The following is a 57,671-nucleotide window of genomic DNA, read 5'->3' as shown; positions in this document are numbered from 1 at the left end:
CGTTTTCTTTACATATCTGTTGACTGTAATTGGAGCATTACCTGTAAATTGTAGCAATTTTCTAGCTTCACTATTATATAGTTTGCCATTATAGCAGTGAGGACAGCTATCACCACTACAAAAATTCTCAGGAGTTAAATAGCTGGTATTCGCATCCTTATAATCATCAAACCCATATTTACCTTGCCAATTACTACGATCTATCTTTTTGGGCTTATCGCACTCTCCTTCATTACCACCATTCCCGTTATCAGATTCACCTGGCGGTTCTTTTAATGAATCTGAACTATCTTTTTTTTGTGATCTGCCTTAAAACCAATCAGCATTTCCTTAAGCTTATTTATACTGATATTTGATGATGCTAGCTTGTCTATTAGCTCGTTACAAAATTTCACAAGCTCTACTATCGTTTGCTGTTCATCTCCCGTTAATGAACTTTCCTTGACATGCTGTATTAGTTCTTCTCGTTCTTCAGCACTTAAGGTCGCTACTTTTGGTTTTTTCATTTGATTAATTATCATTATTATTAATATTTCAAATATTATAATATGACTGCTACTTTTTCAACTAGTTTTTTTATTAATCTGTTTTTTATTAATCGGTGATATTTGCATAGTAGAAATCCAAATTTATACAATAAATTCATACTAGCAAAGAAATTAGATAGTGTTACGCAGTTTTGCTGCAAGTATACAATAAATTAGCCTTCCTTCTTCTACCAATAGCCTGTTCATCAGTCATACCAAATCACTATCTAATTAACAAGATACTATCCAATTCCAAGCACATATAGATTTGACAATTGCAGGATTATTTTCATAATAATTACATGCTGTGATTAGTTGATTTTCTATAGCATTCATTGAATCAAAAGCTAGGTTATAAAAGAATTTTTCCCTCATATCATCCCATATATTTTCTTGTGGGTTTAATTGTGGGCTATATGGTGGCAAGTAAGCTAGTTTAATATTATTAGGTAATAATTCTTTATCGAGTTTATGTGCAGCAGCTCCATCGCATACTACTAAAAGAAAATTATCCTTATAACGCTTTGCCATTTCTTGTAGCATTAACATCATCCAATCTTGGTTCATTAAAGGCAAAATAAGGAAACAACTAGCACCGTCAAATGGACAAATTGCCCCATAAGTATAAGTATATTCACGAATAATTTGTTTCTTAAGTAAAGGCCTGATTCCAGCCGGAACCCAGCAACGCCTTAATGAATCTATACGACCAAAACGTGCCTCATCTTGGAAGAATATCTTTAATTCCTTGCCTTCAGTTGCTGCTGATACTCTTGCTTCTTTAACCATATCAGGCCACTTTTTTTAAAAGTTTCTACCGCATCCTTCTTTTGTTTAGGATGGTATGGTCTTGGTGCAATTTTACGCCACCCATGCCTATGAAGCAGCCTATAAGCTGTGTAACGTGCTATTTTACTACCAACCGTTTCCTCAAAAATCTTATGCACCTTGCTAATTTCTACTATCCCACCATTAACGGCATTCTGTTCTATCTTTTTAAGCATCTCACGTTCTTGCTCTTGAGTTAGATAACTTCTGTATCTCCCACCTTTCTTCCTGCTACATAGTGCCTTTAAGCCTTTTTTCCGACATTGACTATGGGTTCTGTGAACATGACTTTCTGATAATCCTGTAACTTTAGCAATCAATGATGTCGGCATTTTTTCACTCACTCTTAGATAGATTGATTGATAACGTCTAAATTCTTCTTTAGTCTTTGCTTCATTCATTAATTGTTTCACTTCTTCTACATTAACTTCTAATACCTTATACCCTCTAGACATCTTAATTAACACTATACTATCTTAAATAACACACTATAGCATCTATATTATTAAATAGATAGTGATTTGGTATCAATTTATGACATATAATCCGTAGCTTAACTTTTGCTTGTTTACCTAAAAGTACATCTTTTGATAAAAAGAATTTATTATCTAATAAGTTTAATAAATCAATTCTTTCCTTAGTGGTAGGGTCATATATATTAGTATCTGCTTTATAACGACTAATAAAATATGCACCAAGTTCGATAATTTGAATAAATGAAGCTGGGACAAAATAACCTAAATCAGATATTAATAAGTCCTTAGTAGATATGTTTGATAAATGTTCTCTATATCCTTGATCAGCCCTTATACCTTCTGTTATATCGACTCTATCTAACGATTGATTTAAATAATCAAATACTACCTGTAATTTAAGAGAAGCTTGCACTGTACTACTACGCCCCTTATAGCAAGCACCGCAACCTTTATACATATCTGCCATATTGGTAGGTAGAATAATATGGCTACTATCCAATAATTTAACGCTATTAAATTGCTGCAAAATGTTGCAATCAAGCGGCATAGTATTTCTAAATAATTTCAAGCATTGTTCATACATTGACTGCATAAATTTTACTGCTACCTCAGTGTATACTTGCAGCAAAACTGCGTAACACTATCTAATTTCTTTGCTAGTATGAATTTATTGTATAAATTTGGATTTCTACTATGCAAATATCACCGATTAATAAAAAACAGATTAATAAAAAAACTAGTTGAAAAAGTAGCAGTCATATTATAATATTTGAAATATTAATAATAATGATAATTAATCAAATGAAAAAACCAAAAGTAGCGACCTTAAGTGCTGAAGAACGAGAAGAACTAATACAGCATGTCAAGGAAAGTTCATTAACGGGAGATGAACAGCAAACGATAGTAGAGCTTGTGAAATTTTGTAACGAGCTAATAGACAAGCTAGCATCATCAAATATCAGTATAAATAAGCTTAAGGAAATGCTGATTGGTTTTAAGGCAGATCACAAAAAAAAGATAGTTCAGATTCATTAAAAGAACCGCCAGGTGAATCTGATAACGGGAATGGTGGTAATGAAGGAGAGTGCGATAAGCCCAAAAAGATAGATCGTAGTAATTGGCAAGGTAAATATGGGTTTGATGATTATAAGGATGCGAATACCAGCTATTTAACTCCTGAGAATTTTTGTAGTGGTGATAGCTGTCCTCACTGCTATAATGGCAAACTATATAATAGTGAAGCTAGAAAATTGCTACAATTTACAGGTAATGCTCCAATTACAGTCAACAGATATGTAAAGAAAACGTTACGCTGTAATGCTTGCGATTATACAGTTATGAACAATAAAAATATCAACAAATGGACAAATAGTAGCAGAAGTGCAATAGTGTTACAAAAGACCTATGGTACTCCTTTCTACCGTTTATCTAGGCTACAGAGTTTAAGCGGGGTTCCTATAGCATACAGCTCGCTCTGGCAACAATATTTAGATGTTTGGCAAGAAGGTGGTGGAGCTGAAATTTACGGGGTATTATTGGAAATGGCTGCCGAATGTAGTTCACTGAACCTTGATGATACTAGAGCTAGGATTTTAGAAATTACTATAGCCAATAAAAAATTACGTACTCAAAATAAGAAAGGACGCAGCTGTTATACTACTACAATATGTGCTAAGACTGCAAATAATGAGGTAATAGTTTTATATTTTACCGGTAATAGGCATGGTGGAGAAAATATAGGTAACGTACTAAAGAATCGTAAGAATAGAACAGATTCTATCCAATTAATGACTGACGCAAGTAACAATAATAACCCGGTATTATCAGAAGCAGATAAAGAATTACTGGCAATAATAGTGATGATCAATTGTTTGTCACATGGTCAGAGAAAATTTACAGAAAATGAACTATATTACCCTGAAGAATGCGGATATTTTCTCAAACAAACACGTGGGATTTACCACAATGAACATCAATGTAAAGAGATGAGTCCTGAAGAGAAACTTGGGTATCATCAGGAACATAGCAGTAAATATATAGAAAACATATATAACAAAATAGACGAATTATTTAACGACAAGAAAGTTGAGCCTAATAGTAGGCTTGGACAAGCTATGAAATATTGGATAAATAATAAAGAAGGTTTGACCCAATTTTTAAAAATCCCAGTTAGCAATCTTGATAATAATTGGGCTGAGAGATCACTGCGTACCATTATTTTACAAAGGAAGAATTCATTATTCTTTAAAACAATCAATAGTGCTGAGATACATAGTGGTCTGTATAGTATAGTAAAGACTTGTAGTGAGAACGAGATCAATGCCTTTAAATATTTAAATTGGCTACAAGAGCATAGTAGCAAAGCAAAGAAGCATCCTGAGGATTATACGCCTTTTGCCTATGCAAGATATATGAATAATACGGAATTAATCGAGACAGCAGCTTAAACGACAGGAAGCCAATCATTAGAGAATTTGGCAGAACTAGGATCGCCATTATGAATAAGAATGTGTAAGGTTCTATAACAAATTTGGTAAGATGAATTATCAGATGGGAAAAGTTTTGCCGTAAATTTACCTTTGGATAGGCGTTTAGAGCATAGCCAAAAGCCTTGACCGTCAAAGGACAAAATTTTAATGGCAGTTCTGTTTTTATTATAGAATAAAAACAAGGAACCATTAAGAGGGTCAGAAGAAAGTTTTTGTCTACAAACAGCGATTAAGCCATCGATACCCTTGCGAAAATCGATGGCAATAGTGGCAACAAAAATAACTGACGCCGGGGTTAGTTGCAGCATAAAAATGTCTGAATTATAGTTTTTGGCTCTAGTGTTTGGATAATAAGCTTGGTACCATTTGGTTTAATAATGTGACAAGTATAGTGATTTTGCTTGGGAGCAGCTACAGGATCGGTATCTATAGAATTTACTAGTTGAAATGGGAGAAAATTAATATTTTGTTGTAGGGATTGATTTGAAGTTGAGACAGAAGAAGTTTTGATGGTAGGTTCATGGGCTTTTTTAGTTGAACTAATTGTTGCTTTATTAATATTAAGATGTTTAGCTATCTCTTGGTAAGAATAATGATGGAGTAATTGGTGAACTAATTCCTTTAGATGGTTTGGTATAGGATCAAACTTATTAGTTTTAGTTTGACGCCAAGCTTTAAATTGCTGAGCTACTTGCTCAATAGTAATCGATGGTATTTGCATAGTATGAAACCCAAATGTATAAAAAATTCATACTAACAAAAAAATTAGATAAAGTTATGCAGTTTTGCTGCAAGTATACACCTCAGTAAACCTAAAGTCTAAGCCTTGAGCAGAAATATCTATAGTTTCTTCACTTAAAAAGTTACGCATCCCATCAAGACTACAATTACTATCGCTCATATTACCAAACACCATAGCTTTTAGAAAAGCTGAACCAGTTATTTTGCGTTGTCTCTTAATAAATCCTGTTGTAATGGATAAATTATTGGCTGTCTCTCCAAAAAACTCTTGGCATAGTTTTGCTAAGTTTACTATTTTCTCCATAGTACAAATTCTCACAATTTAATTGTTAACCTTGCAAAAATTTATACCATATATTAGCTTCTTTTTAATTCATAATTTACTACCGTAATACCAGTACAACCTACTTGCTTTTCTTAACTTGATGCGTATGGTCATAACGATTGTGTAAGTTGAAAAAAGTAGTAAAAATAAGAATAGTAAAAAATACTTACACGAGGTTAATATGAAGAAGAAAATAAAAACAACAAATCCATCTGTAGAAAAAGTAGTGTCAGAACTTTTGTCACAAAGCAATCCATCAGAAATTTTTGGCAAAGATGGTATATTCCAAGAGTTAAAAAACAACTAGTTAATAAGATTCTAGAAAAAGAGATGGAATCTTATATTGGATATGAGAAGCATTCCAAGGATGAGAAAGAATCTGAAAACAGACGTAATGGTAGTTATGAAAAGACTTAATAGATGAAGATGGTCGGAATATAACAGTAGATGTTCCAAGAGATAGAGAAGGAGAATTTGAACCCCTATTAATTCCTAAGGGAGTTCGACAATTTAGAGGGTTTGATGAGAAGGTAATATCTCTGTATGCAAGAGGTATGACCACAAGGGAGATACAAGGACATTTAGAGGAAATCTATTCTACCAAAGTATCTGCAGAGTTAATATCTAAAGTAACTGATGGAGTTTTGGAGGATATTATAAGTTGGCAGAATCGTCTATTAAAGAGGCTTTATTAAATAGCGATATTAAAAATCAAAATGAAAAAACATTAGAAGAATTAAAGTTTATAGCAGATACTCTTATTAAAAATTTATTGGAAGTACAAGAAGATAGTAGGCAATGGGAAGAATTTCTAACAATGTTAGTGCAGAGTTTTCCTGAAGAGCAATCTGTTGGATATTGCCGTACATTAGCTAGCTATTATTTGGTTGAACAAAAATTTGGTCTTGCCAAAATACATGCAGAACAAATTTTAAAATTTGATAAGGAAGATACAACAGCACAAGATATTGTAAATATGTTTGTCAAAAAAGAGGGAAGTATAGCAGTCAGTGCAGAATTAAATGAAAATAGTGTAGAAATGCTTGGAAACAAAAATGACTGTTTATTTGATATTGATAATTAACAATCTTTAGTAATTTTTGGAGAAAAAGTATGGGATTTGAAATATCACTTAAGTTCTATAATACATGGATGTTTTTTTGGATCAAGAAGTTTCCGTGGAATATCACATTATAATGGTAATACACATTTTAGGGATTATCAAAAGAGTAGTATCAAAGATAGAGTTGAATTTGACTGTGGTGTTTACGACTACCAAGAATCAAAAGATGATAATGGAGTATTTACAACGAGATATATAGCCAAGTCCTAATAAATAGGATATAATGATGTCATTATGACATATTCAATAGATTTTCGAAAGAAAGTATTTAAGATAAAAGAAAAAGAAGGATTAAGTTTTGCAGAAACATCAAAACGTTTTGGTATAGGGAAGACAACATTAGTTCGTTGGACAAACAGACTAGAACCTAGGACAACTCGTAATAAACCTGCCAGCAAAATAGATATGGAAGTATTAAAACAAGATATTAAAGAATATCCTGATGCTTACAACTATGAGAGGGCAAAGAGGTTGGGAGTAAGTAAGACTGGGATTTGGAATGCTCTTAAACGCTTAAATGTTACTTATAAAAAAACTATAAATCATCCCAAAGCCAAAGAAAAAGAGAGATTGATTTTTCAGAATAAAATTAGTGAGTATAGAAAAGATGGGAAACCTATTGTATATTTAGATGAAAGTGGTTTTGCTCATGATATGCCTCGTACTCATGGTTATGCTGTAAAAGGAGAAAGATGTTTTGGTCAGCAAGATTGGGGGGCTAAAGGACGGACTAATGCTATAGGTGCATTACTAGGAAATACACTAGACCTCTTCGGAAACTCGCTTATGCTGAGGAATTTGAAGGAGACGCGGAACGCAGAACCGCAGCGTACTCTAATGTACGTGAGGATTCGAGTACCGCATCGACGTACAAATTACCAGCAGAAGTAGAGTTTCCGAAGAGGTCTACTATTAACAGTTAGTCTTTTTGAACATAATATTGACACTCAAACTTTTTCGAGTTGGTTAAAAAAAGATTTAATGCCAAAATTACCTGATGGTAGTGTGATAGTTTTAGATAATGCTAGTTTTCATAAGAACAAAGATATGCAGGATGATGTAATAAAAGCTGGCTATATCCTTGAATATTTACCAGCATATAGTCCTGATTTAAATCTAATTGAGCATAAATGGGCTCAAGCAAAATCTATTCGTAGAAAATACCACTGTAATATAGATCAGCTCTTTAAAGACTTTTGTCTATAACCGTTTTATATAGAATTAGCTATATTATAATTTTATAGCAAAAATTTTACTAATTAGCTATTAGTGGAGAATAAAAAAGGAGTATAATGATAGATATTAGAAAAGTAAGATTATATGACAGAAGAACAAACCAGTAATAATATTAATTACCAACCAACTATGTTTGTTGGTACCGATGACTTCAAGACATTATTACTAAATAGCGATGTATTTGTTGATAAGAGTCTAATGATCAAAGAATTATTAGAAGATAGTGGAGCAGTCACCCTAATCACCCGTCCAAGACGGTGGGGGAAGAGCTTAAATATGGATATGGTTAGGAGATTTCTGGAAATAGAAGTGAATGCACAAGGTAAGACTTTCCCGCAAGAACAAAGGGTGAATTATAAGTTGTTTAGCGGAGGAGAAGTGGATTTAGGATTTGATGAGACTAAAAAACTAAAGCCATTAAAAATTTCTAGTGTAGTAAAAGCTATGAAACGTCAAGGTCAATTCCCAGTTATTCTCATAAGTTTTAAGGGCGTTAGGGGAAGTAGTTATGAGGAAATTGAAAGTAAAATCAGCTATCAAGTAATAAAGTTATTTAGTAATTATCGTTATTTGGAAACTTATTTAACAGATAAGGAAAATTTATTAAATGATGCTCAAAAGAAACAATTAACTAGATATTTTACTGGAAAGTTTAACAAAGTAGAGCTTGAAAATAGTTTAAAATTTTTAAGCGATTTACTTTATAAACATTTTAATCAAAAAGTTTACATACTAATTGACGAGTATGATACGCCAATTAATAGTGCATATATGAAATTTGGCAATAATATAGAAGAGTTTGAGGAAGTACTATCTCTATTCCGTGCAATATTTGGCAATAGTCTTAAGGGCAATGATTCGTTACAAAAAGGCATCATTACCGGTATATTACGAATTGCTAAGGCTAATTTACTTTCAGATTTGAATAATTTAACTGAGTGTAGTCTATTAGATGAGAATTTTACAGACATCTATGGCTTTACTCAAGCAGAAGTTGATGAATTATTAAGCATCGTACCAACTAAAACTAATCGAGAAGAAATTAAAAATTGGTATAATGGGTATAATTTTGGTGGAGAAATCATTTATAATCCTTGGTCAATTATGAGATGTTTAGCTCAGAAGGGCAAGCTTGATCACTATTGGATTGATAGTGGTGGAACTGATTGGATTGATCATATACTGCTCTCAGATGAGATGCAGCAAGATATCCAGGCTTTAGCTGCAGGTAAAACTATTACTTCTTCTATTACTAAACATATAAGTTTTGCTGATATCAACCAACCAGAAGGGCTATTTAGCTTACTGTTATTTAGTGGTTATCTAAATCCTGCGACCAAGATACCAGAAAGAGACATTTATGATCTATCTGTTCCTAATTATGAAGTAAAATATATTTATGAAAAGAGAATGCTGCAATGGGTTACTAAACAAATAGAAATTGATAATTCGGGCTATTATTCTTTCGTTACTTTATTACCAGATGGTAAAATAGAGGAGTTTAAAGAGCGTTTGCAAGAATTATTGCAAAATTCTACTAGTTTTCATCAAACAGGAGCAAAGAAAGCAGAACTGTTTTATAGTGGCTTTATGCTCGGCTTTATTAACATGCTAGGACCTAATTATATAATATCGAGCGAACAAGAATCAGGTGATGGGCGACCAGATATTGTAATGATCCCAAAAATTGGCAAAGGTGATAAAGCGATGATTATCGAGTATAAAATCGCTAAATCCTCAGAAGACTTAGGCTCTATAGCTAAATCTGGTCTGCAACAAATTATTGACAGGAGATATGACGCTAAAATAAAAGAACATCAACATATTAAAAATATCATCAAAATTTCTATGGCATTTTCTGGAAAAAATATGGAGTTAGAATATGAAATAACGAAGCTCTAATAATAGAGCGTAAGCGTTTGAATTACGAGTAATTTAGTGTCTGACTGGGTTCGGAAATTGTTCACTACGCCCCGCCAAGACTTATCACCCTTCCAGGGTTTTCTAATTTTATAAAGCAATCCATATGCTCCCTATATGCTCCTTACGAATTGGAAAATAAGGAGTATATTTGCCTTCAACCCCTCTTTAGTACTGGTGTTCAGCTGGAGGGATTATGCAACAAATAGTCAACTCTTCCTCCACCCCTACGATATTGGTGCTAATAATACTGACAATAATACTATTGTCTATAATTTTGTGCCACCTGAGTGGTTTGATCTTAGAACTAGTTGTGGTGTTATTTTAGTATATTTTTAATCGAAAAACAATGTAAATTTTGTAGGAATACGCATTATTCTAGCGAAATAATGTGCGACTAATTTCGAAAAATCTGCATAGTTTTGTAGAAAAAATAGGCTCAAAATAAACCAATAAAAATTTTGTAGATCGCAGCCTAATATATTGTCACTATGTTTCAGTTTATTTTTTATAAAAAAAACAAAAAATTATAAAAATTTTGCTAATTACCTCTTAGTGGATAATAAAATAAGGAGTATAATGATATTATAGTTAGAAGGAAACAATAAAAACAATGATAGAAGAAAAAAATAAAAATAATGTTAATGATCAGCTAAGTATATTTGTTGGTACCGATGACTTCAAGACATTATTATTAAATAGTGATATATTTGTTGATAAAAGTTTGATGATCAAAGAATTACTGAAAAGTAGTGGTGCAGTTACCCTAATCACCCGTCCAAGACGGTGGGGGAAGAGCTTGAATATGGATATGGTTCGTAAATTTCTGGAAATAGAAGTAAATGCACAAGGTCAGCCTCTGCCACAAGAACAAAGGGTGAATTATAAGCTGTTTGTTGGTGGAGAGGTGGATTTGGGGCTAGCAAGTGGTAGAAAAAAGTTGTTTAAACCACTTAAAATATCTGAGTATCCAGATATTCTTTTAGACTATCAAGGTCAATTTCCAGTTATTCTAATAACTTTCAAGAATATTAAAGGTAGTAGTTATCAGGAAATTGAAAATAAAATCCGATATAAACTAACTGAATTATTTAGGACTTATCATTACTTAAAGCAATATCTAGAAAAAGATCATAATACCCTAGATGATGGTGAAAAAAATCAATTAACTAGATATTTTACTGGAGAATTTAATAAAGTAGAGCTTGAGAATAGTTTAAAATTTCTAAGCGATTTACTTTATAAACATTTTAATCAAAAAGTTTACATACTAATTGACGAGTATGATACGCCAATTAATAGTGCCTATATGAAATTTGGCAATAATCTAGAAGAGTTTGAGGAAGTATTAGCTCTATTTCGTGAAATATTCGGCAATAGCCTCAAAGGTAATGATTCATTACAAAAAGGTGTCATTACCGGCATATTGCGTATTGCTAAGGCTAATTTGCTTTCAGATTTGAATAATTTAACTGAATGTAGTCTATTAGACAAAAAATTTGCTCGCAGTTATGGGTTTACTCAAGTAGAAGTTGATGAATTATTAACCAAAGTTCCACTTGAAACTGATCCAGAAGAAATTAAAAATTGGTATAATGGTTATAATTTTGGCGGAGAAATCATTTATAATCCATGGTCAATTATGCAATGTTTATCAAGACAAGGTGAGCTTGATCATTACTGGATTGACAGTGGAGGAACTCAGCTGGTTGATAAAGCATTACTGTCTGATGAGATGCAAGAAGACTTACGGAATTTAGTTACTAGTAAAACTATTACTTTACCCATCATGAAACAAATAAGTTTTGCTGACATCAATAAACCAGTTGGGTTATTTAGCTTACTGCTATTTAGTGGTTATTTAAACCCTACTGCTAAAAACCCAGAAAAAAACATTTATGAATTATCGGTACCTAATGAGGAAATAAAATATATCTATGAAGCACGAATGCTCAGATGGTTAGCTGATCAATTAGAAACTGACGATTCTAGATATTATTCTCTTATCAATTTATTACCATCTGGAAAAATAGAAGAGTTTGCATCTAGGTTGCAAGAATTATTGCAAAATGCTACAAGTTTTCATCAGGTAGGAGAGAAGAAGGCTGAACTATTTTATAGTGGTTTTATACTTGGTTTGATTAATACTTTAACCACAGATTATGTCATAGACAGTGAGCGAGAATCATGCGATGGTCGCCCAGATTTGGTAATGATCCCGAAAGTGGGTAAAAGTGATAAAGCGATGGTTATTGAGTATAAAATCGCTAAATCCTCAGAATATCTGGCTGATATATCCAAACTTGGCTTACAACAAATTATTAATAGAAAATATGATAGTAAAATAAAAGAGTACTCACATGTAAAACAAATATTAAAAATTTCCATGGCATTTTGTGGAAAAAATATGGAGTTGCAATATGAGGTAACGAAGCTCTAATAATAGAGTGTCATGACTTGGATAATAAGCAATTTAGTGTCTGACTGGGTTCGGAAATTGTTCACTACGCCCCGCCATTCGGCACAATTTGCTACTTTTTGCAATTCTGTGAATGGAAAATCCAGAACGTAATGCAGTTTACAGCCCTCGAGTGTTAGGTTCGAAAACATAAAATTTAATAATTCCCTTTTTTCAACAATTGTCGAACCTTTAAAAGTTTCATAGGCTTCAGAAGCTAGAGTTATCAAGGTTGAGACGGTATCAGTAAATTTGTCATCTGCTTCATCATAAATGAGTCTGTCATAACGATTGTGTAAGTTAAAAAAAGTAGTAAAAATAAGGTAATAGAAACCAGCAAGTTATTTGAAATTATTACTATGTTCTTTGTCACCTAATTTTATGGGTTTAACTATAATATTTCAGGATTTTTTATTTGTAAGGTTTTTAATACTTCTTTAATTTGCTTTAGTATTTCATCTTCCCTGCCCTCAATAGCTTTTCTAGGCTCTTCTGGACTCCAAGCTCTTAAAATTTCATTCCTGATTAATTTTTTATTGCAAAAGATACCGTAATGTTCTAACGTTTGTTATTCCAACTGTTATTCTAACCAGCTTCTTAATAAAGTCAATCTTTAGTTGTCGGTTCTTTTTCTTCATCTATTCTAAGTCGAATCTCGATAAATCTTTGGCAAAACCTTATAAAATTTCTTGCTAACTTTCTTGATTCTTCTTCACTTATCTCTTGATCATGTGAACTACGAATGGTTGATGCTAAATTATTAAATATTTCTTCTGCTGTTCTTTTACCTTTACTCATATTTTTTCTCATGTTTTTATCACTTTATATTTTAATTGTTCTAATAGTTTTTTTTCCAAGACGTCTGTACTAATTCCATAAAAATCATTAGGAGTAACAACTCCATGAGTTGCTAAAAAAATTCTTTCCATCACTTTGGGTCTTGGGATACTGTCTTCGTAGAGATATTTGTAAATGTTAGCTGATGAGACTTGAAATAATTTATCAACCTTACCGGTTTGTAAATTATTTACTTTCATCCAAATTGATAGTTTCATAATAACCTTTAAATAAAAATTAATTGTAATGTAAATAGATATATAGGAACGATTTTTAGCCTGATGTCTAGTATTTAATGTTATTTATAAAACTATTAACTTGTGTGAAATAATCACTTTTAGTAACCTAAGATTGTAATTGTTATTTACTAACACATCAAAATTCTAGTTGTAACAATATCACGATCTTATTGAGAAAACAAAAGACGGGGTTGTAACTTAAATAGAATAAAGTATAAAAATTACTATTTTTTTAAACCAATATATAATAAACTGTTGCAAGAATTTTTATTTTTAGTTAATATTTACTTTATTATTAAAGTAATGTAGTGGTATTTAAATGGAAGATATTAATGATTGGCAAATAAAATACGAAAATTGTAAATATGCGGATAGGTTACTAATACCAAATCACTATCTAATTAACAAGATACTATCCAATTCCAAGCACATATAGATTTGACAATTGCAGGATTATTTTCATAATAATTACATGCTGTGATTAGTTGATTTTCTATAGCATTCATTGAATCAAAAGCTAGGTTATAAAAGAATTTTTCCCTCATATCATCCCATATATTTTCTTGTGGGTTTAATTGTGGGCTATATGGTGGCAAGTAAGCTAGTTTAATATTATTAGGTAATAATTCTTTATCGAGTTTATGTGCAGCAGCTCCATCGCATACTACTAAAAGAAAATTATCCTTATAACGCTTTGCCATTTCTTGTAGCATTAACATCATCCAATCTTGGTTCATTAAAGGCAAAATAAGGAAACAACTAGCACCGTCAAATGGACAAACTGCCCCATAAGTATAAGTATATTCACGAATAATTTGTTTCTTAAGTAAAGGCCTGATTCCAGCCGGAACCCAGCAACGCCTTAATGAATCTATACGACCAAAACGTGCCTCATCTTGGAAGAATATCTTTAATTCCTTGCCTTCAGTTGCTGCTGATACTCTTGCTTCTTTAACCATATCAGGCCACTTTTTTTAAAAGTTTCTACCGCATCCTTCTTTTGTTTAGGATGGTATGGTCTTGGTGCAATTTTACGCCACCCATGCCTATGAAGCAGCCTATAAGCTGTGTAACGTGCTATTTTACTACCAACCGTTTCCTCAAAAATCTTATGCACCTTGCTAATTTCTACTATCCCACCATTAACGGCATTCTGTTCTATCTTTTTAAGCATCTCACGTTCTTGCTCTTGAGTTAGATAACTTCTGTATCTCCCACCTTTCTTCCTGCTACATAGTGCCTTTAAGCCTTTTTTTCGACATTGACTATGGGTTCTGTGAACATGACTTTCTGATAATCCTGTAACTTTAGCAATCAATGATGTCGGCATTTTTTCACTCACTCTTAGATAGATTGATTGATAACGTCTAAATTCTTCTTTAGTCTTTGCTTCATTCATTAATTGTTTCACTTCTTCTACATTAACTTCTAATACCTTATACCCTCTAGACATCTTAATTAACACTATACTATCTTAAATAACACACTATAGCATCTATATTATTAAATAGATAGTGATTTGGTATAAGTAAATTATTTGAGCTAAACCAGCAAGTAACTATACCTGTAAATATTAATGAGATTACAAAAGCTATCTATTACGCCAAAAAGTATCATGGTAGCCAAATGCGACAATCCGGCGATCCATATTATTCTCATCCAATAGAGGGGGCGTATATGGTTGCTGAATATACCGCATTAGAAATGCCAAAATATTACAGAACTGATATGATCATTACCAGTTTACTACATGATACTATTGAAGATACAGCTTTTACCGAAGAGATGATTGGTAGAGCTTTTGGTGAGCAAGTTGCTAGTCAAGTGATGGATATCACAAGAATAAAAGAGGATGGGCATAAGATTAGTTCAGCAAAAATATTAGAAATTTTGTATAAACAAAAAAAAATGTGATATATTGGTGATTAAGGTATTTGATAGACTTCATAATACACAAACCATAGGAGCAAAATCTCCTGAAAAGATTAAGAATATAGTTGGTGAAACAGCACAGAGTTTTTTAGCGATATGCACTTATCTTGGCTATATAAAATTGGAGAATTATTTGTATAAATTATTCTATAACTCTATATGTAGAGAACATAATACCAACGAACTAGAAATTACTTATTAAATTATTAAACATTGCGTAACTTCTCCAACATTGCAAAATGACGCAGACCAAATCCATATGCCACAAGGAAAGGCACAAATAATATTACTATGCCCCAATTACCAAAATGCTCTATTAAATAAACTAATCCAAAAGAAGTAACAATAAACATTATCGCCCGTACTACAGCAAATGAGATACTGACACATCTAAAACGTTTAAATACAGGAAACTGCTTATAAAATATTGGAGTTGCTGGAAATACTCTTGGTCCAAATATCACTATAAAGAACTGCAATAATAATAAATAAAAAGGAGATGGGATATTAGTCAATAAATATGGTAAGAATATAATAGTACTAGAAAAAATCACTAATCGTGTCTTTGAAATTTTTAGTGGAGATATCTTATAACTTAAATAATTATATGCAATACCAATAAGTAAACATGCTGTTGCAATAATCAAGTTATGAGCAATAATTTGCTGAGAATTATAATTTAGGGTAGTTCTAAGTATAGCACTACAATGCACATATAGCAAATAAAAACAAATTGGTCCAGTAGACTCAATTGATAAATAAGCTAATATAGTTTTTATATTAACTTTTTCATTTAACATTTCTTGATTAGTAATATCTTTTTTTTCTAGACCAAAAGTTTTAAGTTTATTTATCAGCCTTCTGGTTGCATCAGCAAATTCTGGAGTTTCTCTAAGACGCGTCCTTGCAATAGCTCCCACTATGGCAATCACTGCACCAAATAAAAAAGCATATCGCCAGCTAAAGCTATATGCAGTAACAAGCGTTGCAACACCTAAAGCAAATACTGCTCCTAGATCAGCAAATATTGAAATACAACCAACAACAGGATATTGCAGTGGTGGTTTGGTCATTTCCGTTAAATATAATTCAGCCCCTACTACTTCTCCTAAGGATGACATACCTTGGACTATCCGACAAATAGTGATTAATACCGAAGCGGTAATCCCAATTTGGGCATAAGTAGGCAAAATAAACATCATCAAACAAGAACATGCCATCATGAAAGTTGTAATAACTACCGTAGATTTACGACCTACTTTATCGCCTATCCAACCAAATAGCAAAGCCCCAATTGGTCGAAAAACAAAAGTAGCACAGAAAGCAAAAGCCGACAGCAGAGTTGCAGTGTGCGGATCAGTCTTTGGAAAAAACAACTCATTCAACAATACTGCCATATGGACATATAGCATTAAGTCAAAATATTCAAGGAATGTGCCAATTGACAAACAGTCCAACAGCTTCTTTTTGTTCTCTGGTAAGGCTAGTCTGGCGATCAGGGATAATCCTGGTATTTTCTTGAACAATTTCACTCATAATTGACATGGTTTTGTTGTTGACCTCTGATAGCTCATAATTTCTCCAGTGATTAATTTCTGTATTCTGTGTTAATATTATTTAGTATATAACATTTTATCGCTGCACTAAGTGATATAAGAAAAATAATTTTTACCCATAATTTGTCATTTCCGCCTACTTATTATCATACCTGCGTAAGCGGGAATCTGGATACCTGCATACGTAGATATGACACAAAACAGGATTGCTTCGCTCTAACTTCTTGCCTCCTAGCATAACACCGATTATTTTTTGCAACTTTTAAACTGCCATGATGGACTCTAAAACCGCTTCTTTCTGTAACTTTCAACAGTTGTGGTGTTTTTTCTCACGAATATTTTTTATAAGTTTAAATTTTGTTAGTAATAGTTACAATTTTAATTAAATATAACCTACATTAAATAGTCAACTAATTTTTTATTAAAAAAATAATGAATTCAATTTAAATTAATATATAATTTTTTATAGTTTAATCGCTAAGCCGTTGTAAATAATATTTAATAAAAGGTATAAAATGCTAGAAAACAACTCAGATCAAGATAATTCAGTTCAAGAAGATATATGGCGTAATGAATTAGGGGAAACATATGAGGAGCAAGAGGATCGTTTAGATCGTGAAGAATCTATTAGAAAACGCAATGCGATTATATTTGTTTTTATTCCGATGTTAATAGGGTTTTTAATATTTACTCATTTTTTTCTTAATTACATAGAAGAAAAGAACAAACTGGCGAGACAACAACAATCAACTATCATTAATAGTAGTCAAGATACAAAGAAAGAAAATTAGGAGAGAAGTACAGTTATAATAAATTATATAAATGGTATTATTAGCCCAGATATTGCATGATAAATTATTACAAGGGGTTCAGAGGTGAATATTGGCACCTTTATACAATATCTGGGTTAGATTTTATAATTTATACAAAGTTGGCAAGATTAGTAAGAAATTAGCTATTGAAAAAAAATATATAACTAACAATCAGGGGCAAATTTATAGTGTCTGTAAGATCAAATCTTGACTTCTACAAAATTTCTAGTTGTAACAATATCACGATCGTAACATGGCATTAAAGTTTTATAGCAACTTGAGAAAACAAAAGATGGGGTTGTAACTTAAATGTAACAAAGTATAAAAATTACTATTTTTTTAAACCAATATATAATAAACTGTTGCAATAATTTTTATTTTTAGTTAAAATATACTTTATTATTAAAGTAATGTAGGTATTTAAATGGAAGATATTAGTGATTGGCAAGTAAAATACGAAAATTGTAAATATGCTGATAGGTTACTAAGTAAATTATCTGAGCTAAACCAGCAAGTAACTATACCTGTAAATATTAATGAGATTACAAAAGGTATCTATTACGCCAAGAAATATCATGGTAGCCAAATGCGACAATCCGGTGATCCTTATTATTCTCACCCGATAGAGGTGGCGTATATGGTTGCTGAATATACAGCATTAGAAATGCCAAAATATTACAGAACTGATATGATCATTACCAGTTTACTACATGATACTATTGAAGATACAACTTTTACCGAAGAGATGATTGCTGTGATCTTTAGCAAGCAAATCGCTAGGCAAGTGGAAGATTTGACTAGAATTAAATCCTATGGGAAGATTAGTGCTGCAGAAATATTGAATATATTATTTCAACAAAAGAAATATGATGTATTATTGATTAAGCTATTTGATAGACTGCATAATATGCAAACTATAAGAGCTAAATCTCCTGAAAAAGTAAGAAAAATCATAGTAGAGACTCTTAGTAGGTTTATGAGCCTTAGCATGTACTTCAATACACCAAAAATTGAACAAAATTTTGCAAAATTATGTTCTGAAGTAATACATAGTTATTATAAAACTAATAACTATGATTCACAGTTACGGTTCTCTAACCTTGCAAAGTAAAATACCCCAAATCCATAGCTTATTACTATAGGTAACATAATACATAATATTCCTAGTTGCCCCATATACTTTGTACAATATATGAAACCAAAAGAGGTAACAATAGAGATTGTGGCATGTGCTAAGGCGTATACAACACTACTACACGTAAATCGTTTAAAAACAGGAAAATATTTATAAAAAATTGCACTAGCTGGAGATGAGTCAGGTGCAAATAATATAATCAATATTTGTATTATCAATAAATGTATAGGGGTGCTGACTTTATCAAGAAAATAAGGGCAAAATATTATAAAAGTAAAGAAAATTACCCACCTGACTTTAATAATTTTTAAAGGAGATATCCTATAACTTAGATACGATAATAACAACATGGTGAATAGTTGTATTATCGAAATAAAAAAGTTATGATAAAGAACATCTTCAACACTATAAAAAAAAGAATTCTTGAGTATATTACCACAATAAAAATACACAAAATATGTTGGCACTGGACCAGCACATTGAATTAAAAAATAAAATAATACCGTTTTTTTTTGCACTTTCTCTTCTAAAATTATATCACCTTTTAATATTTTTTCATCAATATAGTGCTGATCAAAAAATGCTTTTAATCGTAATTTTGCATTAGCAAATTCTGGGGTTTCTCTTAACTTAGTTCTAGCAACTGTACCTATAGTGGCAATTATTATTCCAAAGGCAAAAAGATAACGCCAATTAAATCCATAATTGGTAATTAAGAACCCTAGGCCTAATGCAACCATTGACCCTAAGGAAGCACAAACCGCAATTACCATTACCACAGGATATTGTATTGGTGGTTTGGTTATTTCCATTAAATATAGTTCTGCTCCTACCCTTTCACCTAAGGAAGATATACCTTGTATTGCACGGCATATACAAATAATCCATGAAGCCGTAATACCAATTTGTTCATAAGTCGGTAAGGTAGCCATAATAAAACACGAGGTTGCCATCATAAAGGTTGTAATAGTGATAGTTACTTTTCGACCAATATTATCTCCTATCCAACCAAACAATAATGCTCCGAATGGTCTAAAAACAAAAGTGATACTATATGCAATTGCAACAAAAAAAGAGGCAGATTCTGGGTCATTTTTAGGGAAAAATAGGTTATTGAGAAAAACTGCCATATGGACATATAGCATTAAGTCAAAATATTCTAGGAAAGTTCCTATTGAAAGTAACCCAACAGCTTCTTTTTGTTCTTTTGTAAGGCTAGTCTGGCGATCAGGGATAATTCTGGCATTTTCTTGAACAACTTTACTCATAGTTGCTCTGATTTTGTTGTTGACTTATGATAGCTCATATTTTTTCAATATTTTGTGTTAATATATTTAGTATATAGTATTTTATCGCTGCACTAAGTGATATAAGAAAAATAATTTTTATTCTGTCATATATGGACGAGTGAATTTGTCAAGAAAGAAAATAAAAAAATAGAGCCACAAAGGAAGCGGTCATATATTCGGCATCAAGTGCCATAATGGTTTCTGCATTCTTATAAATATCCTTGAGTGACCTCTCATTCCCACGGCTTCTAGAGCCTCGACATAATTACGGATTTTATTCAGAATACTTATTCATTAACTCTTTAACTTTCGTTCTCTTTATTGTTACTATTCTCTACTCACAATATTTATCAATTACCAATTTTTATTTAGTTGACATAGTTTCTTCTTTTTTTCCAACTAAACTAATTTGCAACATATTCGCTACCATTGGTGACTACTGCATAAGCAATCCTTGCTAACTTATTTGCTAAACCAACACATATAATATTATATGATTTATTTTCAGCAAATTTCTTCACTGCCCACTGCACTAGTTTATCTTTTGATTCCTTATCACTTTTTGCTCTTATTGCTATTGTCCTTGCGGCTTGAATCAACATAGTTCTGGCATATCTATCTCCTTGTTTGGTAATCCCTCCTAAAACTATCTTATCTCCTGAGCTATGTTGCTTTGGTACCAAACCAAGCGAAGCAGCAAAATCCCTCGGGGTTGGATAACTTTCCATTGGGGCTACACTCAAACAACTAGCATTGATTGCTCCAATGCCAAAAATTGTCTGCAACCTAGTAGCTTTCTCACTTTGCTTATTATTGCTGATAATCAGCTTTTCTAAAGTTTTTTCTTTGTCACATAAATCCTCAATTTCTTTACATTCTAAAAGTAAAATTGACCTTACCCCAGAATTTATATAACCTTTACTATACGCTAACTCTACCTCCAGCCTACATGATTTGCAAAATTTATTTTTACTTAATTTTGTATTATAGCCATATTCACATAAACTTGATATTGTAGAATTAGTTTTTTGCACACGATCTCTGATCGTATTACTTCTAATTTTATGCAAGAATTTTATATCTTGTTCCTCCTTGCTTTTTAGTAGCACAGTTTTTAATTCTGGATCACGAGCCGCTTTGCATATTGCTAACGCATCGTTATAATCATTTTTCTGTTTCGATGTAGCATAAACTTTTACATCTTTTGTTTTCATTAGTTTGACTTGCAAACCAAGCTTAGCAATTTCCTGTGACCAATAATTAGCTCCTCCACATGCCTCCATAGCTACCAATGAACTTTTATCGAGATTGCTTAAATAGGCTATTAACTCATCTCTTGTAACTTTTTGGTAACCTATTTTTTTGCCATTTTGATCGACTTGCATCAAGTGCATACTATTTTTTGCTAAATCTATTCCTATTATAGTATTTTTTATGCTATTATTTATCATGGTATGGACCTATTAATTAAATTATTATTTAATTTGGAGCAGCTGAAAACTATTTTTCAGCTGACTCCGTACAAGTAAAGCATATTTCGCTTCACTCGTCCATACCATCATTCCAGCATCTAATTTGTCATTTCCGCTTCGGTGCGGAATCTAGATACCTGCCTACGCAGGCATGACATTTTACACAAGGGGGACAAAACAGGATTGCTTCGTTGGCTTACGCCTTCTCGCAATAACATTTTTACCCATATTCTGTCATTCACTCATCTAAAGAATTAAATATAACCTGCATTGAATAGTCAACTAATTTTTTATTAAAATATATTTATTGTTCTTAATAAAAACAATGTTCAATAATTCACTGGCATTAGATATGGTTTTGATGGTTAATACCCCTTAATTTCGTGTGGTATTTTAGCAATATCTCTTTTATTTCCTTCGGGGATGATTACTGTAGTAATATTTTCTCTATAGCTAATTTTCGTGATTCTTTCATTGCAAGCTCTCTGAAGCTTTACATATAAAATTTAATGACCTAATTATCGTACTAAATAACGCCAAAGTTTGTCGGTACCTTTGCTAATGCCAATTCTAGGGGTAGTAATAAATTGAGGAGTATCACCTACGTCAATAACACAAAAGGATTGATTACTAGTCATATCTTGACCATTTTGGGTTTTATTAATTCCAAGGGTACGACATAATTTACCAGGCCCATCAAGTAAAACTGCTGAAGGTTTGTATTGATATACTCCTCTAATTAATACAGCAGCTGGAAACCCTGGTTTTTCTGTCACTATATTTAAACAATAATACATACCATAAATTAAATATACATAGGCATTACCTGCAGAACCATACATAAGCTTTGTACGAGGTGTTATCCCCCTGACTGCATGGCAAGCAGGATCATCTTCTCCAACATAAGCTTCTGTTTCAATAATTCGTGCCTCTATATTACCAAAACACAGAACCTTGCCCAGTAGTTCCTGTGATACAATAAGCGTATCTCTTTCATAGAATGATTTTGGAACTATTGTAGACATCTTAGCCTTTGCAAAAAAGAAGAAGACCCATTATAACATATTCTTATGTAGATTATGAACCAAAAAGAGGCAATCATTTGAGTATGCATGATAATGATATTAAAGATCATGATAATTCATCAATTTTGCAGATCGATAAGAATTTAGATTTTTATCGATATAAAATTACTATTGAATATTTAGGAACTGCTTTTGTTGGCTGGCAGAAGCAGAAAGGTGCTTTATCTATTCAACAAACACTGGAAGATGGTATCCATAAATTTACTGGTGAAATAGTAACGGTTCATGGAGCTGGCAGGACTGATGCAGGGGTTCATGCTTTAGGGCAAGTAGCACATTTCGATTTAGTGAAATATATGTGTCCTTATAAAGTTATGCAGGCTATCAACTATTTTGTGAGATCTTACAATATAGCGGTAGTTGATTGTGTTCTAGTAGACAAAGATTTTCATGCAAGATTTTCTGCTTTAGAACGTCATTATGTCTATAGAATTATCAATAGACCTAGCCAAGTTATAATAGATTTAAATCGTGCTTGGTGGATAAAACAACCTCTTGACGTTGAAGCAATGAGACGCGGGGCTTCCTACCTCATAGGACATCATGATTTTAGCTCATTTAGAGGTAAATTTTGCCAAGCAAAGTCACCTATAAAAACCTTATCCGAATTAATTATTATCCAAAAAAATGAAGAAATAAAAATATATTTTTCTGCTCGATCTTTTTTACATAATATGGTTCGAAATATTGTTGGTAGTTTAGTATTAGTTGGACGAAATATATGGCAGGAAGATGATATCCAAAGAGTTCTGAATGCTAAAAAAAGAGAAATAGCCGGAGCAAAGGCTCCGGCATGTGGGCTGTATTTCCTTAGAGTTGACTATAATGACTTATCACTACTTCAAAAATTGTTTAAATAACTTTTAAAGTAGTGGCTAATGCAAAATAATTATTTATTGGGTCTTTACTTCTACTTGTACAACTTTCTTAATGTTGTTATCGAAATATAAAAGTAAATCAAATTTATCACCAACTTTTAGTGTAGTTTTTAAATCCAAAAGCATAATATGCATACCGCCTGGCTGTAAAATAGCACTAGTTTTCGCTGGAATGACTAGCTTATCTAGTTGTACCATTTTGCTAACACCTTTTTCGTCAACAAAACTTTTATGTAATTCAACCTTGTTAGCGACCTCGGAAGAAACATTTACTAAATTATAATTTGTATCAGAATTATTAACTATTTCAAGATATATTGCAGAATTATTACGTTTGCCAATAGTAGTTGATATGGAAGGTCTTGCCCAAGCGTTTCGTGTGTCAATGGAAGTAGCTAATGTCGCCGTATTATCCGGATTACTGTTGTTTGGAGCGGCGGCAAAGCATACTGACAGGCTAAAACATAGGATGGTAGCAATGATGGCTATTATATTCTTCAGTATCATATTATCCTCATAAATTAAGTTACTCGAGTCATTCATTAGACCTCTTGCATAACCTAAAGATAATTGAGGAATTTTTAGGAAAAACGAAGTCGAATACCGCAGTGTACTAAGATGTACGTGAGGAACGGAGACGAGTTTTGACAACAAAATTACCAATTAGATTAGGTTATGCAACAGATCTATTATAGTATACACTATATTATACATAACTAAGTATATTTAGTATATAATTCTAATTTTGGTTTATTTTAATAAATTTTTGTTTAACAGGATCCCAATTATAGTGAACATTTACTGTTTTAATTTCCGTAACTGTAATGTCTCCATTAGATAACTGTGCAACATCAAAACCTTTTTGGATAGATTCAGTAATTAGAGTCGTTGATTGACAAATATATCTAACATTAAAAAAAGGATTATTATCAGTATCTAATGAATTGGTAGCTTTCTTAGTTAGGCTATTCAAAATAGGTATGTTTTTTTCTTTCATTCTAGATAACTTCAGATATTCTGTACTGTTTTATAGCAGTTTTGTAGTAAAGTGGCAAGGTTTGTTATTAGGTTAATTTTAGTATAATTAGTTTTTTTATAATGAGGTGTGTGTAGTGCTAGAAAATATTGATTTTTCAAACTCGTCAATAAGGCTATTTTTCTATTTCTTAAAGAAAAGAAAAATTAAACTAATCGTTTTAGGTTTGTTATGCATAATGTTGGGAACGATACCTACTATTGATGGTGTATTGCTCCAAAAGATTATAAATTTGCTAGAGTCTTTCTCTGATGAAGAAGCTAAATATCTACCTTCCTCTATGATGTATTGGGCAATAATATATGCAGTTTGGTGGATGGGTGTCAATGTTATATGGCGGGTTTATGATTATGTTTATCTAAAAACAATACCCTATATCAAAGGACAGATACTAGATGAGATGTATAATTATACTCAGTATCATAATCATAAATTTTTTCAAGAAAACCTGGCTGGTTATATTACCAATCGTATTACTGAAGCTTCTAGGTCTTTTGAAATGGTTCTATCGTTATTTGGTGAAAAAATTATATATAAGTTAGCTGTAATTGTCTTCTCTCTAGTAGCCATGTACTCGGTTCATCAAATATTTTTCACTATATTCCTGATATTTATTTGTCTTTTTATAGGAATTACTGTTATTTTTTCAAGTACAGTAAATAAATATTCAGTAAATTATGCCCGAAGTAAATCAATAGTTGCCGGTAAGATTGTGGATTTGATATCCAATATTAGTACAGTACGGATGTTTACTTCTCATAGATTTGAACGTCAAAATCTAGAAGCAAGAATAGATAATGCGATAGTCAATGAACAAATTATGCAGTTTTTCATGTGGAAGCTACGTAACGTACTAGGAATAATCTGTGCTATAATGATTTTTATCATGATTTATTATTTGGCACAGCTTCGTAGTCAAATGCAAATAACTATAGGAGATTGTGTCTTGATACTTACTTTGTGTATGGCTGTTACTACTGAAATTTGGGATTTAACGCAAGAAATAGGGGATATGTTTGAAGAATTTGGTTCTTTTCATCAAACTTTATCATTGATGAAACCTCATATTATAAAAGATATTGACAATCCCCATCTTCTAAGGGTTGCAAAAGGTGAGATAGCATTTAAAAATGTTAGTTTTAAATATTACCATAATAATAATTTATTTGAGAATAAATCTATTACAATTTTGAGTCAACAAAAGGTCGGATTAGTAGGATTTTCTGGCTCAGGAAAAACAACTTTTATCAATCTTATTACACGGTTGCATGATATAGACCAAGGAGAAATTTTAATTGATGGGCAAAATATTAGATATGTAACTCAAGACTCTTTGCGAGATAATATTAGCATAATACCACAAGAACCAATCCTATTTCATAGGACAATTATCGATAATATTAGATATGGAAAAAAAGATGCTAGCTTAGAAGAAGTAATAGAGGCGGCAAGAGCAGCTCATATACATCAAGTTATTGCCGCCATGCCGGAAGGGTACCAAAGCTTATGTGGTGAAAGGGGTAATAATTTGTCAGGTGGTCAAAGACAGAGAATAGTAATCGCCCGGGCAATATTAAAGAATGCTCCTATATTAATCCTTGATGAAGCAACAAGCAGTTTAGATAGTGAAACTGAGAGCTTAATACAAGATTCTCTATCTTACTTAATGCAAAATAAAACTGTATTAGTTATAGCTCATAGATTATCGACTTTGTTGAATATGGATAGACTTCTAGTTTTTGATGCGGGTAGTATAGTCGAAGATGGATCGCATGAGGAACTATTAAAAAACAGTAAACTGTACAAAAAGTTATGGAAATCACAAGCGAAAGGTTTGATAATTTAAATTTCTAACTCACCTTACGCATACCCCCATAAGCGTTAGTTTAAGAAAACAATAATTGAGAAACCGTCATTGCGAGGAGACCGTAAGGTCGACGAAGCAATCCAGAAAAATGATTAGAAATGGGTTGCCACGCCACCTACGGTGGCTCGCAATGACGCTAAGCTATTTTCATGACCTTTTTAAATGCCATGCGTAAGGTGAGTTTCTAAAATAATCTTAAGTTACATTAAATAAACTTTCTGGGAAAATAATAGGTTTCTTCGTAGAACACCCGATAGAATTATTTTTGATCCATTCTTCGTCCAAAAAGTTCATAACTAACGACTCATCCGATATCTGGCTTAGTCTATTTATCATTAATTCTTGTACTATTAACTTCTGTATTTTAGGATCTAGCATATATTGTTTAGATTCCAGCTTAGGTTCTTGAATTAATTGAAATATAGCTTGTATAATCCCACCTAATAACAATCCACGAGTAAGTTGTATATCTTGAGCTGGCACAGATTCACCAGAATTATCTAGATTTATCGGATATCCACCTCTATATATTTTAATTATACCATTATCTAAAGGTAAACATAGATTACTTAGTACATCTGAGATCATATTGGGATAATTATTTTGAATGATTTTAAGTAACGATTGAAACTCAATATCTTGTGATGAGCAGCTGATTAAATTTTTGATTCCTTGTATCTCATTTATATTAATAGAAATACTAATATCTTCACCCGTACAACCAAAAATATAATCTGCTTCCTGAAATAGCAATTGAGTACTATTAACAACCTTAACGGAATTTATGAAATTACATTTTTCTTTGATCTTATCGTAAACTATTACTTTATGATTAAACGATAAAAGTTTCTGAACAACAGCCCTTCCTATTACTCCAAGTCCGACTACTCCTGACGTAAGCCCACTACTACGTAGTGACAAGAATTTATCAAGTTTGATTTCAACAGCTCTTGCAATCATTGGAGATTCTAATAATTGTTTTGCAGCAGAAAAAGCAACATTAACTACGGGTACAGTAATGTTAGTTTTTTTAATGTGAGCTATACCTGAAGATGTTTGTTCTACAGCAAAAACTGTATAATTGTCACTTAAAGATTTTGGAATATTTGTTATACACTTACTACCGTCATCAAGGATAATAATATTATTAGATTTTGTATTGATTAAGGTATTGCTAACCTTATTCCACATATTAGCTATATCTTTATTAAAGCAATCATTGAAATTACCCAATTGCTGGGGTTGGGTACAATGATAGTGTATTACTCCTAATTTTATAATTTGCTCTACCACCTCTGGACAAGTTGAATATATTTTACCCATTATATGAATGTTGCTTGGCTTGGCACCGAGCATGATAAGAGATTTTATTAGGTCAATTGTTGTAAATAGAAGATGTTGTATACAAACAAATGTTACATCTGTTAAATTGATATCCTTACAAACCTTTAACCTATCTACTATAGTTTGCAAGACTGGTAATATTTTTTGTTTATGCTCAGTATTACTCATAACGCCTTAGGTTAAGTTTGTAGTATATATAGCGATACAACCATTGAAGAAGCTAGATGAAGAACAGAATAATCTTTTATCTTCATTAGAAGCAGATTCTAGAAATCTAGAATCTGTTTCTGGTATAGTTCTGCTAGGTAATATTTGACCAAATGGATCATTATTAGAATGAAACAGCTCAAAATTTATATTTTTAAGTGAATTAGTATTCAAAGTATCAATCTGATGGATAATATTTATTAATATATCTAATAATTTTTTTATTTCTCTTTGATCTTCAATTATACTGGGAGGATTTTTTAAATAGGGTGAACTATAGTAAATCAAATTGAATTAGGTGACAAAGAATGCAGAAATAGCTTTAGATAATGTACCAATTTCCGCTATTTTGTTTCGAATCCATCGCTTCATATGGCTTTGTTGCATGAATCGGAATTTGGAGTAAATCGAGTTTTTGAATAAATAAAAAAAGCAGTGGAAATAGTAAAGTTAAGGAGTTAAGATATCCTCTTTTTTTAAGGTAAATATGCCGAACAAACACCAATATCCTTATCGTCATAAATTTGCCCGAGCTAAATACAAAATCAGTAATTCACGTGAGTACGATCAATCATTAAAAAATCGTGGTAGTCTAATAATTTGGTTTTCAGGGGAAGCGGTAGCAAAATGGAATAATCCCGTATCCGTACATAAGAAGCGGGGCGGTCAAGCGATCTATTCCGATCTTGCTATTGAGACATGCGTGAGGCTTGGATTAGTATACAAACAGCATTTACGGCAAACCGAAGGTTTTGTAGAATCAATTATAAAACTGCTGAATCTCGAGCTCAAAACGCCTGATTATACTACTATTTCAAGAAGAACAAAAAAACTTAAAGTGTCACGGCACCGTAGGGCAAATCGTGATCCTGTAACGCTTTGCGTCGATAGTACCGGTATAAAGATTTACGGCGAGCAGGAGTGGCAGGAAGAAAAATACGCACTGAAAGCAAGGAAATCGTGGAGAAAGCTTCATATCGCTGTTGATGAAAACGGATATATTGCAAGCTCTGAATTAACGACTCACAATATTAGTGATTGTGCTACGATAGGCACATTACTTGAGGAAATTGATAGTCCAATAGATACCGTACTAGCTGACGGAGCATATGACCAACCCTCTACATACAAAGCATTAATCGCCCATCAGAATCAACATGGTAATGAAATTCCTATAAAAGCAGTAGTACCGCCAAACTTAGGGTTCAGAGCAGAAATGCCCGATGACTCTAAATTAAGATTAGACAATATTCGTCTTATGGAACAAGGACGAAAGCGATGGCAAAAACATACCAACTACGGCAGGCGAGCCAAAGCAGAAAACGCTATCTACCGTTACAAATCAATTATAGGAAACAAATTAAAATCTAGAACTTTTTTAAACCAAAAAACCGAAAGTAAAGTAGCTGCTAATATTCTTAATATCATGACAAAACTCGGCATGCCGGATACCAAAAAATTTGCCTGATTTTTGACAAAAATTAAACAACACTTTCAAAATCTGATTCATGCAACAAAGCCACAATTAATGCCGGTAATACATTAACATTAGGTGGAAACGGTCATACAGGATTAGGGATTACAACTCTTGAAGGAATTGGCTCTACACTCAAGCTAAAAGGTGGTGCCACTATCAATAATGCTATCACTACGCTTATTGATACGAAGGGTGCGTTAATCTTTGAAGGAGCTGGTGAAGTAACTGGAAATATCGGTGAGATTGGTAAGGCTTTAGCAAGTGTTGATTTTACTGGAGCTGGTAATGTGAAATTGAAAGGAGCACTTAATAATGCCTTGATTTTCAATATTAACCATGCGGATGCTAATGTTACCGCTGATAATGATTTGACTGGTAGCGTGACTTTTGGTGCTAATGGTGGTACCTTAAAAACACCTAATGTTACAGGTGATGTGACTTTTGGTGATGGTGGTGGTACGTTAAATGGTAACGTAAATGGTGATGCGACTTTTGGTGCTGGTGCTGGTATGGTTGGTAACGTAAATGGTAATGTGATTTTTGGTGCTGGTGCTGGTATGGCTGGTAACGTAGGTGGTAGTGTAACTGTTGGTGCTGGCAATGCTAGTGTTGGTGCGGTTACAGGTAATGTGACTTTTGCTAATGCTGGTCAATTAACTGTTGGTGGTAGGATTGGTGGTGATGTAGATTTTGCTGGTAAGGCAGGTACAATTATTCTGACAGGTGGTCAAACAATCGGTGGTAATGTTGATAATACTGGTGCTGCTAATGGTGTATTATTATTTCTAGGAGCTGGTGAAGTGACAGGGAGGATTGGTGAGAATAATGCTTTAAAGACAGTGCAATTCAATGGACCTGGTGAAGTACACTTACGGCACGTTGGTAATGCAGCCAAAGCCACTACTTTCTCCTTTAATAACACCGCTAATGTTACTGCTCATGGTGGGATTGAAGGTAATGTGGTGTTTATGGCTGATGGCAAGTTGAATTTGGAAAATGACAAAACAATCGACGGTATTATCACTACGGATGTTGATGGTGCAGGAACATTAACCTTTTTAGGAAATGGTACTGCTAACGGAGCAATAGGTGCTGATATTAAGGCTTTAAAAGAAGTAAATATAAGAGGAACAGTTACGTTAAAGGATCATGTTTTTGCTAAGGAAACTAAACTTATTGATGGTTCTGTAATTAAGTTGGAAGATGGTAAAAACATTACTGGAGCTATCACTACAGCTGCTGATGGTAAAGGAACATTAATCTTTGAAGGAGGTGGTAAAGTAACTGGAAATATTGGTATTGCTGGTGTTGCTTTAGCCGGGATTGATATAGGTGTAGCTAATGGTGCTGGTGGTAAAGTTATTAAATTAGAGAGAAATGTTTTTACTAAAGAACTTAACTTTGTTACCGCTAATGAAGTAGAAATTACTGGTAATTTTGGCGAGGTTGGAGCTGTAGGTAAAGTTGATTTTAATGCGGGAGGAACGCTAACATTTAATGGTCCAGTGGCTGACCCTAAAATATTCAATTCAACAATAGATGGTGGTGCTAATGGTACTTTAAATGTTCGGGGTAACCTCAAGGCTATAAATGCAGATATTGGAGAAATTAATATCATAAATATTGGTACTGCTGCTAATGGTGGTAATGTTGGTGTTCTAACCATAGATGCCTCGGATGCTAACGTTGCTCTCCTTACAAATGGTGTGGATCAAATCAACTTCTTGCATGCACATTCAGTATTGACGTTATATAATGATGGTGTTGCTGACAGAACCATAACCTTTGCTAATAACTTAACAGGAGGAGTTGGTCCTGCGGGTGCTCTTACTGCTCCTGGTGGGGTAGTATTAATGCATGGTGATGGTGGTAATACTTTAACTCTAAAATCTGTAGGTGGAAAAACCCTTGGGGCAAATGCTGCTAACTCGCTACAAGAATTAGAAATTCGTGGTAAGGTGACTATTGCAGGCGATGTTGATGCACTTGATATACAACATATTCCTGTATTAAACATTATCAATGGTGCAGAATTTACTGATGAAAGTGCCACCTCAGCCCAGATTGCTAATGTCAATATTGGATCCGCTGCGAATGGTTCAGCAAATTACATAATTGATACAAAGCATGGTCCTGTTAATATTTTACCTAATGCTGCTGATCAAATTCATTTCTTGCATGAACAGTCTCAGTTAACGTTACGGAATAGTAATGCTAATGCAGATAGAACTATAACTTTGCTCAATAATCTAGACCCAGGTGGTAATAATATGGGTGTAGTTGAGTTTAATTCTGGTGCTAATAACAAAATATTAAAGATTGACGGAGCAGCTAAAACTTTAGGTATTGTGGGTCGTAAGCTAAAAGGAGTAAATTTTTCTGGTAATGGGAATATTGAGGTCGTCCCCGCCATATATGCTAAGACTATAACATTAAATACAACTGGAAATGCTGAGATAACAACGAACGGTGTTAATGGTGATGTTGTATTTGCTAAGGCTGGTACCTTAAAGGGTAATGTTACAGGTGGAGTGATTTTTAAAGCCGATGGTCGTGTAACTGGTAACATTACAGGGCTTGTGACTGTTAATGCTGGTGATAGTACCGTTGATGGTGTATTGACTAATGTAGCTTTTACTGGTGATGGTCAATTAACTACCACTCAGGATATTGGAGGTAATGTGGATTTTGCTAATAGAGCAGGTACAATTAAGCTGGCAAATACTCGAAAAATTGTTGGTGCTATAAGAAATAGTAGTAATGCAACTTTAGAGTTTTTAGGAGAGGGGGAACTAACTGCTACTAACTTAAACTTAAAAACGTTAAAAGCCGGGGCAGGTGATGTAAACTTAGCTACTGGTAATTATAACATTAAAGAAATCCAGGGTAATGGTGTACACGGCAGTTTAACTTTTGCTAATGACTTTAATTTAAAAGGTGGCATTAACTTGACTGCTGGAAACGCAGTTAATTTAATATTCGCAGGTAATGGCAGCATTGATAGTGACGTCGGAACAAATGCCAACCCGGTTGGTAGTATCCAAATTAAAGCTGGCACTGTGACATTTGGTGGGGCAATTAATTCTAATAACGATCTCGTGATAGCAAATAAGGCAATGGCTGATATTGCTAAAGATTTGAAGGCTCATGAGATTAAGGGAAAAGGTACGGTTAAATTTAGTAATAAAGACAAGATTGTTATTGATAGCCCAATAGATAATGATACTATTCTGGAAATAGCCGGAGCAGATGTAGAAGCTGTCAAAAAAGTTTCTGCTCAAAATATTATCTTCTCTAGTGCTAAGAGTGCAACTTTAACCTTAAAAACAGCAAGTACTATTAATGGTATTACAACAACAGGCAATAATTTCTATAGTCTGGCATTAGGTGCAGATTGTAGCACTGGAACAAATGATATTGCTGCTAACGTAGATATTAAATTACTAGGTGATCACACAATCACTATCAATAGTAAAAATTTCTATTCCGATATATTGACCGAAAAGAATAATAGTGGTAAAGTAATATTCAAGGCAGAGAATAGCGTTGCTTATGGCAATCTAGGGGCAGATAAATTTAGATTGGCTGATGTAATTTTTGATAATAATTCAACGGTAAGAGCTGATATTTACTCCAAGAAAATAACAATTAGTGCTGATAAAACTGCAACTTTTGCTGGTGTTGAAAAAAGAACTATAGCTGTGCCAACAATAAATATAAAGGGAGTTGAATTACCAAGACTATCAAAAGAGTTTAGCTATTATACGCTAATTGATTCGGACAATATAGATGCTAAACCATCGTCCGAGATAAAATTTGAGAATGCCGCCTTGGTTAAAGCTCCAATTAAGGATGGACAGGTGACATTAGCAGATAATGTCTGGTTTAAAGGAAAAGTAGATTCAACATCCTCTGTAAGTTTTGCTAATAAGTATGTATTATTAGAAAAAGACATTAAGTTTGCTAGCATTGAAGCAAGTCAAGCTAAGATAATTAGCTTGCCTGGAAATCAAACTATTGCTGGTGATTTAACCGCTAAAGATTTAACTATAGATCTTGGGACTAATAAATTAAAATATGTTGGTAATGCTATACTAACAGGAACGCTACAGCTGGACACTTTCTATGACAGCTTAAAAAAGGCAGGTGGTAATATAGAAATTCAGGGTAAATTAGATATATCACAACTAGACAGATTGGATGTAAACATAACAGCCCGATCTGATAGTAGCAAAATTTCTAAAGACACTCAATATACTCTGATTTCGTTAGCTAATAAAGATGACAATACTGTAATTGATAAAGACAAAGTTAAACTTGTTTCAGTAAAGGAACAAAACAGCTTTGTTGAATGGAGTCTTGATCCTACTACTCTAACTTTACATGCCAAGAACATTACTAAGGAAGAATTAAAGGAAAAATTAAAGGAAAAAGAAGGAAAGAAAGATGATGATGAAGGAAAGAAAGATGATGAAGGGAAGGAAAAGAAGGAAACAAAGGGAAAAATAGAGGAAGTAAAGAAAGAAGCAAAGAAATTTGTTATTGACTCACCAAATAATTCAGCACAAGAAATAGCGTTTATTAAACAGTTGCTTCAGGTTGAGTTTAATGGAGATAGTGATGCGGCTAAGTTTCTGAGCCAATATGGTTCTATGGATAGCAAAAATCAAGATTTAGCGACTAACAGATTATTACCTGGTAACGAAAATTTAATCGGACAAAGCCCTATGAATTCAACGGCTGCAGTAATGACATTGATGAGTCAAGTTGCTGTTGCTGCTACTCAAGTTGCTGGAAGAACAGCAACTGTAGGAGCTGGTGATGATGATAAGGTAATGTATGGAGTATGGGGTAGTCCGTTTTATTCTACCGCTAACCAAAAAATGCAGCAAGGAGTTAGTGGTTATAACATGAAATCGGCGGGCTTAATCGTCGGCTTTGATGGTTTAGTAAATGATAACTTGCTAGTTGGGGCAGCCTATAGCCTAATTAATACCAAAATGTCTCATAAAAATCAGAAAAGTGGTGATAGAACTAACGGGCAAACTAATATCTTCTCTTTATATGGTGTATATAAATTTGCAGATAATTGGTTTGCTGAAAGCATAGCATCATATGGCATAACTAATGTTAAAAACTTAGAAGGACGCCTAATCTCAGCTGAATCGGCAAGTGTTACTGCTATAGAAAAAGCTGTTGCTAAATATAAATCTACTTCTTATGGTGGGCAGCTAGTTACTGGATATAATTATCAAGCTTCTGAACAATTGACTATTACCCCAGCTATTGGGTTTAGATATTCGCAATTTATGGATGATGGTCATACGGAAACTGGTACAACCTGTCAAAACTTAGTTGTTAAAAAGAGATCGTACAATAAATTTGAAGGTATTTTTGGGCTGAGAACTGAGGCAAACATCCAACTTGACCAATTACTATTAATACCAGAAGTGCATGGTTATGTTAATTATGACTTCAAAGGAAAATCACCAGTAATTGATGCAAGGTTAGGTGGAATAGATAAAGCATTACCAACAAAATTAGTTAAACCTGATAGGGTCTTCTTTAATGTTGGTACTGGCTTAACTGCCAAACACAATATGATGGAATATGGTGTTACCTATAATGCCCACATTGCTAGCAAATATATTGGTCATCAAGGTAGTTTGAAGATTAAAGTGAATTTCTAGAAAGCTTTAAAATTGGGTAGTGTCTCTATGCTTCATTGTCATTCTTAGCAATGGCGGGAATCTAGACCCCTGCTTACGCAGGGGTGACACTGAGTTAAGCCGGGGTGGCATCCACAACAGTTGGGATTTTACGTCCTCAAGCCGTCATTGCGAGGAGGCATGAGCCAACGAAGTAATCCAGAAAGTAATCACAAAATGGATTGCTTCGTCGGTCTGGCGACCTCCTCGCAATGACATCTTGTACTTTAACCTTTTTTCCGTGAACACTCACGTTCAATCTACAATTGTAGTATTAGAACAATAATTTTAATTTTAGCGAACCTTGATGGTGGGAATATTTATTATTAAAAACTAAATATTCATATGCTGCCATAATTTCTGCTAGTTGACATTTTATAGTAATAGTTCCGCCAATTTTATACTGGTATTTAGCCGCCTCTTCAAGTAATAATACTTCCTCCCTATTGTTAGATCGATCTGACTCTATCTGCATATGCAGATTTTTTTGTTTGTTATGCAAAAACTTTTCGACTTCCATATATAACCCAGGAACCATCTGGCTAGTATTATTAACATTCATTGGCATAATTACTCCAAACCCTATAAGCCCAGAAGTTCTTCTGCCATTACTAGCTGCAACTAATAGGCTTTGTGTTTCAAAACTTGCATTATATCTAGCAATATTATATCTTCCATATTTAAACCCAATATATGGGACAATTGATACTCTGCTAATCCTTGAATTATAAGCAATTATTGCTTTGCTACTATAGGCAGTATCAGCAAATTTAGCTTTAACTAGCTGATTATACGCTGATAATTTTGTAGAAACATTACCCAAAGCAAGAGAAAGAAAACCCTGTAATATTACTTTTTTCGACAAATTAGTTTGACCATATATCGACATTACATGGGTATGTACAACAATTTTGTTAATACGATTCTTATATTTAAAATTGGAGAGAACATAGTTATAAGCTCCCCCAATAATGCTACCACTTGGCAACTCTATATCCTCGCCAATAGTTACCGCACTAATTTTGCCCGTATACCCATTTAACATGCTTTTACCATTATACTTAGCTTTACCAATCGTGCCACTAATCCACAAATTTTTAGGAACAATATTAACGTCATCGCCAGAGCTAAGGACAGTAAGATTGTTTAAATACCTTAAATTGGTTAATCTTAAATCAATAGTTGAATTTGCAAATTCATAAGATAATATAACTATTTCATTTACCGCTAAAGTAACAACTCTTATTGTTTCTTTTTGTTTTTGTAATAATGCTATTGCTATGTTCTCGGGGTTAGTTGTTACAATTGGAACTAATATCGCATCTGCTGTTGGAGATGCAGCTTCTATTGCTGGCACAGTTTTTTCTTCTGAAGTATCTTTTTCTTCTGGAACGACTGCTCCACCATCTCCTCCTGATGGTACTCCACCACCATCTCCTCTTGGTATTCCTGCTGCTAGAATAACTGCTCTTTTTGGAATGATTGGTTCTTCTCGAACAGCTACTTCCGAAAGAGAATCTGTGTCATTATCACTAAAGCCCATTAACGAACTATTATCAGAATTATCATTAATTTCAACAAGAGAACTTGTGTCATGACCACTAGAGCCTATTAACGAACTATTATCAGAATTATCATTAATCTCAACAAGAGAATCTGTGTCATAATCTAAGTCTATTACCTTATAATTGTCATGAGTAGTTAAGTTTACTTCCTTATAAATATGTGGGACATCATTCCTTTCAACGTATACTTGCAGCAAAACTGCGTAACACTATCTAATTTCTTTGCTAGTATGAATTTATTGTATAAATTTGGATTTCTACTATGCAAATATCACCGATTAATAAAAAACAGATTAATAAAAAAACTAGTTGAAAAAGTAGCAGTCATATTATAATATTTGAAATATTAATAATAATGATAATTAATCAAATGAAAAAACCAAAAGTAGCGACCTTAAGTGCTGAAGAACGAGAAGAACTAATACAGCATGTCAAGGAAAGTTCATTAACGGGAGATGAACAGCAAACGATAGTAGAGCTTGTGAAATTTTGTAACGAGCTAATAGACAAGCTAGCATCATCAAATATCAGTATAAATAAGCTTAAGGAAATGCTGATTGGTTTTAAGGCAGATCACAAAAAAAAGATAGTTCAGATTCATTAAAAGAACCGCCAGGTGAATCTGATAACGGGAATGGTGGTAATGAAGGAGAGTGCGATAAGCCCAAAAAGATAGATCGTAGTAATTGGCAAGGTAAATATGGGTTTGATGATTATAAGGATGCGAATACCAGCTATTTAACTCCTGAGAATTTTTGTAGTGGTGATAGCTGTCCTCACTGCTATAATGGCAAACTATATAATAGTGAAGCTAGAAAATTGCTACAATTTACAGGTAATGCTCCAATTACAGTCAACAGATATGTAAAGAAAACGTTACGCTGTAATGCTTGCGATTATACAGTTATGAACAATAAAAATATCAACAAATGGACAAATAGTAGCAGAAGTGCAATAGTGTTACAAAAGACCTATGGTACTCCTTTCTACCGTTTATCTAGGCTACAGAGTTTAAGCGGGGTTCCTATAGCATACAGCTCGCTCTGGCAACAATATTTAGATGTTTGGCAAGAAGGTGGTGGAGCTGAAATTTACGGGGTATTATTGGAAATGGCTGCCGAATGTAGTTCACTGAACCTTGATGATACTAGAGCTAGGATTTTAGAAATTACTATAGCCAATAAAAAATTACGTACTCAAAATAAGAAAGGACGCAGCTGTTATACTACTACAATATGTGCTAAGACTGCAAATAATGAGGTAATAGTTTTATATTTTACCGGTAATAGGCATGGTGGAGAAAATATAGGTAACGTACTAAAGAATCGTAAGAATAGAACAGATTCTATCCAATTAATGACTGACGCAAGTAACAATAATAACCCGGTATTATCAGAAGCAGATAAAGAATTACTGGCAATAATAGTGATGATCAATTGTTTGTCACATGGTCAGAGAAAATTTACAGAAAATGAACTATATTACCCTGAAGAATGCGGATATTTTCTCAAACAAACACGTGGGATTTACCACAATGAACATCAATGTAAAGAGATGAGTCCTGAAGAGAAACTTGGGTATCATCAGGAACATAGCAGTAAATATATAGAAAACATATATAACAAAATAGACGAATTATTTAACGACAAGAAAGTTGAGCCTAATAGTAGGCTTGGACAAGCTATGAAATATTGGATAAATAATAAAGAAGGTTTGACCCAATTTTTAAAAATCCCAGTTAGCAATCTTGATAATAATTGGGCTGAGAGATCACTGCGTACCATTATTTTACAAAGGAAGAATTCATTATTCTTTAAAACAATCAATAGTGCTGAGATACATAGTGGTCTGTATAGTATAGTAAAGACTTGTAGTGAGAACGAGATCAATGCCTTTAAATATTTAAATTGGCTACAAGAGCATAGTAGCAAAGCAAAGAAGCATCCTGAGGATTATACGCCTTTTGCCTATGCAAGATATATGAATAATACGGAATTAATCGAGACAGCAGCTTAAACGACAGGAAGCCAATCATTAGAGAATTTGGCAGAACTAGGATCGCCATTATGAATAAGAATGTGTAAGGTTCTATAACAAATTTGGTAAGATGAATTATCAGATGGGAAAAGTTTTGCCGTAAATTTACCTTTGGATAGGCGTTTAGAGCATAGCCAAAAGCCTTGACCGTCAAAGGACAAAATTTTAATGGCAGTTCTGTTTTTATTATAGAATAAAAACAAGGAACCATTAAGAGGGTCAGAAGAAAGTTTTTGTCTACAAACAGCGATTAAGCCATCGATACCCTTGCGAAAATCGATGGCAATAGTGGCAACAAAAATAACTGACGCCGGGGTTAGTTGCAGCATAAAAATGTCTGAATTATAGTTTTTGGCTCTAGTGTTTGGATAATAAGCTTGGTACCATTTGGTTTAATAATGTGACAAGTATAGTGATTTTGCTTGGGAGCAGCTACAGGATCGGTATCTATAGAATTTACTAGTTGAAATGGGAGAAAATTAATATTTTGTTGTAGGGATTGATTTGAAGTTGAGACAGAAGAAGTTTTGATGGTAGGTTCATGGGCTTTTTTAGTTGAACTAATTGTTGCTTTATTAATATTAAGATGTTTAGCTATCTCTTGGTAAGAATAATGATGGAGTAATTGGTGAACTAATTCCTTTAGATGGTTTGGTATAGGATCAAACTTATTAGTTTTAGTTTGACGCCAAGCTTTAAATTGCTGAGCTACTTGCTCAATAGTAATCGATGGTATTTGCATAGTATGAAACCCAAATGTATAAAAAATTCATACTAACAAAAAAATTAGATAAAGTTATGCAGTTTTGCTGCAAGTATACCTTTCAACAAGAGAATCTGTGTTTTGATCACTTAAGTCTGTTCCGCAATTATCACAGGAGTCTCTTAATAAATTATTTGGAGATACATTTACGGTTGCTGATGCAGGTGGCGTATTAACAAATGGCTGTGGTATTTGCTCTATAGGTTCGGTATCTTGACTAATCGACTTGCTTTTATCGTAATTTATTAATAGCATAGAACCACCAGGAATGAGCATTCTAGGGTTTTCCTCAAAATTTTTAAGCACGCTTTTCAAAGCATTTGATAAATATTCATGTGGAGGTTTAGCTAATACTACAGAAACATAGAGTATATTAACATAAAAACAACTCAATATAAGACATTTAATTACCTTGTTTATTCCTGTAAAAGTTTTATCTAATATTGACATATTGATATTACTTCCAATTCATTACATTCAGTTAGTGAATACCTCCATTTAATAAATGAGTACTCAAATGTTACTGTCAGGCAATAATTGAAATAGTATCATAGTATTATCCGTTGTCTAGACAAATCTTGTCCACAGACCCTATAGTAAATCAAATTGAATTAGGTGATAAGATGTGGTATAAATAAAGGAAAAAATGTCAACAAGTCCATATAGTCAAGATTTAAGAGAAAAAGTAATAAATTATATAGAAAAAGGTAATAGTCAAGAATCTGCTGCTAGAATATTTGCTATACATAAAAATACAATTAGCCGTTGGAACGTAAGGAGAAGAAAAGAAGGAACAGTGCTGGCAAGAGCTAGACTAGGATTTAAAAGTAAGATTGATAAAAAAGCATTGGAATATTTCGTAACAAATAACCCTAATAGTAAGCTACAAGAAATTGGTAAGAATTTTGGAATTACAGGTTCTCAAGTAGCTAATATATTAAAAAAGTTAGGATTTAGTTATAAAAAAAAACCTTTAGCTATTTGGAAGCAAGTGCAGAGAAACGATCTGATTATTTAGAAAAGATCAGTAAATATGATAAAGATAAAATAGTATATCTTGATGAAAGTGGGATAGATATGACAATTTGCCAAGATAGAGGTTGGGGTAAGATAGGAGAATTATTGATTGGCAAGAAGAGTGGGAAGCATTATCAAAGGACTAATATAATAGCTGGTTTAGTAAATAACAAACCAATAGCCCCTTTTGTTTTTAATAAAACTTGTAATACAGAACTATTTAATAATTGGGTTGAAAAATTTTTGATTAAAGAGTTAACAGCAGGACAGGTTGTAGTGATGGATAACGTTAGTTTTCATAAATCTCAAAAGACAAAAGAGCTAATAGAATCAGTTGGTTGTGAAGTTATTTTGTATACTTGCAGCAAAACTGCGTAACACTATCTAATTTCTTTGCTAGTATGAATTTATTGTATAAATTTGGATTTCTACTATGCAAATATCACCGATTAATAAAAAACAGATTAATAAAAAAACTAGTTGAAAAAGTAGCAGTCATATTATAATATTTGAAATATTAATAATAATGATAATTAATCAAATGAAAAAACCAAAAGTAGCGACCTTAAGTGCTGAAGAACGAGAAGAACTAATACAGCATGTCAAGGAAAGTTCATTAACGGGAGATGAACAGCAAACGATAGTAGAGCTTGTGAAATTTTGTAACGAGCTAATAGACAAGCTAGCATCATCAAATATCAGTATAAATAAGCTTAAGGAAATGCTGATTGGTTTTAAGGCAGATCACAAAAAAAAGATAGTTCAGATTCATTAAAAGAACCGCCAGGTGAATCTGATAACGGGAATGGTGGTAATGAAGGAGAGTGCGATAAGCCCAAAAAGATAGATCGTAGTAATTGGCAAGGTAAATATGGGTTTGATGATTATAAGGATGCGAATACCAGCTATTTAACTCCTGAGAATTTTTGTAGTGGTGATAGCTGTCCTCACTGCTATAATGGCAAACTATATAATAGTGAAGCTAGAAAATTGCTACAATTTACAGGTAATGCTCCAATTACAGTCAACAGATATGTAAAGAAAACGTTACGCTGTAATGCTTGCGATTATACAGTTATGAACAATAAAAATATCAACAAATGGACAAATAGTAGCAGAAGTGCAATAGTGTTACAAAAGACCTATGGTACTCCTTTCTACCGTTTATCTAGGCTACAGAGTTTAAGCGGGGTTCCTATAGCATACAGCTCGCTCTGGCAACAATATTTAGATGTTTGGCAAGAAGGTGGTGGAGCTGAAATTTACGGGGTATTATTGGAAATGGCTGCCGAATGTAGTTCACTGAACCTTGATGATACTAGAGCTAGGATTTTAGAAATTACTATAGCCAATAAAAAATTACGTACTCAAAATAAGAAAGGACGCAGCTGTTATACTACTACAATATGTGCTAAGACTGCAAATAATGAGGTAATAGTTTTATATTTTACCGGTAATAGGCATGGTGGAGAAAATATAGGTAACGTACTAAAGAATCGTAAGAATAGAACAGATTCTATCCAATTAATGACTGACGCAAGTAACAATAATAACCCGGTATTATCAGAAGCAGATAAAGAATTACTGGCAATAATAGTGATGATCAATTGTTTGTCACATGGTCAGAGAAAATTTACAGAAAATGAACTATATTACCCTGAAGAATGCGGATATTTTCTCAAACAAACACGTGGGATTTACCACAATGAACATCAATGTAAAGAGATGAGTCCTGAAGAGAAACTTGGGTATCATCAGGAACATAGCAGTAAATATATAGAAAACATATATAACAAAATAGACGAATTATTTAACGACAAGAAAGTTGAGCCTAATAGTAGGCTTGGACAAGCTATGAAATATTGGATAAATAATAAAGAAGGTTTGACCCAATTTTTAAAAATCCCAGTTAGCAATCTTGATAATAATTGGGCTGAGAGATCACTGCGTACCATTATTTTACAAAGGAAGAATTCATTATTCTTTAAAACAATCAATAGTGCTGAGATACATAGTGGTCTGTATAGTATAGTAAAGACTTGTAGTGAGAACGAGATCAATGCCTTTAAATATTTAAATTGGCTACAAGAGCATAGTAGCAAAGCAAAGAAGCATCCTGAGGATTATACGCCTTTTGCCTATGCAAGATATATGAATAATACGGAATTAATCGAGACAGCAGCTTAAACGACAGGAAGCCAATCATTAGAGAATTTGGCAGAACTAGGATCGCCATTATGAATAAGAATGTGTAAGGTTCTATAACAAATTTGGTAAGATGAATTATCAGATGGGAAAAGTTTTGCCGTAAATTTACCTTTGGATAGGCGTTTAGAGCATAGCCAAAAGCCTTGACCGTCAAAGGACAAAATTTTAATGGCAGTTCTGTTTTTATTATAGAATAAAAACAAGGAACCATTAAGAGGGTCAGAAGAAAGTTTTTGTCTACAAACAGCGATTAAGCCATCGATACCCTTGCGAAAATCGATGGCAATAGTGGCAACAAAAATAACTGACGCCGGGGTTAGTTGCAGCATAAAAATGTCTGAATTATAGTTTTTGGCTCTAGTGTTTGGATAATAAGCTTGGTACCATTTGGTTTAATAATGTGACAAGTATAGTGATTTTGCTTGGGAGCAGCTACAGGATCGGTATCTATAGAATTTACTAGTTGAAATGGGAGAAAATTAATATTTTGTTGTAGGGATTGATTTGAAGTTGAGACAGAAGAAGTTTTGATGGTAGGTTCATGGGCTTTTTTAGTTGAACTAATTGTTGCTTTATTAATATTAAGATGTTTAGCTATCTCTTGGTAAGAATAATGATGGAGTAATTGGTGAACTAATTCCTTTAGATGGTTTGGTATAGGATCAAACTTATTAGTTTTAGTTTGACGCCAAGCTTTAAATTGCTGAGCTACTTGCTCAATAGTAATCGATGGTATTTGCATAGTATGAAACCCAAATGTATAAAAAATTCATACTAACAAAAAAATTAGATAAAGTTATGCAGTTTTGCTGCAAGTATACGTTATTTTTTTACCCCCATATTCTCCAGACTTAAATCCAATAGAAAAATTTTGGGCTAATATGAAGCGATGGATTCGAAACAAAATAGCGGAAATTGGTACATTATCTAAAGCTATTTCTGCATTCTTTGTCACCTAATTCAATTTGATTTACTATAGTACTACAGTTGTAGTTTAGATGTGAGCATTCACGATTTTTTTGCTATTTTTTTGTGATGAATAAAAAAACCTGATCACCAAGCGTCATTGCGAGGAGACCGTAAGGTCAACGAAGCAATCCATTTCTAATCACTTTCCTGGATTGCTTCGTCGGTCTGGCAACCTCCTCGCAATGACATCTTATACTTTAACCTTTTTTCCGTGAACACTCACATTCAATCTACAACTGTAGTACTAGGCTCTGTGAACAAAATTTTAATTGTTTAGATTTTGAGTATTTTTAAGCGAAAATTAATAAGATTTTTACCGGAATAGTTAGTTCTATTTCAAAAAAATCTTATAATTTGCAGCTAAAAAGAGTCGAAATCTAGTAATTTAAATCTTGTTCACAGAGCCTAATATACCTCCTGAGAATTATCTTTTTCAGGTGAGATATTATGGAAATCATCATTATCTTGGGTCTCTTGTTGATAATCTAATATCTGTATATCATGAGTTTTGAATGCTTCCATAATACTACCAGAAGAGGTAATTTTACCGGTTTGTGGATTTACTGGTAATAATTTAATCGATTCTGGTATTTTAAACGCTAGTGAAGGAATATCAGAATATGCCTTTTCCATAAAGTCGATAAATATCGGTAAGGCAACACTTGACCCTGTGGCAGTTTTTCCAAGTGTTTTTGGTGTATCATAGCCAATATATGTTCCAACAATTATTTTGGGAGTAAAACCAATAAACCAAGTATCCATACTCTCATTGGTGGTACCGCTTTTACCAGCTATAATCTTACCAAGTTTTTTTGCAGCTATTGCGGTGCCTCTTTCAACTGCTCCAGTAAGAAATGAGACAATCTGATAATCACTTGCCTCATCGGTAATCATTCGACAATCTGGTTGAGACAAGATAGGCGGTGATACGTTATCAGTAAGCTGGGAATCAGATACACTACAATTTTCACATTCTCTATTGTCTCTACGATAAATTATTTTACCGTTACGATCTTTAATGAGTTCGACAAAATGTGGGGTGACTTTTTTCCCTGAATTGGCAATTATTGCATAAGCAGTTATCATTTTTTTTAACGTGGTTTCGAGCGAACCAAGCACCATAGAATAAAATCTCTTTGGCTCATTATTAATGCCGAATCGCTTGATTATTTCAGCAACTTTGTTTAGTCCTATAGATTGTGCTACCCTGACAGTAATAAGGTTTCGCGATTTCTCAAGACCTGTACGCATAGTAATTAAACCCAAAAAATCCCCTTTATAATTTTTTGGTCGCCAAACTGGCATACCAGGACCTTGTGGAACCTCTACTGGACCATCTTCAAAAATTCTATTTGGCTGGATGGCATTTTCTAAAGCAGCCAGATAAACGAAAGTTTTACTGAGTGACCCTGGTTGTCGTAAAGCCTGGGTAACACGATCAAATTTACTAACCGCAAAATCATACCCACCAACACTTGCAAGCACCTGCCCTGTTGTAGGGTTCATCACCATAATAGCCCCATTAACAGTAGGAATTTGCCTTAAAGAGTAATTAGCATTTACTTTTTCAACTACTATAACATCCCCTTTCTGCAAAAGAGTTTTTGCAGATTTAAGGTTATTTTTCGCCCATTTCATTTCTGATAAAGCTATTTTGGACTTACTCAAGTAGCAAAGACCAATTTCCGCTTGATTATCTGAAACATTTAATACTACCGCCAATTGATATTCTAGAATGGCTGGTGGCTTTGTTAGTTTATTTAAATTATCTTGCCAGTTATTTATATCTATATTAGTGATAACTCCTCTAAAACCATGTTTTCTGTCATATTCTCTTATACCTTTTCTAAGAGAATTCTCTGCAGCTTGCTGCATATTAGCATCAAGTGAGGTAATGACTGTTAAGCCTCCGGTATAAAAATATTCTTTACTGCCAATTCTACGAATAACTTCTTCCCGCACTTGCTCAGCATAATAACCGGCGGTAACGGTTTCGCTACGATCCCGCTTTTGTAAAATAATTGCCGTATCTATTGCCTCTTTTGCTATTTCTTGCGTTATATAACCATCTTCCAACATTCTCATAATGACATAATCTCTACGCTCTTTTACCCTGGCATAATTTTTTTCCGGGTTAAAATTTGATGGAGCTTTTGGTAACCCAGCAATAAAAGCTGATTCAGCAAGAGTTAAATCGTCAATAGATTTATTAAAATAATTTTGAGCAGCCATGGCAACTCCGTAGGCTCCCCTACCAAAAAATGTTTGATTAAGATATAGCTCCAAAATTTGATCTTTAGTAAAGGTTTTTGAGACCATATAGGATAAAATCGCCTCTTTAATCTTACGTTCTATCGATACCTCGGAGGTTAATAAAAAATTCTTGACTACTTGCTGGGTAATAGTTGACCCTCCTTCCACTCTACGGTGGTGTACAATATTAGAAATATTTAGTATTGCTGCTCTAATTATGCTTATAATATCAACTCCTGAATGTTCAAAAAAATTCTTATCTTCAGCTGAAATAAAAGCCTCTATAAGAGAGCGTGGCACACTACTAATAGGTACAAAAACTCTACGTTCTAAAGCATATTCCTCCATTAATTTTCCATTTTGGGCATACACTCTTGTTACCGATGGTGGATGATAATCGGCAAGTTGTGAGTAGTCCGGTAAATCCTTAGAGTAATTATACAACAAATATATACAAGCACTAATAGCTATTAGCCCTAATATTAAAAATAATTTAAAAAATACGTAAAAAAGTTTGAACATCGTTATATTATCAATTTATTATAAAATTTATAGCTATAGTCAATTAACCTGAATTAGTTCCGAATAAGCACTCACCGTGCTGTCTATTAGCGAGGAGCCGCTAAAATCGGCGACGTAGCAAGTCATTTTTGTGTCACCCCTGCGTAAGCAGGGGTCTAGATTCCCGCCTACGCGAGAATGAAAGGGTAAAAACGTCATTGCGAGGAACCCGTAAGGTCGACGAAGCAATCCAAAAAAACTATTAAATGGATTGCTTCGTCGCCACCAAAGTAGCTCCTCGCAATGACGCTGATGCTCAATACTAATCGGATTTATAACGTTGCCAATTCAAGTTAATTCACTATAATTCCCAGAATCTTTTGCCAATTTTTCAAAATGCAATAGCCCATAAGCAAAACCGATAATTGCAGGAATCATAATAAACAATAATCCCCAATTACCAAAATATTCAACAAGATATACCAAACCAAAAGAGGTAATGACATACATAAAAGCCCGAGATAAAGCAAATGTCATGCTAGCACAGATAAAACGTTTAAATATAGGAAAGCTTTTATAACAAATGGGCAAAGCAGGTCCTAAACATTCATGCAATAAAGATAGAACGGATTGAATTAGAAATAATTGGTAAGGAGAATTAACATGATTCAATAAATACGGACAAAATACGATAAAAATAGCAGATATAATCAGTATAATTCTTAGGATTAATAATGGATACATTTTTAAGCTTAAATAAGATAATACTAATATGACTAACAGCTCTATTATACAGATAATAAAATTATGATGAATAACATCAAGCATTGTATAATCAAAGCTAGTTTTTAAAATATTGGCACAATGTATATAAATAAAATAAAAACACACCGGTGCAACACATTGTAATAAAAAGAAAGCTAGTAGTGTTTTTTTATTAACTTTTGCTTGCCAAATGGGATTGGCTTTTAAGATAGCTGTATCTATATTAATTCTTTCAAAAACTCTTTTTATTCGGTATTGGGCATCAACAAATTCTGGTGCTTCTCTAAGTTTGGTTCTTGCAACAAAACCAACCAATGCAATTACTGTGCCAGCCCAAAATGCCAAACGCCAGTTAAAATCATAAGAACTAACAAGTGAGGCAACCCCTAAAGCACTTAATGCCCCTAGACTACAAAAAGCCCATATTAATCCTATACTTGCATATTGGACTGGAGGGTTAATCGTTTCAGTTAAGTAAAGTTGTGCCCCTGTCACCTCTCCTATGGCAGAGACACCTTGAACAATACGGCAAATTGTCGCTATCCAAGCTGCCATACTTCCTATCTGAGCATAAGTAGGCAGATTAGCCATCACAAAACATGATATAGCCATCAAAGAAGTTGTGATGATCACTGTTGATTTACGCCCTATATTATCACCTATCCAACCAAATATTAAGGCACCAATAGGTCGAAAAATAAATGTAGAACAAAAGATCACAGCCTTCATTAAAGAGGCTGTATGAGAATCAGTCGGTTTAAAAAATAACTCATTAAAAAACTCCCCCATATGGACGTATAACATTAAGTCAAAATATTCTAGGAATGTACCAACTGAGAATAATCCTATGGCTTCTTTTTGGTCTTTAGTTAGGTTTCGTTCCTGCTGATATCTCATCACCTATGCACCTATATATTTAAATTATAGTCAATTAACCTGAATTAGTGCCGAATAAGCACCCATCGTGCTGTCTATTAGCGAGGAGGTGTAAGTCTCCTAATTTAATAAACAATGGATTGCTTCAACCATTACATGGTCTCGCAATGACAGATAACGTCATTGCGAAAAGGCATAAGCCAACGAAGCAATCCATTAAGTGTGGATTGCCGCGACCACTATGTGGTCTCACAATTACAGATAACGTCATTGCGAGAAGCCGCTAAAAGCGGCGACGCGGCAATCCAAGAAAAAGTGAATAGAAATAGATTGCTTCGTTGACCTAAGGTTTCCTCGCAATGACGGTTTATCAATTATTGTTTTCTTAAACTAACGCTTATGTACTCCATCGCTCCTGCTATAGTCAATTCAATTCAGGGGAATTGGGTAGCAGGAACGATGGAGTGACGCCTATAAGTAATAGGCGAGCGACGAGTGACGACGTCACCAACTTCTCATCAATTGACTATACCCAATTCTCCTGAATTGACTATATAATTCTATAACCACATAGGAGAAAGAATTTTTGACAAAAATTCTTTATGTTTTTGTAATTCTTCCTTAGTTGGTTTGACAACTATAGTATTATTTTTATTTGCCATAGTAGTTCTAACCAACAGCTCATCTGTATTTTGTACCTTTTTGCTATTAATGTTAAAACTTATCTGCCTACCTCCAGTAAGCTCAACATAAACTTCTGCCAATAATGCCGCATCCTTAAGGGCTCCATGCAACTTACGCGAAGAATTGTCAATTTTATATCTTTTACATAATGAGTCAAGATTAGCCTTCATTCCAGGGAACATCTTGCGAGCCAAAGCAAGAGTATCAATAGTACTAGCAAGTTCTAAAAAATCTGTATTAGGTCTTTTGAGCAAAGACAACTCATAATTAATAAACTTAATATCAAATGTTGCATTATGTATAACAAGCTGGCTGTTACTAATAAACGCTAAAAACTCCTCGGCAATTTCTGCAAAGAGTGGTTTATCTTTTAAGAACTCTCCTGATATACCATGTATTCGATAAGCTTCTGTTGGCATATCTCGTTGTGGATTAATATAAAAGTGAAAGTGCTTACCGGTTAGAACTTTATTAACCATTTCAATAGCACCAATCTCAACAATCCTATGTCCACTTTTTGGATCTAAACCAGTTGTTTCAGTATCTAAAATTACTTCTCTTAATTGCGGCATTTTAATTTTTGTATTAGTTGAGTTATTTGTTTATCTAAATCTACTATATTAACATCAGTATTAATAACAAAATCTGCTCTTGCTATTTTAATCTGTTGTGATAATTGAATCTGTGCGATTTTATTATAAGTTGTTAAATTAAATCCTTCCCTAGACATTGCCCTTTTTAACCTAGATTCTTCCGAGCAGAATGTTGTAACATAAAAATCAAAATATTTATCAAATTTAGCTTCAAAAAGTAATGGAATCTCAGCAAATGTAATTTCTGAATCATTATTTTGCCGTTTAAAAAGAGACAAACCTTCCACTACAAATGGATGAATAAAATTTTGCAATTTTCTTCTTGATGAATCATTAGCATAGATTAGCTCTGCTATTTTTCTTTTATCAAAAATTTTTAGCTCAGGCAGTAAGTTAAGAATTATATTTTGTATTGCCGCCTTTTTGTAGATATCCTTAATATATTCGTCAGCGGAAAAAGTCATAAATCCTAAATCAGCTAAATAATTTAAGACAAAAGTTTTTCCTGAAGCATAACTACCAGTAATTCCCACACAAATCATTTTAATAAATATTTTATTTTTCTACAATAAAAAGCCCACATTTATTAGCTAGTTCAATAGTTTTTTCTAGCTCAATAACAATCACTTTCTCTTTCTGTATTGCTACCCCTTTATAACCATAACTAGCTAAATTATTTATTGTCTCTGGTCCTATTGTAGGTATATCAATTCTAGTATCTTGTCCCTTCTTCATCATTTTAACAAGTACCCCACCTGTAGAATTTTTGCGTAAATACGAACATCTTTTTATTAAATTATCTGTACCTTCTGCTGCTTCAATACCTATAATATATCCATTATCAACAATGACTGATTGCCCTACATCAAGCTGTCCTATACTATCTAATAGTTTCATGCCTAATTCGATATCTGTATTATCTATTGATGATGGAGCAATCCTGGTCTTAATGCTATTATTTGCACTCAATATTTCATAACTAGAAACTACGTTAAACCCTTTTTCTTCTAGGAAATCTGTCACTATACTAAGAAGTTTATCATCTCCTAAAAATTTTTGTTTTAATATACGAGCAAGTAACCTTGAACCCATTAAATCTACTTTAATTGCTTTTAAATTAGGACGTTTTACACCACCAGCAAGAATTATATTTTTTACATCATATTTACGAAAATACTCAATTATTGGTTTGACCATACCAATTTTAAAAAATTGGTGGGTAAGATCCTTATATAATGTCGGATCTGCTTCTCCTTCTAAAGCAGCGATATAACACTGTCCTCCTTGTGTAATAAAACTTTCAGCTAGTGAGATTGGCAATAAACCATTTCCTGCTATAATTCCCACTATACTAAAAGGATTAGAAAAATTAGAATGTAAAGCTATGGACAAATCTACCTTACGCATATTTGGGTCATGCACATTTTTTATAGTCAAAGGATTTGAAGAGTGGGAACGATAAACAAGGGAGAAGAAGCGAGTACAACGTACTCTTTGTATGTGAGTACGCAAATACCACCAAACTTTGTGAATCCAATTTTTGAAAATAGAAGAGTGTATTTGCCACATTTTAGCTATTTGCCTTATCATGATCGACTTGTCGTGGTTGACAAAATACTCTGGTACTATCCTGCTTTATAAAAGCGATAATTTGTTCTACAATATGGTTACCTTTATATTGCTTTGAAACTTTCTCAACTTTATCAGTAAAAATACCTTCGCTAACAAAAATATCATCTATAGCTTTTATAGTATCAAGCGTTTCCTGATTATCAAAGCCACGTCTTTTCATTCCAACTAAGTTTATTCCTCTAAGAAATGCCCTTTCATTTATAGCTAGCCCAAATGGAATTAAATCTTTCTCCACTGCCGACATGCCACCGATTATCGAATGTTGTCCTATACGTACGAATTGAAGAACAGCAGACAGCCCTCCTATAATAGCATAATCACCAACTTTAACATGACCACCTAAGCTAGCATAATTTGCAAAAATCACATTATTTCCTACGGTGCAATCATGTGCTATATGTACTCCAACCATAAATAAACCATTATTACCTACAGTGGTAACCATCCCACCACCTTTACTACCAGCTTGAATAGTTACATATTCTCTAATAGTATTATTACTACCTATGATAACCTCTGACTTTTCTCCCTCATACTTAACTATTTGAGGGGGTTGACCAATAGAAGCAAATGGATATATAACTGTATTAGCACCAATTTTTGTTTTCCCCTCTATAACTACATGTGATTTTAGCTCAACATTATCTGCCAAAACCACCTCTGATCCAATAGTACAAAAGGGACCTATACTGACATTTTTACCAATTGAAGCTCTTGGATCTACTATGGCAGTTGCGTGTATAGCTGGTAAGCCCATCATTAATTCCTATTTTTAACCATTGCCGTAAATTTGCTTTCTGCAACTATCTGCTCATCAACTTTAGCATTACTTGAGAATTTCCAAACAGAACCTCTATTTTGCTCTATTTTAGCATAAATATGTAATGTATCACCTGGCTCAACAATTTTACGAAATTTTGTCTCTTCAATAGACATAAAGAAAAACTCTTTATCTTTTATAGAGTAATTCATTGATTTTGCTACTAAAATAGCAGAAAGCTGAGCCATAGCCTCAACAATTAAAACGCCGGGCATTATTGGTTTTGTAGGAAAATGACCAGTAAATTGTGGCTCATTAACAGTAACATTTTTGATGCCAACAATTGATTCATTAAGCTTAAATTCTAGCACCCTATCTATTAATAAAAATGGATAGCGATGAGGTAGCATTTCCATTATTTCTATAATATTAATCTTCATTTATATTCCGTTTTTTATAAGCTGTTTCATAATTACTGATTGTTTATGCCAATCTCTAATCGATACGGCAGGGTATCCACCAACTGTTACTCCTGATTCAACATCTTTTATAACACCGGCTTTTGCTGCTACTTGTACTTTATCACCCAGTACTATATGTCCGGCTAGTCCTGCTTGCCCTCCAAGAGCACAATATGCCCCTATTGTAGTACTACCTGATATACCGACCTGTGCAACAATAATCGACCCCCTTCCTATTATAGCATTATGTCCTATCTGCACTAAGTTATCTATTCTACATAAATCTCCTATCACTGTATCATTTATTGATCCCCTATCAATAGTAGTATTACTACCTATTTCAACATTATTACCTATTTTAACTATACCTGTATGGAAAATTTTCTTGTGAACCCCTTTATCTGTTGCAAAACCGAAACCATCTTGTCCAATTCTTGCTCCAGGTAATATTACCACATCATCACCTATTATGCTGTAACTTATTGAAACATTTGAGTATATTAATGCTCTATTACCTATTACCACTCCATAATCTATAATCGTCCCAGATTCTATAACGCAATTATCACCTATTACAACATGATCTTCAATAACAACATTATGTCCTATATAACAATTATTTCCTATAGTGGCAGAATCCGAAATATAGGCAGATTGCATAATTTTGTTAGGATAAGTCTTTGCTTTACTATAGAACAAATCCACTAATTTTGCATAAAAGAAATACGGATTCTTTACTTTTAATAATATTGTTCCATTGTTAGATTCTTGTGAAAAATTCTCTGGAACTATGCAGCATGAAGCTTTAGTGCTTTGAAATTGGGTAATATATTTGCTATTACTTAAAAAAGTTATATCACCAACATCAGCCTCTTCTAAAGATTTAACATCATGGATTAACAAGTCAGTGAAACATGATATCTCAGCATCTATTAACTTTATAATTTCTGATAATTTATAAGAGGCAGATTTCTTATAAAAGCGTGAATTTATCATAGTTAGTTATTTTTATAAAATGATGAGAACAGTATAAATGTATGACGGGAGTAGTATAAACGTCAGTTAAAAAATATTCAAGTTTTCTTACAACAATTTATATGGTATAATAGTATTATATAAACATTTATACTTGAATTTCTTTAGTTTGTCTGATATGTATTATCTTGGATAGGTGTCCGAGTGGTTTAAGGATCTAGTCTTGAAAACTAGCGTACGGGCAACCGTACCGTGGGTTCGAATCCCACCCTATCCGCCACTTCCGTACGAGTTGTCGTTTTTTCAAAAATATCGAACGGGAAACGCAGAGAGGTCTCAAGTTTTTTGCCATTCAGTTCAAGGTTCTGAAATACGAATTTTATCATTTTGCGTTTTTGAGGCATTTCAGAACCTTTGAAAGTTTCATAAGCTTCAGAAGCTAGAGTTATAAAGGTTGAGACGGTATCAGTAAATTTGTCATCTGCTTCATCATAAATTTTTAATAATCGATTAATTTCATATTGACGATCTTTTAATTGTTGTTTTTTTGCTTGAAATTCTTCTGTACTCAATTCACCATTAAGTCGTAAATCTATTAATGAGTTCAATCTTTTTTCGTTTTCAGTATGTTCTTTCTTTAAACAACTGCCTTAGACGATTAATTCTATTAAGGTTAAGAACCGATAAAGCCGGGATGGCACCTTAAAATTCTGATTCTGTTAAATCGTCTCCAATGGGTATAACTTCCTCTACATCTTGAAATATATCAGGAATATCTAGACATTCGGAATCACTACCAAATTTCTCAAGAACTGCTAGTGAAGCCTCATAGTTCTTTGCTCCTCCAATAGCATGTAAAATATGGCTTTTAAGTGTAGAAGCTTCACATGTTTCCTGTATATTTAAAGCTGAATTAATGGACAATAATGCAGATTCATAGTTATCAAGACCTCCCATATCATATAAGATACGACTTTTGTCATACAAAAATGTAGCATTCTCAGGGTCTAATTTAATAGCTTCTTCAATAGTTGACAATGCATGATTATATTCACCTTGATTATTCAGAATAACACTTTTATGGTATAAGAATGTAGCATTCTCAGGATCTAATTTAATAGCTTCTTCAATAGTTGATAATGCATGATTATATTCACCTTGATTATTCAGAATAACACTTTTAATAGCTTCTTCAATAGTTGACAATGCATGATTATATTCACCTTGATTATTCAGAATAACACTTTTATGGTATAAGAATGTAGCATTCTCAGGATCTAATTTAATAGCTTCTTCAATAGTTGATAATGCATGATTATATTCACCTTGATTATTCAGAATAACACTTTTATGGTATAAGAATGTAGCATTCTCAGGATCTAATTTAATAGCTTCTTCAATAGTTGACAATGCATGATTATATTCACCTTGATTATTCAGAATAACACTTTTATGGTATGAGAATGCAGCATTCTCAGGGTCTAATTTAATAGCTTCTTCAATAGTTGACAATGCAGCATCATACTTATCTTGATTATTCAGAATAACACTTTTATGGTATAAGAATGTAGCATTCTCAGGATCTAATTTAATAGCTTCTTCAATAGTTGATAATGCATGATTATATTCACCTTGATTATTCAGAATAACACTTTTATGGTATAAGAATGCAACATTCTTATGCTCTGTATCTAATTTAATAGCTTCTTCAATAGTTGATAATGCATGATTATATTCACCTTGATTATTCAGAATAACACTTTTATGGTATAAGAATGCAACATTCTTATGCTCTGTATCTAATTTAATAGCTTCTTCAATAGTTGATAATGCAGCATCATACTTATCTTGATTATTCAGAATAACACTTTTATGGTATAAGAATGCAACATTCTTATGCTCTGTATCTAATTTAATAGCTTCTTCAATAGTTGACAATGCATGATTATATTCACCTTGATTATTCAGAATAACACTTTTATGGTATAAGAATGCAGCATTCTTATGCTCTGTATCTAATTTAATAGCTTCTTCAATAGTTGATAATGCAGCATCATACTTATTTTGATTATTCAGAATAACACTTTTATGGTATAAGAATGCAGCATTCTTATGCTCTGGATCTAATTTAATAGCTTCTTCAATAGTTGACAATGCATGATTATATTCACCTTGATTATTCAGAATAACACTTTTATGGTATAAGAATGCAGCATTTTTATGCTCTGGATATAATTTAATAGCTTCTTCAATAGTTGACAATGCAGCATCATACTTATTTTGATTCTTCAAAATAACGCTTTTATGGTATAAGAATGTAGCATTCTCAGGGTCTAATTTAATAGCTTCTTCAATAGCTTCTAATGCTCCTGTGCCACTACCTTCTTGTTTATTGAGAATAATACTTTTGTAATACAATAATTTAACATTGTCAGGCTTTAATTTAATAGATTCCTCAACAAATGATAATGCCTTCCCATACTCACCTTGTTTATATAGAATATTAATTTTGAGAAACCAGAACTGCTCATTGTTAGAATTCAATTTTATAGCTTCTTCAATAGTAGCTAACGCTTCTGCATGCTCATCTTGCTTATATAAAATCATAGATTTGTAAAACAACAACATATCATTGTTAGAATTTAATGTAATAGCCTTCTTAATAGACTTTAACGCTTCTTCAGTACTACCTTGTTTATCCAGAATAATAGTTTTTCTTAACCATAGTTGATCATTGTCGGGATTAAATGTAATTGCCTTTTCAATAGCTTCCAATGCTTTTTTAAGTTTACCTTGCCTTTCTAGAACAATACTTTGATGATGCAAGAATTTAGCATTATTGGGACTCGAGGCAATATGCTGATTAATGATTTTTAACGATTTTTCACAGTCTGACTTTTCTACGCAAGATAGGTCGTATTTTTGTTTGTAGATTGGATTTTTTGATTTGGAATAAACTAATGCAGAACGAGATAAACTATTTGGAGTTATATTGTAGTTGTATGAAGAATCAGGTACTAAAGATCTCTCCATTCTGTGTGATATACTATCATTCTTTCCTGTGCTATGATCATTAATATCTAGAGCATTGAAATTAATAGGGCTAGCACTAACAGAATTAGGGAATAATTGCATAATACTTAAAGTACTTAAAGCAACCCACCCAAACCCAGTTATATCGTTCTTGTATATATTGCTCTTATTTGAAGTATCATTTACAAGTGGACCCAACATGTTGTCATGCCCCTGTGATGTTGTGCGTAATGTTTGTGCTGTATTATTATTGTCGTGCGCGCTAAGCTTAGATTTCTTATTTTGGGGCTTTTTAGTAATGGATTTGTAATGAGGATCTTTATATTTATATTGGGGTCGATTTTGCTCACTTTTGCGATTATTACTAAACATAATTTTACTCCATATTTGATAATAGAATTTTAATTAAAAATGATTTTCTAGAATTAGTCAAGTCAAGTGCAATAAATAATTTATAATCATGGTAATAATTTTTATTAACATGTGCTTAAGGATGGTAATCGAGACCTAATGGCTCTACACCATAATGAGATTTAACATCGTTATCTCCTGGATATGGATTGAAACTATCCAGCTTGTTTAAATTAGATTTTACATCTGAGAGCATTTTTTCTGCGAATTTATAACCACCAAGCGAGATACAATCCTCAAAAGATTTTAATGCATTAGTCCATTTATTTCGTTCGAAGAAGATCATACCTTCAATATAAGCGATTTCTGGACTAGGCTTAAGATTTAAACACTCACTAACATAATTCAATGCATTTTCCAACTCTTCGTTTAGCCATAAAATTATACCCTTAAGACAATTAGCGTAGTAGCCTGTTTTTTGTATATTTAAAGCATTATTAACTGATTCTAACCCTTTCTGGTACTCAAGATGCTCTTTATATGTAAAAGCAAGGGAAACATATATAGAATATAATTTATCCAGATGATTATGTGCTTTAGCGTAGGTTAAAGCATTGTTAAATGCCTTTATTGCATCATCATATTGCCATAATTTTCTAAAAATAACACCTTGAATAAAATATGCATCATCTGTTTCATTTTCCTTTAAAGCCTCATTAATCTTTTGTAACGATTGTCTATACTCTTTTGATCGCAATAACTCAACACTATCATTATAATGTTGAGTATATTTAGGAGTTACTACTATCGATGGATTAATACTAAGGGTTGTTTCATTATAATATATTTCGGGATTAAAGGTCTCTTGAGAATTTATTTGCTCATCAGACACTAGTATTACATCTCGATGTTTGCCTTGTTCTGTTAATAAATTAATTAGTGCTTTATATGCATCATCAGTTTTCTGGATTTTTATCGATTGTTTGAACGATATTTCTGCTTTCATATAATTACCTTTTAACTCATGGATGGTACCAGCAAGAAGATACGCATCATAGGATTCTTGTATTGCATTAGCAGTTTCAGTAGAGTTCAATGCCTCTTCCAAATGTCTTTCTTCTGACTGAGTCTCTTCTGACTGACTCATATTATATAAAATTTGAGCTTTACGATAATATATTTCATTCGTTCGTTCAATGCTTATCGCGTTTTCAACAGCTTGTAATGCTTC

The 57,671-nt window shown here is 33.0% G+C and carries 62 protein-coding genes, 1 tRNA gene and 1 pseudogene (1 of these 64 only partly in view); 27 read left to right on the top strand and 37 right to left on the bottom strand.

Going from position 1 to position 57,671, the window contains the following annotated elements; genetic code table 11:
- Positions 1–272 precede the first annotated feature (272 nt).
- The 4 genes and pseudogenes from ACQH6S_RS00680 to ACQH6S_RS00665 form a co-directional block, all read right to left on the bottom strand.
- Positions 273–521, bottom strand: coding sequence for a hypothetical protein (locus ACQH6S_RS00680; protein ID WP_341758049.1), 249 nt, complete (start codon positions 519–521; stop codon positions 273–275).
- 237 nt (positions 522–758) lie between these two features.
- Positions 759–1,316 carry an IS630 family transposase gene (locus ACQH6S_RS00675; RefSeq protein ID WP_425360101.1) on the bottom strand — a complete coding sequence of 186 codons (558 nt, stop codon included), beginning with the start codon at positions 1,314–1,316 and terminating at the stop codon, positions 759–761.
- On the bottom strand, positions 1,268–1,810 hold the full coding sequence (locus tag ACQH6S_RS00670; RefSeq protein ID WP_425360100.1) for a helix-turn-helix domain-containing protein: 543 nt from the start codon (positions 1,808–1,810) through the stop codon (positions 1,268–1,270). The genes ACQH6S_RS00675 and ACQH6S_RS00670 overlap by 49 nt, the downstream gene beginning before the upstream one ends.
- Positions 1,811–1,883: 73 nt before the next feature.
- Positions 1,884–2,447: pseudogene (locus tag ACQH6S_RS00665) on the bottom strand (transposase); the annotation flags it as partial.
- A 170-nt stretch (positions 2,448–2,617) separates the two neighbouring features.
- Between ACQH6S_RS00665 and ACQH6S_RS00660 the strand changes: the two are divergent.
- Both ACQH6S_RS00660 and ACQH6S_RS00655 read left to right on the top strand, forming a co-directional pair.
- Positions 2,618–2,866: a hypothetical protein gene (locus tag ACQH6S_RS00660; RefSeq protein WP_341758049.1), complete on the top strand. Its 249-nt coding sequence runs from the start codon at positions 2,618–2,620 to the stop codon at positions 2,864–2,866.
- Between the two features lie 302 nt (positions 2,867–3,168).
- Positions 3,169–4,278, top strand: coding sequence for an IS66 family transposase (locus tag ACQH6S_RS00655; RefSeq protein ID WP_425364395.1), 1,110 nt, complete (start codon positions 3,169–3,171; stop codon positions 4,276–4,278).
- Here ACQH6S_RS00655 and tnpB (ACQH6S_RS00650) read toward each other — a convergent pair.
- From tnpB (ACQH6S_RS00650) to ACQH6S_RS00640, 3 genes are read right to left on the bottom strand one after another with little or no spacing between them, the layout of a single operon-like run.
- On the bottom strand, positions 4,275–4,628 hold the full coding sequence (tnpB, locus tag ACQH6S_RS00650) for an IS66 family insertion sequence element accessory protein TnpB (RefSeq protein WP_341752109.1): 354 nt from the start codon (positions 4,626–4,628) through the stop codon (positions 4,275–4,277). The genes ACQH6S_RS00655 and tnpB (ACQH6S_RS00650) overlap by 4 nt on opposite strands.
- Entirely contained in the window at positions 4,616–5,041 is a 426-nt protein-coding gene (locus tag ACQH6S_RS00645; protein ID WP_341758053.1) for a hypothetical protein, read from the bottom strand. Before ACQH6S_RS00645 ends, tnpB (ACQH6S_RS00650) begins: the two co-directional genes overlap by 13 nt.
- Positions 5,042–5,095: 54 nt before the next feature.
- Complete coding sequence (locus tag ACQH6S_RS00640; protein WP_425364607.1) at positions 5,096–5,365, bottom strand: hypothetical protein; 270 nt, start codon at positions 5,363–5,365, stop codon at positions 5,096–5,098.
- Positions 5,366–5,567: 202 nt separating this feature from the next.
- On the opposite strand from ACQH6S_RS00640, the gene ACQH6S_RS00635 reads away from it, so the two are divergent.
- The 8 genes from ACQH6S_RS00635 (at position 5,568) to ACQH6S_RS00600 (ending at position 12,105) form a co-directional block, all read left to right on the top strand.
- Positions 5,568–5,693 (top strand): hypothetical protein, encoded by a 126-nt coding sequence (locus tag ACQH6S_RS00635; protein ID WP_425360533.1) that lies wholly within the window; start codon positions 5,568–5,570, stop codon positions 5,691–5,693.
- 23 nt (positions 5,694–5,716) lie between these two features.
- Positions 5,717–5,803, top strand: a complete 87-nt coding sequence (locus ACQH6S_RS00630; RefSeq protein WP_425364727.1) for a hypothetical protein — start codon at positions 5,717–5,719, stop codon at positions 5,801–5,803.
- Positions 5,803–6,081 (top strand): transposase, encoded by a 279-nt coding sequence (locus ACQH6S_RS00625; protein ID WP_425364726.1) that lies wholly within the window; start codon positions 5,803–5,805, stop codon positions 6,079–6,081. The genes ACQH6S_RS00630 and ACQH6S_RS00625 overlap by 1 nt, the downstream gene beginning before the upstream one ends.
- A complete protein-coding gene (locus ACQH6S_RS00620) occupies positions 6,048–6,470 on the top strand; it encodes a hypothetical protein (protein ID WP_425360531.1) in 423 nt (140 codons plus the stop codon). Before ACQH6S_RS00625 ends, ACQH6S_RS00620 begins: the two co-directional genes overlap by 34 nt.
- 273 nt (positions 6,471–6,743) lie before the next feature.
- Entirely contained in the window at positions 6,744–7,400 is a 657-nt protein-coding gene (locus ACQH6S_RS00615) for an IS630 transposase-related protein (RefSeq protein WP_425360529.1), read from the top strand.
- Between the two features lie 48 nt (positions 7,401–7,448).
- Positions 7,449–7,715, top strand: a complete 267-nt coding sequence (locus tag ACQH6S_RS00610) for a transposase (protein WP_425360921.1) — start codon at positions 7,449–7,451, stop codon at positions 7,713–7,715.
- 114 nt (positions 7,716–7,829) lie between these two features.
- Complete coding sequence (locus tag ACQH6S_RS00605; RefSeq protein ID WP_425360528.1) at positions 7,830–9,647, top strand: AAA family ATPase; 1,818 nt, start codon at positions 7,830–7,832, stop codon at positions 9,645–9,647.
- A 631-nt stretch (positions 9,648–10,278) separates the two neighbouring features.
- Positions 10,279–12,105, top strand: coding sequence for an AAA family ATPase (locus ACQH6S_RS00600; protein WP_425360527.1), 1,827 nt, complete (start codon positions 10,279–10,281; stop codon positions 12,103–12,105).
- Between the two features lie 624 nt (positions 12,106–12,729).
- Here the strand turns inward: ACQH6S_RS00600 and ACQH6S_RS00595 are convergent.
- The 4 genes from ACQH6S_RS00595 to ACQH6S_RS00580 form a co-directional block, all read right to left on the bottom strand.
- Complete coding sequence (locus ACQH6S_RS00595) at positions 12,730–12,921, bottom strand: hypothetical protein (protein ID WP_425364606.1); 192 nt, start codon at positions 12,919–12,921, stop codon at positions 12,730–12,732.
- Between the two features lie 8 nt (positions 12,922–12,929).
- The gene (locus ACQH6S_RS00590; protein ID WP_425360525.1) at positions 12,930–13,178 is read right to left on the bottom strand and encodes a hypothetical protein; all 249 of its coding nucleotides are present in this window, start codon (positions 13,176–13,178) and stop codon (positions 12,930–12,932) included.
- Positions 13,179–13,600: 422 nt separating this feature from the next.
- The gene (locus tag ACQH6S_RS00585; RefSeq protein ID WP_425360524.1) at positions 13,601–14,158 is read right to left on the bottom strand and encodes an IS630 family transposase; all 558 of its coding nucleotides are present in this window, start codon (positions 14,156–14,158) and stop codon (positions 13,601–13,603) included.
- Positions 14,110–14,652, bottom strand: a complete 543-nt coding sequence (locus ACQH6S_RS00580) for a helix-turn-helix domain-containing protein (RefSeq protein ID WP_425360100.1) — start codon at positions 14,650–14,652, stop codon at positions 14,110–14,112. Before ACQH6S_RS00580 ends, ACQH6S_RS00585 begins: the two co-directional genes overlap by 49 nt.
- 173 nt (positions 14,653–14,825) lie before the next feature.
- On the opposite strand from ACQH6S_RS00580, the gene ACQH6S_RS00575 reads away from it, so the two are divergent.
- Together ACQH6S_RS00575 and ACQH6S_RS00570 are read left to right on the top strand one after the other, a co-directional pair.
- Positions 14,826–15,113, top strand: coding sequence for an HD domain-containing protein (locus tag ACQH6S_RS00575; protein ID WP_425360523.1), 288 nt, complete (start codon positions 14,826–14,828; stop codon positions 15,111–15,113).
- A gap of 7 nt (positions 15,114–15,120) precedes the next feature.
- Positions 15,121–15,333 carry a hypothetical protein gene (locus ACQH6S_RS00570; RefSeq protein ID WP_425360522.1) on the top strand — a complete coding sequence of 71 codons (213 nt, stop codon included), beginning with the start codon at positions 15,121–15,123 and terminating at the stop codon, positions 15,331–15,333.
- A gap of 4 nt (positions 15,334–15,337) precedes the next feature.
- On the opposite strand, the gene ACQH6S_RS00565 is transcribed toward ACQH6S_RS00570, so the two are convergent.
- On the bottom strand, positions 15,338–16,657 hold the full coding sequence (locus tag ACQH6S_RS00565) for an MFS transporter (protein ID WP_425364605.1): 1,320 nt from the start codon (positions 16,655–16,657) through the stop codon (positions 15,338–15,340).
- Between the two features lie 545 nt (positions 16,658–17,202).
- Here ACQH6S_RS00565 and ACQH6S_RS00560 point away from each other — a divergent pair.
- Both ACQH6S_RS00560 and ACQH6S_RS00555 read left to right on the top strand, forming a co-directional pair.
- A complete protein-coding gene (locus ACQH6S_RS00560) occupies positions 17,203–17,478 on the top strand; it encodes an RC1041 family protein (RefSeq protein ID WP_341749116.1) in 276 nt (91 codons plus the stop codon).
- A 445-nt stretch (positions 17,479–17,923) separates the two neighbouring features.
- Positions 17,924–18,610, top strand: coding sequence for an HD domain-containing protein (locus ACQH6S_RS00555; RefSeq protein WP_425360520.1), 687 nt, complete (start codon positions 17,924–17,926; stop codon positions 18,608–18,610).
- On the opposite strand, the gene ACQH6S_RS00550 is transcribed toward ACQH6S_RS00555, so the two are convergent.
- From ACQH6S_RS00550 to ACQH6S_RS00535, 4 genes are all read right to left on the bottom strand, one after another.
- A complete protein-coding gene (locus tag ACQH6S_RS00550) occupies positions 18,571–19,902 on the bottom strand; it encodes an MFS transporter (protein ID WP_425360519.1) in 1,332 nt (443 codons plus the stop codon). The two genes, ACQH6S_RS00555 and ACQH6S_RS00550, sit on opposite strands and share 40 nt — an antisense overlap.
- Positions 19,903–20,327: 425 nt before the next feature.
- Positions 20,328–21,374: an IS110 family transposase gene (locus ACQH6S_RS00545; RefSeq protein ID WP_425364604.1), complete on the bottom strand. Its 1,047-nt coding sequence runs from the start codon at positions 21,372–21,374 to the stop codon at positions 20,328–20,330.
- Between the two features lie 386 nt (positions 21,375–21,760).
- Positions 21,761–21,820, bottom strand: coding sequence for a hypothetical protein (locus ACQH6S_RS00540; protein WP_425360920.1), 60 nt, complete (start codon positions 21,818–21,820; stop codon positions 21,761–21,763).
- Between the two features lie 93 nt (positions 21,821–21,913).
- Positions 21,914–22,420, bottom strand: coding sequence for a DNA-3-methyladenine glycosylase (locus ACQH6S_RS00535; RefSeq protein ID WP_425360516.1), 507 nt, complete (start codon positions 22,418–22,420; stop codon positions 21,914–21,916).
- A gap of 8 nt (positions 22,421–22,428) precedes the next feature.
- Here ACQH6S_RS00535 and truA point away from each other — a divergent pair, with 8 nt between their 5' ends.
- Positions 22,429–23,340, top strand: a complete 912-nt coding sequence (truA, locus tag ACQH6S_RS00530; RefSeq protein ID WP_425364603.1) for a tRNA pseudouridine(38-40) synthase TruA — start codon at positions 22,429–22,431, stop codon at positions 23,338–23,340.
- 33 nt (positions 23,341–23,373) lie between these two features.
- On the opposite strand, the gene ACQH6S_RS00525 is transcribed toward truA, so the two are convergent.
- Together ACQH6S_RS00525 and ACQH6S_RS00520 are read right to left on the bottom strand one after the other, a co-directional pair.
- Positions 23,374–23,865, bottom strand: coding sequence for a copper chaperone PCu(A)C (locus ACQH6S_RS00525; protein ID WP_425364602.1), 492 nt, complete (start codon positions 23,863–23,865; stop codon positions 23,374–23,376).
- Between the two features lie 232 nt (positions 23,866–24,097).
- Positions 24,098–24,355 carry a DUF2671 domain-containing protein gene (locus ACQH6S_RS00520; protein ID WP_250311591.1) on the bottom strand — a complete coding sequence of 86 codons (258 nt, stop codon included), beginning with the start codon at positions 24,353–24,355 and terminating at the stop codon, positions 24,098–24,100.
- 115 nt (positions 24,356–24,470) lie between these two features.
- Between ACQH6S_RS00520 and ACQH6S_RS00515 the strand changes: the two genes are divergently transcribed.
- Positions 24,471–26,240 carry an ABC transporter ATP-binding protein gene (locus ACQH6S_RS00515; RefSeq protein ID WP_425360513.1) on the top strand — a complete coding sequence of 590 codons (1,770 nt, stop codon included), beginning with the start codon at positions 24,471–24,473 and terminating at the stop codon, positions 26,238–26,240.
- Between the two features lie 216 nt (positions 26,241–26,456).
- On the opposite strand, the gene ACQH6S_RS00510 is transcribed toward ACQH6S_RS00515, so the two are convergent.
- The gene (locus ACQH6S_RS00510; RefSeq protein ID WP_425360512.1) at positions 26,457–27,773 is read right to left on the bottom strand and encodes an NAD(P)-dependent oxidoreductase; all 1,317 of its coding nucleotides are present in this window, start codon (positions 27,771–27,773) and stop codon (positions 26,457–26,459) included.
- A 6-nt stretch (positions 27,774–27,779) separates the two neighbouring features.
- The gene (locus ACQH6S_RS00505) at positions 27,780–28,100 is read right to left on the bottom strand and encodes a hypothetical protein (RefSeq protein ID WP_425364601.1); all 321 of its coding nucleotides are present in this window, start codon (positions 28,098–28,100) and stop codon (positions 27,780–27,782) included.
- A gap of 199 nt (positions 28,101–28,299) precedes the next feature.
- Between ACQH6S_RS00505 and ACQH6S_RS00500 the strand changes: the two genes are divergently transcribed.
- Positions 28,300–29,280 (top strand): IS5 family transposase, encoded by a 981-nt coding sequence (locus ACQH6S_RS00500; RefSeq protein ID WP_094649552.1) that lies wholly within the window; start codon positions 28,300–28,302, stop codon positions 29,278–29,280.
- A 94-nt stretch (positions 29,281–29,374) separates the two neighbouring features.
- On the opposite strand, the gene ACQH6S_RS00495 is transcribed toward ACQH6S_RS00500, so the two are convergent.
- Entirely contained in the window at positions 29,375–29,617 is a 243-nt protein-coding gene (locus ACQH6S_RS00495) for a hypothetical protein (protein WP_425364600.1), read from the bottom strand.
- Here ACQH6S_RS00495 and ACQH6S_RS00490 point away from each other — a divergent pair.
- Positions 29,607–34,979: an autotransporter domain-containing protein gene (locus ACQH6S_RS00490; protein ID WP_425364599.1), complete on the top strand. Its 5,373-nt coding sequence runs from the start codon at positions 29,607–29,609 to the stop codon at positions 34,977–34,979. The genes ACQH6S_RS00495 and ACQH6S_RS00490 overlap by 11 nt on opposite strands.
- A gap of 292 nt (positions 34,980–35,271) precedes the next feature.
- Here ACQH6S_RS00490 and ACQH6S_RS00485 read toward each other — a convergent pair whose 3' ends face one another.
- Positions 35,272–36,759, bottom strand: a complete 1,488-nt coding sequence (locus ACQH6S_RS00485) for an autotransporter outer membrane beta-barrel domain-containing protein (RefSeq protein ID WP_425364598.1) — start codon at positions 36,757–36,759, stop codon at positions 35,272–35,274.
- A 158-nt stretch (positions 36,760–36,917) separates the two neighbouring features.
- Between ACQH6S_RS00485 and ACQH6S_RS00480 the strand changes: the two genes are divergently transcribed.
- Both ACQH6S_RS00480 and ACQH6S_RS00475 read left to right on the top strand, forming a co-directional pair.
- Positions 36,918–37,166 carry a hypothetical protein gene (locus ACQH6S_RS00480; protein ID WP_341758049.1) on the top strand — a complete coding sequence of 83 codons (249 nt, stop codon included), beginning with the start codon at positions 36,918–36,920 and terminating at the stop codon, positions 37,164–37,166.
- Positions 37,167–37,468: 302 nt separating this feature from the next.
- Positions 37,469–38,578: an IS66 family transposase gene (locus tag ACQH6S_RS00475; protein ID WP_425364395.1), complete on the top strand. Its 1,110-nt coding sequence runs from the start codon at positions 37,469–37,471 to the stop codon at positions 38,576–38,578.
- Here ACQH6S_RS00475 and tnpB (ACQH6S_RS00470) read toward each other — a convergent pair.
- From tnpB (ACQH6S_RS00470) to ACQH6S_RS00460, 3 genes are read right to left on the bottom strand one after another with little or no spacing between them, the layout of a single operon-like run.
- On the bottom strand, positions 38,575–38,928 hold the full coding sequence (gene tnpB / locus ACQH6S_RS00470; RefSeq protein ID WP_341752109.1) for an IS66 family insertion sequence element accessory protein TnpB: 354 nt from the start codon (positions 38,926–38,928) through the stop codon (positions 38,575–38,577). The genes ACQH6S_RS00475 and tnpB (ACQH6S_RS00470) overlap by 4 nt on opposite strands.
- Entirely contained in the window at positions 38,916–39,341 is a 426-nt protein-coding gene (locus ACQH6S_RS00465; protein ID WP_341758053.1) for a hypothetical protein, read from the bottom strand. Before ACQH6S_RS00465 ends, tnpB (ACQH6S_RS00470) begins: the two co-directional genes overlap by 13 nt.
- 54 nt (positions 39,342–39,395) lie before the next feature.
- Positions 39,396–39,812: a hypothetical protein gene (locus tag ACQH6S_RS00460; protein WP_425364597.1), complete on the bottom strand. Its 417-nt coding sequence runs from the start codon at positions 39,810–39,812 to the stop codon at positions 39,396–39,398.
- Positions 39,813–40,008: 196 nt separating this feature from the next.
- On the opposite strand from ACQH6S_RS00460, the gene ACQH6S_RS00455 reads away from it, so the two are divergent.
- The 4 genes from ACQH6S_RS00455 (at position 40,009) to ACQH6S_RS00440 (ending at position 42,566) form a co-directional block, all read left to right on the top strand.
- On the top strand, positions 40,009–40,380 hold the full coding sequence (locus ACQH6S_RS00455) for an IS630 transposase-related protein (protein WP_425364376.1): 372 nt from the start codon (positions 40,009–40,011) through the stop codon (positions 40,378–40,380).
- Positions 40,344–40,757 carry a transposase gene (locus ACQH6S_RS00450; protein ID WP_425364596.1) on the top strand — a complete coding sequence of 138 codons (414 nt, stop codon included), beginning with the start codon at positions 40,344–40,346 and terminating at the stop codon, positions 40,755–40,757. Before ACQH6S_RS00455 ends, ACQH6S_RS00450 begins: the two co-directional genes overlap by 37 nt.
- A 148-nt stretch (positions 40,758–40,905) precedes the next feature.
- Positions 40,906–41,154, top strand: a complete 249-nt coding sequence (locus ACQH6S_RS00445; protein WP_341758049.1) for a hypothetical protein — start codon at positions 40,906–40,908, stop codon at positions 41,152–41,154.
- Between the two features lie 302 nt (positions 41,155–41,456).
- On the top strand, positions 41,457–42,566 hold the full coding sequence (locus tag ACQH6S_RS00440) for an IS66 family transposase (RefSeq protein WP_425364395.1): 1,110 nt from the start codon (positions 41,457–41,459) through the stop codon (positions 42,564–42,566).
- Here the strand turns inward: ACQH6S_RS00440 and tnpB (ACQH6S_RS00435) are convergent.
- Both tnpB (ACQH6S_RS00435) and ACQH6S_RS00430 read right to left on the bottom strand, forming a co-directional pair.
- On the bottom strand, positions 42,563–42,916 hold the full coding sequence (tnpB, locus tag ACQH6S_RS00435) for an IS66 family insertion sequence element accessory protein TnpB (RefSeq protein WP_341752109.1): 354 nt from the start codon (positions 42,914–42,916) through the stop codon (positions 42,563–42,565). The two genes, ACQH6S_RS00440 and tnpB (ACQH6S_RS00435), sit on opposite strands and share 4 nt — an antisense overlap.
- On the bottom strand, positions 42,904–43,329 hold the full coding sequence (locus ACQH6S_RS00430; RefSeq protein WP_341758053.1) for a hypothetical protein: 426 nt from the start codon (positions 43,327–43,329) through the stop codon (positions 42,904–42,906). Before ACQH6S_RS00430 ends, tnpB (ACQH6S_RS00435) begins: the two co-directional genes overlap by 13 nt.
- A gap of 64 nt (positions 43,330–43,393) precedes the next feature.
- Between ACQH6S_RS00430 and ACQH6S_RS00425 the strand changes: the two genes are divergently transcribed.
- On the top strand, positions 43,394–43,546 hold the full coding sequence (locus tag ACQH6S_RS00425; RefSeq protein WP_425364595.1) for a transposase: 153 nt from the start codon (positions 43,394–43,396) through the stop codon (positions 43,544–43,546).
- A gap of 415 nt (positions 43,547–43,961) precedes the next feature.
- On the opposite strand, the gene ACQH6S_RS00420 is transcribed toward ACQH6S_RS00425, so the two are convergent.
- Both ACQH6S_RS00420 and ACQH6S_RS00415 read right to left on the bottom strand, forming a co-directional pair.
- Positions 43,962–46,331: a penicillin-binding protein 1A gene (locus ACQH6S_RS00420; protein WP_425364594.1), complete on the bottom strand. Its 2,370-nt coding sequence runs from the start codon at positions 46,329–46,331 to the stop codon at positions 43,962–43,964.
- A 327-nt stretch (positions 46,332–46,658) separates the two neighbouring features.
- Positions 46,659–47,972 (bottom strand): MFS transporter, encoded by a 1,314-nt coding sequence (locus ACQH6S_RS00415; protein WP_425360890.1) that lies wholly within the window; start codon positions 47,970–47,972, stop codon positions 46,659–46,661.
- A 422-nt stretch (positions 47,973–48,394) separates the two neighbouring features.
- Here ACQH6S_RS00415 and ACQH6S_RS00410 point away from each other — a divergent pair, with 422 nt between their 5' ends.
- On the top strand, positions 48,395–48,496 hold the full coding sequence (locus ACQH6S_RS00410; protein ID WP_425360114.1) for a palindromic element RPE2 domain-containing protein: 102 nt from the start codon (positions 48,395–48,397) through the stop codon (positions 48,494–48,496).
- A gap of 15 nt (positions 48,497–48,511) precedes the next feature.
- Here the strand turns inward: ACQH6S_RS00410 and dnaQ are convergent, their stop codons facing one another.
- The 6 genes from dnaQ to lpxD all read right to left on the bottom strand — a co-directional run bounded on the left by dnaQ (position 48,512) and on the right by lpxD (position 53,077).
- Positions 48,512–49,207, bottom strand: coding sequence for a DNA polymerase III subunit epsilon (gene dnaQ, locus ACQH6S_RS00405; protein WP_425360113.1), 696 nt, complete (start codon positions 49,205–49,207; stop codon positions 48,512–48,514).
- A complete protein-coding gene (gene coaE, locus ACQH6S_RS00400) occupies positions 49,195–49,770 on the bottom strand; it encodes a dephospho-CoA kinase (RefSeq protein WP_425360112.1) in 576 nt (191 codons plus the stop codon). Before coaE ends, dnaQ begins: the two co-directional genes overlap by 13 nt.
- Before the next feature lie 13 nt (positions 49,771–49,783).
- Positions 49,784–50,635 (bottom strand): LpxI family protein, encoded by an 852-nt coding sequence (locus ACQH6S_RS00395; protein WP_341749463.1) that lies wholly within the window; start codon positions 50,633–50,635, stop codon positions 49,784–49,786.
- A gap of 163 nt (positions 50,636–50,798) precedes the next feature.
- Positions 50,799–51,617 (bottom strand): acyl-ACP--UDP-N-acetylglucosamine O-acyltransferase, encoded by an 819-nt coding sequence (lpxA, locus tag ACQH6S_RS00390; RefSeq protein ID WP_094649354.1) that lies wholly within the window; start codon positions 51,615–51,617, stop codon positions 50,799–50,801.
- A gap of 2 nt (positions 51,618–51,619) precedes the next feature.
- The gene (gene fabZ, locus ACQH6S_RS00385) at positions 51,620–52,060 is read right to left on the bottom strand and encodes a 3-hydroxyacyl-ACP dehydratase FabZ (protein ID WP_094649353.1); all 441 of its coding nucleotides are present in this window, start codon (positions 52,058–52,060) and stop codon (positions 51,620–51,622) included.
- Entirely contained in the window at positions 52,061–53,077 is a 1,017-nt protein-coding gene (gene lpxD, locus ACQH6S_RS00380) for a UDP-3-O-(3-hydroxymyristoyl)glucosamine N-acyltransferase (RefSeq protein WP_425360111.1), read from the bottom strand.
- A 169-nt stretch (positions 53,078–53,246) separates the two neighbouring features.
- On the opposite strand from lpxD, the gene ACQH6S_RS00375 reads away from it, so the two are divergent.
- A tRNA-Ser gene (locus tag ACQH6S_RS00375) sits at positions 53,247–53,336 on the top strand.
- A gap of 422 nt (positions 53,337–53,758) precedes the next feature.
- Here ACQH6S_RS00375 and ACQH6S_RS00370 read toward each other — a convergent pair.
- Both ACQH6S_RS00370 and ACQH6S_RS00365 read right to left on the bottom strand, forming a co-directional pair.
- Positions 53,759–56,461: a tetratricopeptide repeat protein gene (locus ACQH6S_RS00370; RefSeq protein WP_425364593.1), complete on the bottom strand. Its 2,703-nt coding sequence runs from the start codon at positions 56,459–56,461 to the stop codon at positions 53,759–53,761.
- A gap of 115 nt (positions 56,462–56,576) precedes the next feature.
- Positions 56,577–57,671, bottom strand: partial view of a tetratricopeptide repeat protein gene (locus ACQH6S_RS00365; RefSeq protein WP_425364592.1) — the 3' portion only. The gene runs 465 nt beyond the window's last position; 1,095 of the gene's 1,560 nt are visible here — the last part of the coding sequence; the start codon falls outside the window, past its right edge; it ends in the stop codon at positions 56,577–56,579.

The organism is Candidatus Tisiphia endosymbiont of Mystacides longicornis (genome assembly GCF_964031095.1).
Taxonomy (GTDB): domain Bacteria; phylum Pseudomonadota; class Alphaproteobacteria; order Rickettsiales; family Rickettsiaceae; genus Tisiphia.
This window is presented reverse-complemented; position numbering and strand designations above follow the sequence as displayed.

What these genes read in the sequence shown, in the direction of transcription:
- ACQH6S_RS00395 (WP_341749463.1), bottom strand. Translation starts at nt 50,635, where the DNA reads ATGCGTAAGGTAGATTTGTCCATAGCTTTACATTCTAATTTTTCTAAT.
- ACQH6S_RS00480 (WP_341758049.1), top strand. Translation starts at nt 36,918, where the DNA reads ATGATAATTAATCAAATGAAAAAACCAAAAGTAGCGACCTTAAGTGCT.
- ACQH6S_RS00370 (WP_425364593.1), bottom strand. Translation starts at nt 56,461, where the DNA reads ATGTTTAGTAATAATCGCAAAAGTGAGCAAAATCGACCCCAATATAAA.
- ACQH6S_RS00645 (WP_341758053.1), bottom strand. Translation starts at nt 5,041, where the DNA reads ATGCAAATACCATCGATTACTATTGAGCAAGTAGCTCAGCAATTTAAA.
- lpxD (WP_425360111.1), bottom strand. Translation starts at nt 53,077, where the DNA reads ATGATAAATTCACGCTTTTATAAGAAATCTGCCTCTTATAAATTATCA.
- ACQH6S_RS00535 (WP_425360516.1), bottom strand. Translation starts at nt 22,420, where the DNA reads ATGTCTACAATAGTTCCAAAATCATTCTATGAAAGAGATACGCTTATT.
- ACQH6S_RS00575 (WP_425360523.1), top strand. Translation starts at nt 14,826, where the DNA reads ATGCGACAATCCGGCGATCCATATTATTCTCATCCAATAGAGGGGGCG.
- ACQH6S_RS00430 (WP_341758053.1), bottom strand. Translation starts at nt 43,329, where the DNA reads ATGCAAATACCATCGATTACTATTGAGCAAGTAGCTCAGCAATTTAAA.
- ACQH6S_RS00510 (WP_425360512.1), bottom strand. Translation starts at nt 27,773, where the DNA reads ATGAGTAATACTGAGCATAAACAAAAAATATTACCAGTCTTGCAAACT.
- ACQH6S_RS00615 (WP_425360529.1), top strand. Translation starts at nt 6,744, where the DNA reads ATGACATATTCAATAGATTTTCGAAAGAAAGTATTTAAGATAAAAGAA.
- ACQH6S_RS00680 (WP_341758049.1), bottom strand. Translation starts at nt 521, where the DNA reads ATGATAATTAATCAAATGAAAAAACCAAAAGTAGCGACCTTAAGTGCT.
- ACQH6S_RS00555 (WP_425360520.1), top strand. Translation starts at nt 17,924, where the DNA reads ATGGAAGATATTAGTGATTGGCAAGTAAAATACGAAAATTGTAAATAT.
- ACQH6S_RS00460 (WP_425364597.1), bottom strand. Translation starts at nt 39,812, where the DNA reads ATGTCAATATTAGATAAAACTTTTACAGGAATAAACAAGGTAATTAAA.
- ACQH6S_RS00630 (WP_425364727.1), top strand. Translation starts at nt 5,717, where the DNA reads ATGGAATCTTATATTGGATATGAGAAGCATTCCAAGGATGAGAAAGAA.
- ACQH6S_RS00675 (WP_425360101.1), bottom strand. Translation starts at nt 1,316, where the DNA reads ATGGTTAAAGAAGCAAGAGTATCAGCAGCAACTGAAGGCAAGGAATTA.
- ACQH6S_RS00500 (WP_094649552.1), top strand. Translation starts at nt 28,300, where the DNA reads ATGCCGAACAAACACCAATATCCTTATCGTCATAAATTTGCCCGAGCT.
- ACQH6S_RS00465 (WP_341758053.1), bottom strand. Translation starts at nt 39,341, where the DNA reads ATGCAAATACCATCGATTACTATTGAGCAAGTAGCTCAGCAATTTAAA.
- ACQH6S_RS00580 (WP_425360100.1), bottom strand. Translation starts at nt 14,652, where the DNA reads ATGTCTAGAGGGTATAAGGTATTAGAAGTTAATGTAGAAGAAGTGAAA.
- ACQH6S_RS00415 (WP_425360890.1), bottom strand. Translation starts at nt 47,972, where the DNA reads ATGAGATATCAGCAGGAACGAAACCTAACTAAAGACCAAAAAGAAGCC.
- ACQH6S_RS00550 (WP_425360519.1), bottom strand. Translation starts at nt 19,902, where the DNA reads ATGAGTAAAGTTGTTCAAGAAAATGCCAGAATTATCCCTGATCGCCAG.
- ACQH6S_RS00455 (WP_425364376.1), top strand. Translation starts at nt 40,009, where the DNA reads ATGTCAACAAGTCCATATAGTCAAGATTTAAGAGAAAAAGTAATAAAT.
- ACQH6S_RS00475 (WP_425364395.1), top strand. Translation starts at nt 37,469, where the DNA reads ATGAACAATAAAAATATCAACAAATGGACAAATAGTAGCAGAAGTGCA.
- coaE (WP_425360112.1), bottom strand. Translation starts at nt 49,770, where the DNA reads ATGATTTGTGTGGGAATTACTGGTAGTTATGCTTCAGGAAAAACTTTT.
- ACQH6S_RS00595 (WP_425364606.1), bottom strand. Translation starts at nt 12,921, where the DNA reads ATGAGTAAAGGTAAAAGAACAGCAGAAGAAATATTTAATAATTTAGCA.
- tnpB (WP_341752109.1), bottom strand. Translation starts at nt 4,628, where the DNA reads ATGCTGCAACTAACCCCGGCGTCAGTTATTTTTGTTGCCACTATTGCC.
- ACQH6S_RS00605 (WP_425360528.1), top strand. Translation starts at nt 7,830, where the DNA reads ATGACAGAAGAACAAACCAGTAATAATATTAATTACCAACCAACTATG.
- ACQH6S_RS00655 (WP_425364395.1), top strand. Translation starts at nt 3,169, where the DNA reads ATGAACAATAAAAATATCAACAAATGGACAAATAGTAGCAGAAGTGCA.
- tnpB (WP_341752109.1), bottom strand. Translation starts at nt 38,928, where the DNA reads ATGCTGCAACTAACCCCGGCGTCAGTTATTTTTGTTGCCACTATTGCC.
- ACQH6S_RS00525 (WP_425364602.1), bottom strand. Translation starts at nt 23,865, where the DNA reads ATGATACTGAAGAATATAATAGCCATCATTGCTACCATCCTATGTTTT.
- ACQH6S_RS00600 (WP_425360527.1), top strand. Translation starts at nt 10,279, where the DNA reads ATGATAGAAGAAAAAAATAAAAATAATGTTAATGATCAGCTAAGTATA.
- ACQH6S_RS00635 (WP_425360533.1), top strand. Translation starts at nt 5,568, where the DNA reads ATGAAGAAGAAAATAAAAACAACAAATCCATCTGTAGAAAAAGTAGTG.
- ACQH6S_RS00660 (WP_341758049.1), top strand. Translation starts at nt 2,618, where the DNA reads ATGATAATTAATCAAATGAAAAAACCAAAAGTAGCGACCTTAAGTGCT.
- ACQH6S_RS00420 (WP_425364594.1), bottom strand. Translation starts at nt 46,331, where the DNA reads ATGTTCAAACTTTTTTACGTATTTTTTAAATTATTTTTAATATTAGGG.
- ACQH6S_RS00440 (WP_425364395.1), top strand. Translation starts at nt 41,457, where the DNA reads ATGAACAATAAAAATATCAACAAATGGACAAATAGTAGCAGAAGTGCA.
- ACQH6S_RS00445 (WP_341758049.1), top strand. Translation starts at nt 40,906, where the DNA reads ATGATAATTAATCAAATGAAAAAACCAAAAGTAGCGACCTTAAGTGCT.
- ACQH6S_RS00520 (WP_250311591.1), bottom strand. Translation starts at nt 24,355, where the DNA reads ATGAAAGAAAAAAACATACCTATTTTGAATAGCCTAACTAAGAAAGCT.
- ACQH6S_RS00585 (WP_425360524.1), bottom strand. Translation starts at nt 14,158, where the DNA reads ATGGTTAAAGAAGCAAGAGTATCAGCAGCAACTGAAGGCAAGGAATTA.
- ACQH6S_RS00560 (WP_341749116.1), top strand. Translation starts at nt 17,203, where the DNA reads ATGCTAGAAAACAACTCAGATCAAGATAATTCAGTTCAAGAAGATATA.
- ACQH6S_RS00590 (WP_425360525.1), bottom strand. Translation starts at nt 13,178, where the DNA reads ATGAAACTATCAATTTGGATGAAAGTAAATAATTTACAAACCGGTAAG.
- ACQH6S_RS00640 (WP_425364607.1), bottom strand. Translation starts at nt 5,365, where the DNA reads ATGGAGAAAATAGTAAACTTAGCAAAACTATGCCAAGAGTTTTTTGGA.
- dnaQ (WP_425360113.1), bottom strand. Translation starts at nt 49,207, where the DNA reads ATGCCGCAATTAAGAGAAGTAATTTTAGATACTGAAACAACTGGTTTA.
- tnpB (WP_341752109.1), bottom strand. Translation starts at nt 42,916, where the DNA reads ATGCTGCAACTAACCCCGGCGTCAGTTATTTTTGTTGCCACTATTGCC.
- lpxA (WP_094649354.1), bottom strand. Translation starts at nt 51,617, where the DNA reads ATGGGCTTACCAGCTATACACGCAACTGCCATAGTAGATCCAAGAGCT.
- ACQH6S_RS00545 (WP_425364604.1), bottom strand. Translation starts at nt 21,374, where the DNA reads ATGATAAATAATAGCATAAAAAATACTATAATAGGAATAGATTTAGCA.
- ACQH6S_RS00670 (WP_425360100.1), bottom strand. Translation starts at nt 1,810, where the DNA reads ATGTCTAGAGGGTATAAGGTATTAGAAGTTAATGTAGAAGAAGTGAAA.
- fabZ (WP_094649353.1), bottom strand. Translation starts at nt 52,060, where the DNA reads ATGAAGATTAATATTATAGAAATAATGGAAATGCTACCTCATCGCTAT.